Below are 56269 nucleotides of genomic sequence, written 5' to 3'. Positions count from 1 at the left end.
ATTTCCAGCTTATGTTGTAATTGGCAAGCAATATAATCATATTCAGGCGATCAAAATACCAACCTCATCATTATATTAGCTAGCAGTTAGAGCCAAAGAGTCGGCACGGTGTGTCTTGAGAATATGATTACAGGCGCGCACGGTCAGCGCCATGATTGTCAACGTCGTATTCTGTGCGCCGCTCGACACGAAGCAGGCCCCGTCGGTGACGAAGACGTTATCCGCATCCCAGCATCGATTGTATGGGTCGAGCACCGAGTTCTTCGGATCCGTCCCCATCGGCGCGCCGCCGACCTCGTGGATCGCGGAGCCAGGAATGCTGGCGCCGGATGGCATCACCAAGCGCTTACGCATGATCTTGAAGGCAAGGTTGTGCAGTGGCTTGCCGATCGGCGTCGCCTTCGGCTCGAGACCCGCGACCGCAGCCATGCGTTTCAACGTCGCGAGGGCGTCCGCGACCATCCGCTCCTCGTTCTCGGAGTAGCTGACATCGACGTGCGCTGCCGGAATACCCCAGGCGTCCCGCTTGTACGGGTCGAGCGTCACCTTGTTCTGTGGCCGCGGCAGCATCTCGCCCTGCGCCGTCAGATACCAGAACGGATAGCCCCGACCGATGCCGCCCATGATTCCGAAGCCCCGGAGATAGGGCCCGGCAACCGGCTCCTTCGTCCGGAAGGCAGGCACGTAGAAGCCGCCGATCTTGCCGAAATCGAAGGCGTCCGTCTGGGCCGCCGGCATCTGGGCCTCGACGTCTTCGTGCGGCCCGGTCAGCGCGATGTGGACCGCATCCATGAAATTCTGGCCGAGGCGCCCGGACGAGTTGCCGACACCACCTGGATGGCGTTGGCTGCGCGAATTCATCAAGATGCGTAACGTCTCTATGCTGCCTGCGCAAAGGACGACGAACTTTGCCCGTGCCGAGTGCTTCTGTCGCGTGATCCGGTCGAGATAGCGCACGCCTTTGGCGCGCCCTGTCGCCTCGTCGATATCGAGCGACTCGACGACTGCATCTGTTCTGAGCGTCAGCAGCCCTGTCTCCTGCGCCGCCAGAATGGGGAGTGGAATGCGCGACGCGTTGTTCGCGACGAAGCGAGTCGGGATGATGTGCGCGCCGGGGAAGGCCTGTCCGACGAGGGCGCGGAACTTCGTCTCGGGTCCGTTGAGAGTCGTTGCCTTGACGTACTTCCCGTCCGGCAGTCCGGGAATTCCCTCGAGCGTGCCATTGACGCCGAGAAACGTCTCGACCTTATCGTAATGCGGCGCGACATCGCTGTAGGAGACCGGCCAATCGGCGCCGTGCCCGTCCCTGCTCGCGGCCTTGAAGTCGTCATCCGACATGCGGAAGACGAGGCGCCCCCACAGGTACAGCCTGCCGCCGACCTGACGTCCACGATACCAGTTGAACGGTCTGCCCGGCGGCGTCGTGTAGGGGTTCTCGCGATCGCTGACGAAGAACCGCTCGGTCAGCCGGCTGAACGCGATGCAGCGGGCCTGTACGAACTGACCGCCGAGAAAGGCGGCCTTGGACCGCGCGATCAGCGGATTCCCGACTGCGAGGTGATGACCTGCTTTCGCTGGTTTCGGGAAATCCTTGACCGGATCGATGTTGCGGCCAGCCTCAAGAAGCAGCACCCGCATCCCGCCTTCGGTGAGCTCCTTCGCAGCCCAGCTTCCTGCCGCACCGGAGCCCACGACGATGGCATCGAACTCACGACTGTCGATCATGAAGTTACATCACTCCGCGGGCTAGTCGCATCTGGGCCTGTTCGATTGCTCTATGCTATGATGGAGTTAGTGAAAAGAGTAGATCGGATGGTGATAGCTGTCGATCCTGGTGACTTGGTTGCATGTCGAACTCGATCTGGCCCTGCGCGTGCTTGAGGAACGCGAGCGTTGCTACGGCGGTAGTCCCAATGAGCGACATTGCTCGAATCCTATTTTGAGCGATAGAAATTTACACAACGCAATTTGTTTGTACCGGCACGACTGCTACCGCGAATCGTAAGAAAAACATTTGCGCGTCATGCATGTTTGCACCTGTCCTCAAGATGGCGCGCGAAAGCAATATACCATCGAGAGTGGGATTCGGAGTGCGATTCGGATGAGGACTGGCGCGCGAAGGGATTCATCCGAAAGGGACTGGTGGATTCCGGTGGGAGGCTGATCACAAGGAATGCATCCGCGCTGCGATCGCATCGGCCAACGATTCCGCGACTGTGACCCTGCCCCCGGATGGTCGGTCAGGTCGGTGGCGAGGCGGGCGGCCCGCGCGAACCTGAGCTCGCACGCCGGGCGACGCCGTCGCGACGATGGCGCAGCTCCATGGGCCCCGTCATCCGGTAACGGCATCGATGCCGCCCATGCGAAGAATTCACGAGGTCGATCGTGGTGGGCCGGTCGGAACATCTTTCGACCAAGCGGCCACCGGTTCGTCGCAGAAGATGCGTCGATATCAAAGACCAAGAGCAGGATCCGATTGCAGCGCGATCGGATCTTGCTCTAGCGTCGGCGGCGCAGCGTCGGAAGGGCCGCGGAATGCCGAATGAGATCAGCCGCATCGCCTATGCCAGCCGGGAGAGCGTGGGACCCGACCACCAGGACCTGTTCGACCGGCTAGAAGCGCTGCGGGGCAACCCCGTCGAGAACATCTTCCTCGCGCTCGCCAACGCGCCGGATCTCTGCGACGGGGTGCTCGCCATGGCGATGTCGCTGCGCCGGAGCAAGCTGCTCGACCGGCAATTGCGGGAACTCGCGGTCATCACGGTGGGATTGGAGACCAAGGCAGATTACGAGGTGGCGCATCACTGGAACTCTGCCGTCAAGGCGGGGGTGAGCCGTGAGAAGCTGAACGCCATCGCCGATTTCGAGGGCGCAACGGTCTTCTCCGACGCCGAGCGGATCGTCATGCGGTTCGCGAAGGCCGTCACGCGATCCGGCCGCGCGGACGACGCCCTCTGGGGCGAGCTCTGCGGCGTGCTCGACGACAAGCAGCGCCTCGAACTCGTGCTGACCGTCGCATGGTACAACTGCGTCGTTCGCATCCTGCTGCCGCTGCGGATCGGCCTCGAGGAGTGGCATGAGCGCCTCTGAGGTGCCCGACGCGTTCCACCACCTCGTCCGTCCGGCCGCGGTGCCGGGATCGCCGCCGCTGGTTCCGCTGGACGGCACGGGCACGGACGAGACGGGTCCTGCGCGAGCTGGATCCGATCAGGCTGCGATCAGGTCCTGCTCTCGATCCTTGCTTTGGCCGCCTTGTCCGGACCGGCCCTGTTTCCGCTTCGGCGGGAGGTGCTCTGGACGGCCATCCGTTCGAGCTGGGGCGCCAAGCTGGCGGTCGCCTCCTCCCCGAGCGCGCTCGCGACCAGACCGCTCACGAAGCCGAGGAAGGCCTTCGTCTGGGGCCGCAGGATCTGCCGATGGGGGATGACCGCGTAGATGGTCTTGGCGCGCGGCACGTAGTCCGGCAGCACGCGGACGAGCCGGCCGCTCTCCAGATCGTCGCGGACGTGGAACGAGTAGAGATTCGCGATCCCGCCGCCGTTGATGCAGGCGTGGCGCAGCAACTCGCCGCTGCTCGACAGCAGCGTGCTCGACACCCGCATGCTCTCCTGGCGGTCGTCCCGGTGGAAATGCCAGGTCTCGGCGAGGTCGGAGAAGCGGCTCGACATGCAGTGATGCCGGACAAGATCGGCCGGTTCGCGCGGCATGCCGTGACGCCCGATATAGTCGGGTGAGGCGCAGAGCACGCGCGGGCAGGTGGCCAGCATGAGGTGGGTCAGCTTGGTCGACGGCTCGTCCTGCACGACCACCGCCACGTCGATTCGGCCGGCGATGAGATCGGGCGTGTCGCTGGTCACGATCACGTCGATCGACATCGCCGGATGCAGCCTGAGGAAAGCCGGCAGATGCGGGCCGAGGATGGCCGACGCGAAGGACGGAGGAACGGTGATCCGCAGGTTGCCGCCGAGCGCCTTCTCGGCGGCCATCGCCGCGGTGGCGCTGTCGAGCTGCGTGAGGATGCTGACGCACTGCTCATAGAAGCGCGCCCCGGCCTCGGTCACGGTCATGCGCCGCGTCGTCCGGTGAAACAGCGCGACGCCGACCGCTCGCTCCAGGAGCTGAATGCCCTTCGTCACGGAGGACGGCGCGACGCGCAGCTGGCGCGCCGCCGCCGAAAAGTTCTGGGTCTCCACCACGGCCGCGAAGCAGCGCAGCGACAGGATGCTGGCGTCGTTGATGGTCCCCTCGCCCGGCGCCATCCCGGCCTCGCATTATCGTCGGATGGGAAAAATTATTTTCTGATCATTGCCCATAATCACAGGGCCGAAAGTGCGCAATGCTGGTCCGAGGCAGACGGCATTTAAGAACCGCTGCCATGGGCGAGGAACGGGATGGCGAGCGAGATCGCGAAGGTCAGGGAGCGCGGGTTCGGCCGCCGCGTCGGCCCCGGCCGCAGGCCGGCGCTGCTCGTGGTGGATCTCACCCGCGCGTTCACGGCGCCCGAGACCAGCCTCGGCGCCGACATGGCGCCCGCGATCGACGAGACCAACCGCCTGCTCGACGCCGCCCACGCGGCCGGCATCCCCGTCCACCTGTCGACGATCGCCTACGACGATCCAAGCACGCAATCCGGCGTCTGGCGGGACAAGATCACGGGTCTGGACGCGCTGATCCTCGGCAGCGAGGGGGTCGACCAGGATCCGCGGCTGCGGCGTGCGCCGAGCGACCGCATCCTCGTCAAGCGCTTCGCGAGCTGCTTCTTCGGCACGACGCTCGCGGACGACCTGCGGGCGGGCGGCGTCGACACCCTGATCATCGCCGGCTGCACGACGAGCGGCTGCGTCCGGGCGAGTGCGGTGGATGCCTGCTCGCACGGCTTCCGGACCATCGTGGCGCGTGAAGCCACCGCCGATCGGCTGCAGGACGCGCACGCGCAGAGCCTGATCGACATCGACCTCAAGTACGGGGACGTGATGCCGGTCGACGACATCGTGGCCTACCTCGGCGAGATGCACGCCGTCGCGTAGGTCCGCCGACGGCACGATCAGCACGAGAATCGGGAGGAGTGGATGGAGAGGATCGTTCCGACGGAGACGGGAGGGCCGTCGCGCCGCGCGGCGCTCGGCCTCGTGGCCGGAGCCGCCTCGCTGGCGCTCGGCGCGCCCTCCCTGCGCGCGGCGCCCCAGAAGGTCCGGATCGGGCTCGCCACGAAGACGTGGTGGCCGTCGGTCCTGGCGGATGTCGCGGTGAAGCGGGGCCTGTTCGCCAAGGCTGGCCTCGATCCCGAGCTGACCGTGTATCGCAGCGGCGGCGAGGCCTTCGAGGCCCAGGCGGCCGGGGCGGCCGACATCATCACCGGCCTCGTCTCGCAGATCGCCACCGGCCGCAGCCGCGGCGTCAACACCAAGATCCTGGCCCTCTCCGCCAGCGCCAACACGGGCTGGCGTCTCCTGGTCAAGACCGGATCGCCGATCAAGGACGTGAAGGATATCGCCGGCAAGAAGGTCGGCATCACCACCGCCGGCTCGCTCTCCGACTTCATGGCGTTGTGGACGCGCGCCCAGTACAAGCTCGACTTCGTCAGCGTGCCGCTGGGCGGCGGCGGCTTGGTGCCCAACTTGCTCTCGGGCAACGTCGATGCCGGGGTGGTGTACTCGCCCCTGAGCTTCCAGACCCTGCAGGCCAAGCAGACCGTGTCGCTGCTCGATTACGCCACGGCCATCCCGTCCCACCTCGCCGTGAGCTGGTCGGCGCCCGACGCGCTGATCGACAAGCAGCCCGAGATGCTGCGCGCGGCCCTGAAGGCGCTCTACGGCGCAGTCTCCTACCTTCAGCAGAACCGGGACGACGCGATCAAGATCATCGCGGAGGTCAACGGCATCTCGGAACCGGTCGCCGCTCAGGAATTTGACGAGACCTTCCTGAAGCTCTCGCCCGACGGCCGGTTCACGGCCGAGCAGGTCCAGACCGCCGAGGATCTCGCACGGCTCGGCGGGTTCAAGAACCTGGCGCCGCCGGACCAGATCTACACGTCGGCCTTCACCCCCGTCATCGTGGCGTGACGCCCGCGATGGCGGCCGGCTTCCGTCGTTCGGCCGCGCGCCGGCTGGGCGGGCTCCTCCCCTGGATCGGGCTCGTCGGCGCCGTCGCGGCGGCCTGGCAGGCGAGCCTGTGGTCCGGCGTGATGACGCCGGACCTGCTGCCGCCGATCGGCGAGGTGCTGGCGACCGCGGTCTCGCTGCTCGGGCGCCCCGCCTTCCTGGCGAGCGTCGGCGTCACCGTGGCCGAAGTGCTGGTCGCCTTCGTCATCGCGGTGCCGCTCGGCGTCGCGCTCGGCTTCGCCATCTCGGAGAGCCGCTACTGGAGTGCGATCCTGAAGCCGATCGTCTTCCTCATCTTCTCGATCCCGAAGACGATCTTCCTGCCCATGTTCATCCTCGCCTTCGGCATCAACTTCGGGCAGAAGGTCGGATTCGGCGTCTTCTCGACCATCTTCATCGTGCTGATCAGCAGCTTCTCGGCCCTGGACTCGGTGAAGAGCGATCACGTCCGCGTCGCCCGGGCCTACGGCGCGTCGCCGTGGCAGATCGCGTGGCGCGTCTACATGCCGGCGATGGCGCCGATCCTGCTCGAAGCGGTCCGCCTCGCGATGATCTTCAACCTGACCGGCATCTTGCTGGCGGAGATGTACGCGTCGCGCGCGGGCCTCGGGCAGCTCATCGCCAGCTGGGGCGAGAACTACATGCTGAAGGAGTTGCTGGCGGGCATCCTGCTGATCGCCGCCGCCGCCATCCTGTTCAACGAGGCCGTGCGCTGGTTCGAGGCCCGTTGCGAGCACTGGAGGAGCTGATGTCGACCATGGCCAGGGGCACCACGGCCGGCGGTCCTGCCTCGGCCTCCTCCCTCCCGCGCAGCGAGGCGAAGGCGCCGCTGCGGATCATCGCCTCTGCGCCGGGGGCGGTGAGCGTCACGGGCGTGTCCCACACCTACGACGTCTCCGGCCGCGTCACGAAGGCTCTGGAAGACATCGATCTCGCGATCGCGCCGGGGCGCTTCGTGGTGATCGTCGGGCCGAGCGGCTGCGGAAAGTCGTCGCTCCTGATGATGATGACGGGCCTGACCAAGCCGACGGCCGGCACCATCGTCTGCGGCGGCCGGCCGATGACCGAGCCGGATCCGGACGTGGTCGGCGTCGTCTTCCAAGAGGCGAGCCTCTATCCCTGGCTCACCGCGCTGGACAACGTGGAGTTTCCGCTCTCCCTGCGCAGGGTGCCGAAGGCGGAGCGGGCCGCGCGGGCGCGCGAAAAACTCGCCCTCGTCGGCCTGACGGGCTTCGAGGATCGCTACCCGCACGAATTGTCGGGCGGCATGAAGCAGCGCGTCTCGATCGCGCGCGGGCTCGTGCAGAATCCGTCCATCCTGATGCTGGACGAGCCGTTCGCCGCGCTCGACGAGCAGACCCGGATCACCATGGGCGACGAGCTCCTGCGCATCTGGGCGGAGACGGGCAAGACCGTGGTGTTCGTGACCCATTCCCTGACGGAGGCCGCCTATCTGGCCGACGAGATCGTGGTGATGTCGGCGCGCCCCGGCCGGATCATCGACCGGATCGAGGTCACGCTGCCGCGTCCGCGGACCTACGAGATGATGTCCACGCCGCACTTCGCCGAGCTGCGGGAGAGGATCTGGAGGCAGATCCGCCATCAGGTCGGCGAAGGATGAGCCTCGCGATGGCCTCGTCGGCCGCGCGGCCGGCCCTCTCGCCCAGGGCGGTGCGGTCCCTGCTCGGCATCGGGGTCCTGGTCCTGTGGGAGGCCCTGCCGCGTCTCGGGCTGGTGCCGCAGCTCTTCCTGCCCCCCCTGTCGCAGACGCTCGCCGCCCTGGTCGGTTCGGCGCCGGAATACGGCACGCACCTGCTGCACACGCTGCGGGCGATCGGCATCGCGATGCTGGTGGCGTGCGGATTGGGCATCGGGCTCGGCCTGCTGATCGGCTCGATCGCGCCGTTGCGGCGGACGCTCCAGCCGCTGGCCTCCGGGCTCTACGCCGTGCCGATCGTCATCCTCTACCCGCTCTTCACCGCGTGGTTCGGCATCGGCCCTCAATCGAAGATCGTCTTCGCCAGCGTCTACGGCCTGCTCCCCTGCCTGCTCGGCACGATGGCCGGCATCCAGACGATCGACCGGCAGTACCTGATCGTCGCGCGCAGCATGCGCGCCTCGCGCTGGCAGATGATCGGGCGGGTGCTGCTGCCGGCCGCGATGCCGACGGTGCTGTCCTCGTTCCGGGTGGGCGGCGCACTGGTCATCGTCGGAGTGGTGGTCGCCGAGATGCTGACGTCCTCGGAAGGCATCGGCTACCTCATCTCGCGCTACCGCACCCTGCTCGACAGCCCGCACGTCTTCGCCGGCATCCTGCTGGTCGTGCTGCTCGTCTTCTTGTTCGGCGCCCTCGTCCAGCAGGTCGAGCGCCGCACCGCGCATTGGCGCTTCTCCACACGCTCCGGCGAGGCGGGATGACGATGCTCAGGAATACCGGTCGATGACACAGATCACGCTCTCCTTCGACAACGGTCCCGATCCCGACGTCACGCCGCAGGTGCTCGACGTCCTGCGCCGCCACGACATCCGGACCACGTTCTTCGTGCTCGGGGACAAGCTGCGCGAGCGCCGCTACCTGTGCGAGCGGGCGCACGGCGAGGGGCACGCGATCGGCAACCACACCTACAATCATCTCGTGCCGCTCGGGATGAGCGTCGCGGCGGGCATGGCCACGTTCGAGATCCTGCGCACGCAGGAGTTGATCGGCGATCTCGCGCATGAGCGGCGGTTCTTCCGCCCCTTCGGCGGGGGCGGCCTGCTCGATCATCGCCTGCTCAACCCCGAGGCGCGCGACGTTCTGGTGCAGGGCGGCTTCACCTGCGTCCTCTGGAACGCGATCCCCGAGGATTGGGCCCGCCCCGAGGAATGGGTCGAGCGCGCGCTCCAGCAATGCTTCGCGCAGGCGGAGACGCTGATCGTCCTGCACGACATCGCGACGGGCGCGATGAACCAGCTCGACCGCTTCCTGAACCTGGCCAAGGACCGCGGTGCCCGCTTCACGCAGGATTTTCCCGCCTCCTGCGTGCCGATCGAGCGCGGAAGCATTCTCCGGCCTCTCGACCCCTATCTCAACCTGACGGCGTAAATCCGGGATGCGCCGGCGAGAAAGCCGATGCTGGCCCGATCCGGACCACACCGCCCGCTGCCCCGGTTCGCAGGCCCTCTCCGCAGAGCGGGTGCCTCGAACCGAGCGTCAGGGCGCTTGCAGCAGGGCGAGGTTCTGCCGGACGGTGTCGTAGATGAATCGATGAACCAGTCGGACCCGGCTGAGGGTGTTCTGGTCCTCGTGCACGAGGAGCCACCATGTCCGCGTCAGGACGACCTCCCGGCCCAGGACGTTGACGAGGCCGGGCTGTTGCTTCGCCAGGAAGTAGGGCAGGACGCAGAGCCCGAAGCCGCTCACCGTCGCGTAGAGCTGCGCCAGGATGCTCGAGCTCTGGAAGCGTGCCGTGATGTGCGGCGACACCTCGTCGAGATAATCCAGTTCGGCGATCGTGATGAGCTCGTCGATGTAGTTGATGAACTGGTGCCCTCGGAGGTCGTCGAGCGTGCGGATCGGCCTGCTCGCCGCCAGGTAGCGCGGTGACGCATAGAGGCCGAGACCGTAATCGGCGAGCTTCTTGGCCATGAGGCGGCCGTGCTGTGGAACGGCGAGCGCAACGGCAAGGTCGGCCTCGCGCTTGGTGAGGTTGAACACGCGCGGGAGGGCGACGAGCTGGATGTTCAGGGCCGGGTGCTGTGCGGCCAGAGGGGCGATGCGCGGCGCCAGGAAGATCGATCCGAAAGCGTCCGGCGCACCGATCCGCACCGTCCCCTGAATGAGGCGGTCCCGACCGGCGATGTCGTCCTGGGCCTGCCGGACCAATCCCTCCATGCCTTCGGCGGCGGCCATCAGGCGCTCTCCCGCCGTCGTGAGCGTCAGGCCGTCCGGGCCGCGGTGGACGACCTGCGATCCGATGCTGCGCTCGAGCTCCGCGATGTGACGACTCACGGTCGAGTGCTTCACCCCCAAGGCCCGGGCCGCCTGGGACAGCGTACCGGCGCGTGCGAACGCGAGGAGCGATCGCAGATGATCCCAGCTCGCCTCGACCGACATGCACTGCCCGAAAATGCACACACGCTGCGCAAAACTAGTCGCTTGCTGCTCATTTTTGCAACTGCGATACAACGGGAAAGTACAAGATCCAGGGAGGGATATCTGATGACCGCAACCAGCAGGCCGGGCGTCCGTCTCGGTGTTGATCTCGCGAACAGCCGGACGCGGTGAGCGGCATGGCCTGCATCGCCGTCGTCGGTCTCGGCAACATGGGCGGCCCGATGGCCGCCAACCTCCGGAAGGCCGGCCATACGGTCCAGGGGTTCGACGTGTCGGCCCGATGCCGGGAGCAAGCTGCGGCCGGCGGCATCACCGTCGCTTCCTCCGTAGAGGATGCCGTCAGGGGTGCCGACGCCGTGCTGACGATGCTTCCCAACGGAGAGATCGTCGCAAGCGTGTGGCGGGAGGCCGTCGCGGCGGCCCGGCCCGCCACCCTGATGATCGACTCCTCGACCATCGATGTCGCGAGTGCCCGCGCGGTGCACGACGTGGCGCGCGGAGCCGGCCACCTGTCCCTCGACGCCCCGGTCTCCGGCGGGACCGAGGGCGCGACCGCCGGAACCCTCACCTTCATGGTCGGCGGGGATCCCGACAGCTTCGCGGCCGGCCAGCCGCTACTCGCGGCCATGGGGCGCCGCATCGTGCATTGCGGCGCAGCCGGCACCGGCCAAGCGGCGAAGATCTGCAACAACATGATCCTCGGCGTCACCATGATCGCGGTCAGCGAAGCGTTCAATCTCGCATCCCAGGTCGGGCTCTCGCACCAGTCTCTGTTCGATGTCGCCTCGACGTCCTCCGGCCAGTGCTACGCGCTCACCACGCATTGTCCGGTTCCGGGCCCCGTCCCCACCGCCGCGGCGAACCGCGACTACCGGCCCGGCTTCGCCGCCGAACTGATGCTGAAGGATCTCGGCCTCTCGCAGGCCGTCGCTTCGGCGAGCGGAACGGCCACGCCGCTCGGTGCCGCCGCGCACGCGATCTTCGACGCGTTCGTGGAGCAGGGCGGTCGGGGTCGCGATTACTCGGCGGTGGTCGATTATCTCGGAAGACTACCGGCGACGTGACGGTCGCAAGCGGATCTTGAACCATCAATAAGAATGCCAAGTCTACGGGAGTGAAACATGCGCATCAAGACAGTGCTGTGTGCCGCTGCCATCATGACGCTCTCGCTCGGGCGAGCGGAGGCGCAATCCGACAAGACGATCCGCGTCGGCGTGCTGAACGACCAGTCGGGCACCTATGCCGACATGGGTGGGCCGGGCTCGGTGGTCGCGGCGCGCCTGGCCGTGGAGGATTCCGGCCTGCGCGAGAAGGGCTGGACCATCGACGTCCTCTCGGCCGACCACCAGAACAAGGCGGATGTGGCCGCGGCGATCGCGCGTCAGTGGTACGACATCGACCGCGTCGACATGATCACCGACATGACGAATTCTGCCGCCGCGCTCGCGGTGAGCCAGATCACGAAGGACAAGAACAGGGTCATGCTCGCCTCCGGGCCGGCGACCTCGGACCTCACCGGCAAGGCTTGCTCACCCAACACCATCCACTGGACCAACGACACCTGGGCCTTGGCGCACAGTACAGGCAAGGCCGTCGTCCAGACCGGTGGCAGGACGTGGTTCTTTCTGACCGCCGACTATGCCTTCGGGCAGGCACTCGAGCGCGACACCGCCGCCGTGGTCAAGGAGAGCGGCGGAACGGTGGTGGGCGCGGTCCGGGTCCCGCTCGGCAGCGCGGATTTCTCCTCGTTCCTGCTGCAGGCCCAAGCCTCGAAGGCGCAGATCGTCGGGCTCGCCAATTCCGGCGGCGATACCACCAATTCCATCAAACAAGCGGCCGAGTTCGGCATCGTGCAGGGCGGCCAGAATCTCGCCGGCCTCCTGATCTACGTCACCGATATTCATGCCATCGGACTCCAGACCGCGCAGGGTCTGATCCTGACGTCACCGTTCTACTGGGACCTGAACGACGGCACGCGGGCCTTCGCCAAGCGGTTCTCGGCGCAGATGCGCGGAGTCCAGCCCACCATGGTGCAGGCCGGCGTCTACGCCGCGACCCTGACCTATCTCAAGGCGGCCGCAACACAGGCCGATCCTCATGACGGCCGCGCGGTCGTGCAGGCCCTGAAGGCCTCGCCGACGGACGACCCGCTTTTTGGCAAGGGCCGCATCCGCGAAGACGGACGCAAGATTCACAACATGTATCTCTTCGAGGTGAAGAAGCCGTCCGAATCGCGTGGTGCCTGGGACTACTACAAACTTCGCGCGACTGTGCCGGCCGAAGAGGCATTCCGGCCAGTGGAAGACGGAGGGTGTCCGCTCGTGGCGAATGCCCGCCCCGTTTCGGCTCAGAAATAACTGCTCAGGGTGATGGAGAAGCCGTCGATGTCCCTCTTGTCGGTGCGCAAGATCGTCTCTCAGCTGGAAGAGACATTGAGTGAATGCGGTCGTCCGGTCGAGCCGCCGACCCGGAAGATCGCGGTGAGCGCGGTGATCAAGAATCCCTACGCGGGGCGCTACGAAGAGGATCTCTCGCCGCTCTACGATCTGGGTGCGGAGGTCAGCAAGATCCTGGCCGAGCGTGGCGTCACGCTCCTCGGTGTCGAGCCCGACCAGGTCCAGAGCTACGGAAAGGGCGCGATCATCGGCACCGCGGGAGAGATCGAGCATTCCGCAGCCCTGCTCCACCCGCGCTTCGGCGCTCCGGTCCGTGCTGCCGTGGGAAGCGGCAAGGACATCATCCCCGGCACCAAGAAGGTCGGCGGACCCGGTTCCGTCATCGTCATGCCGATGACGAACAAGGACAACATCTGGGACTTCGATCACATGGACTCGATCGAGATCACGATCCCGGATGCACCTCGCCCGGACGAGATCGTGATCACGGTGTGCCTCGGCATCGGGGGAAGGCCCCTCCACCGGGTCGGAAAGTGAGGTCCCGGGCGCTGTCATGACCACCGTGGCTCTCCCGATGGTCGATGCGGATCGCCGGAATGCCGGTGATCGACGGGGAGCCGAGCCGGCGACCATCAACCGGGTCGACGCATGGCTCTCAGGGATTTCCGTGCCTGTGGCCGGCAGCCTCCAGGATGAGGTCCGCGATCTCCCGGGCGTGCGAGATCAGCGACAGGTGACTGGCCTTGAGTTCGATGGTTCTGGCGTTCATCCGTTTGGCCATGAACCGTTCCAGATCGGGGTTGATCGTCCGGTCCTCGGTCGAGACGGCGTAGAAGCTCGGCTTGGACCGCCAGGCCGCCTGGGTCGTCTTGCCTGCCAGCAGGGCCTTGCGGAACGGCTGCTGGACCGCGAACAGCACTCTGGCCCTCGCCGGAGGCAGGTCGCCCGCGAAGTCCTTCAGGAACGCCTCCTCGCTGAGGCGTCCCTCATCGCCGTCGAACACGATTCCGGCCGAGGCAGGCGGCGTCGGATAGGTCCTGGCGAGCGCCGTGTAGTCCTCGTTCGCATCGGGTGCCCGGGCGGCGACGTAGACCAGCGCCGAGACCTTCGGGTCGATTCCGGCCTCCGTCACGATCATCCCCGAGAACGAATGCCCGACGAGCACGGTCGGCCCCTCCTGCCGGGCCAGCACGCGCTGCGCGGCGGCGACCGCCTCCTCGAAGGTGGTGAGCGGGTTCTGCACCGAGGTCACGTTGAGGCCCGCGGCCTGCAACAGCGGGATCACCTCCGACCAGCACGACCCGTCGGCGAAGAGGCCGTGCACGAGCACGACGTTGCGCGCCTGCGGCACTCCCTGACCGAGCACCGCGCCGGAGAACAGCGACGCCGCCGCGGTCGCGATCAGGGCACGGTTCACGCTTCGACGTGTCATCATGACGGGGACCTCTCCGTTCAGGGTGGCGGATGCCGGCAAGCTCGCCTGTGGTTCGAACGCCGGCGCGGACACGATACACCCGAGAGCCGGGCGCACGCGTCCGGGCGCATCTGTCGGGCGGGCGCGGCGCCGTACGGTCACGTCCCCTCCCCTCGTCCCCCCATGTCCCGCGCAGAGCTTTCCCTGCGATCCGCTGGCCGGATACGGCCACGGTACCAAGTGTGAGGTGGTCACCCTGACCCTGCCGTGCGCTCGGCCGGTGTCACACCGGGCGGCCCGGCCGCACTCTCCCCCCATCCTGGCCGGGCTGCCTCCACGGGTGATCGCGGCCCGATAACCGGAGACGTCCCATGACCGTGATGACCGTCGAGGATCGCTCGCTTTCCCTGCGCCGGGCCGATCTCCTCCGCCAGCAGGCCTACATCGACGGCGCCTTCGTGGATGCCGACGGGCGTGAAACCATCGCGGTCGACAACCCGGCAACAGGCCGAACCCTCGGCACGGTGCCGAAGATGGGCGCGGCCGAAACCGAGCGCGCGATCAAGGCCGCCGACGCGGCTCTGCCCGGATGGCGGGCACGGACCGCCAAGGAGCGTGCCGCGGTCCTGCGCCGCTGGTTCACCCTGATCATGGAGAACCAGGACGATCTCGCCGCGATCATGACCGCCGAGCAGGGCAAGCCGCTGGCCGAGAGCCGCGGCGAGATCGCCTATGCGGCGTCCTTCATCGAATGGTTCGGCGAGGAGGCCAAGCGCGTCTACGGCGACGTCATTCCCGGCCACGGCCCGGACAAGCGGATCGTGGTGCTCAAGCAGCCGATCGGCGTCTGCGCGGCGATCACGCCCTGGAACTTCCCGGCCGCCATGATCACCCGCAAGGCCGGCCCGGCGCTCGCCGCGGGCTGCACCATGGTGCTCAAGCCAGCCAGCCAGACGCCGTTCTCCGCGCTCGCGCTCTGCGTGCTGGCCGAGGAGGCCGGCATCCCCAAGGGCGTGCTCTCCTGCGTCACCGGGTCGGCCCAGGCGATCGGCGGGGCGATGACCGGCAGCCCCATCGTGCGCAAGCTCTCCTTCACCGGCTCGACCGAGATCGGCCGCGAGCTGCTCGCCCAATGCGCCAGGACCATCAAGAAGACCTCGATGGAGCTTGGCGGCAACGCTCCGTTCATCGTCTTCGATGACGCGGACCTCGACCTCGCGGTGAAGGGGGCGATCGCATCGAAGTACCGCAACGCCGGCCAGACCTGCGTCTGCGCGAACCGAATCCTCGTGCAGGACGGCATCTACGACGCCTTCGCGGAACGCCTCGCGACGGCCGTGCGGAGCATGTCGGTGGGGGATGGTTTCGCGGACGGCACGGTGATCGGCCCGTTGATCGACGCCAAGGCCGTGGCCAAGGTCGAGGAGCACGTCTCGGACGCCGTCGAGAACGGCGCACGCATCGTCACGGGCGGGCGGCGCCACGCGCTCGGCGGCCACTTCTACGAGCCGACGGTGCTCGCCGACACCACCCCGTCCATGAAGATCTTCCGGGAGGAGACGTTCGGGCCGGTGGCGCCGCTCTTCCGCTTCAAGACGGAGCAGGAAGCGGTGGCTCTGGCCAACGATACGGAGTTTGGGCTCGCCTCCTACTTCTACGGCCGCGATATCGGCCGGGTCTGGCGTGTGGCCGAGGCGCTCGAGTATGGCATCGTCGGGATCAACGAGGGGATCATCTCGACCGAAGTCGCACCCTTCGGGGGCATCAAGGAGAGCGGCCTGGGCCGCGAGGGGTCGCATTACGGCATCGATGACTACCTGGAGATCAAGTATCTCTGCATGGGTGGGATTTAGACTGCGACTGAAGCGTGAGATCGACGTCGAGGGGGCCGATCCGGATCCTCCGCGGCGTCGTCGCTCCGCATGCGTCCTCGCGCGGGCCGCGTCCGGGCGTGATCAATGCCCCGGCGCGTGGCCGCGCTGGGACACGTGCCAGGGGAGCGAGATCCGCTCGGCGCCTTCCACGAGGTAGAAGAGAATCGTGCCGAGCATGCCGAGGAGGATCAGGCAGACGAACACCCGGGGGGTGTCGAACTGACCCTGAGCCGTCAGGATCGCGAAGCCGAGCCCTTCGGACCCGGCGACGAACTCGCCGACGATGGCGCCCACCAACGCGAACGAGATCGCGACCTTGAGGCCGGCGAAGATGCTCGGCAGCGCGTTCGGGAGTCTGATCTTGGCCAGGATGGAGAACTGACTGGCTCGGCTGATCCGCGCGAGGTTCAGCATGTCGGGATCGACCGAACGAAGGCCGAGCACGGCGTCGATCACCACGGAGAACAGCGCGAGCATCAGCGCGATGCCGATCTTCGGCTCGATCCCGGTTCCCATCCAGATGACGAAGAGCGGCGCGAGGGCCACCTTCGGCACGCTGTTGAGCGCGACGAGGAGCGTGTAGACGGTCTTCTCCAGCAGCCGCGAATGCACGATCCCGACGGCCAGGACGAGCCCGAGCACGGCCGCCAGCCCGAAACCGGCCAAGGTCGTGTAGAGCGTGAAGGCCGTCTGCCGCAGGAAGTAGGCCGGTGCCTGCAGAAATTCCGAGACGATGACGCTCGGCGCGGGCAGGATGATCGGCGGGGGCTTGAGCATCAGGACGCCGAGTTCCCACACGGCGAACGCGACCGCGATGATGCCGAGAATGGATGCGATTTCCCGCAGGGTGGAACGCATGGTTCAGCCCTCCTTGAGAATGCCGAGGCCGGCGAAGAGATGGCGGACGTGCGCCACGTAGCGGCCGAATTCCGGGGTCTCGCGCATGGCGAGGCTGCGCGGGCGCGGCAGGTCGATCTCCAGCACCTCGACGATGCGGCCCGGGTTGCGGTCCATCATGACCACACGGTCTGACAGGAAGATCGCCTCCGAGATCCCATGCGTGACGAAGACCACCGTCTTCCCGGTGTCCTGCCAGATCCGCGCCAGTTCGAGGTTGAGGTCGTCGCGCGTCATCGCGTCGAGAGCCCCGAAGGGCTCGTCCATGAGGAGAAGCTCGGGATCGCAGAGCAGCGCCCGGCAGATCGAAGCGCGCTGGCGCATCCCGCCGGACAATTCCCAAGGGTGGCGGTTCTCGTACCCGGACAGGCCGAAGCGGGTGAGAAGCTGCAGGGCGCGCGGTTTCAGATCCTCCCGCCGCAAGCCGAGGAATTCGGCCGTGATGAGCACGTTGTCGAGAATGGTGCGCCAATCCAGAAGCACATCCCGCTGAAAGACCATGCCGGTCTTGGTCGGCGGCCCGGAGAGCGCCTCGCCTCGCACCCTCAAGGATCCTGCGGTGATCCTCTCGAGCCCGCCGATGCACTTGAGCAGGGTGCTCTTGCCGCACCCGCTCGGGCCGAGGATCGAGAGGAATTCTCCCTCGCGAACTTGGAGATCGATGTTTTCCAGCGCCTTCACGGCGCCGTGGCGCGACCCGTAGGCTTTGCTGACGGCCTCGACGGCGATGTAGGAGGGGGATCGGCTCACCGCCGGAACCCGGCCCTCCCTGGAGATGGCTGCCGAATCGCTCGTCTTCATGGCCAGGGCCGTCCTCATGGGAATCCCCCTATTTGATCAGGTCGTTCGTGTAATAGTCTGACGCCTTCCATCCGGCCTTGATGGCTCCGGCCGCCTCGAGACCTTTGAGAGCCGTGTCCCAGTCGCTGTCCGCCTGCCAGCCGATGGGCTTGTTCTTCGTGGCCGGCGTGTCGAAGAAGGCGAGCGTGAGACGGATCTGCTCCGCCAGGGCGGTGCGGTCGAGCTTGGCGTCCGGCCGCTGCCTGACGATGGCATCGACGCCCTCCTCGATCTTGCCGTCGCGCAGAAAGGCCCATGCCTTGGTCTGCACGGCGACGAGCTTGGACAAGGCTTCGGTTCTCGTCGCGATCGTCCTGTCGGTGGCGACGAGACCATAGCTCGGATAGGCCACGCCGACGTCTTCGGCCAGGATCGCCTTCGAGGGCCGTGAGGCGGCCGCGATCGGGAGCGCGGAGGGCTCGGTGGACATCAGTCCATCCGCCCGCTTGGCGGTGTAGGTGCCCCACAGCGCCGCCGGATCGACGAACATGATCGTGGCCTTGCTCCGATCGAGCCCGCCCTGCTTCAGCCAGTAATCGATGTACGGCGCCCAGGGGCTCGCCGCGAAGACGACGAGGGTCTTGCCGGCGAAGTCCGAGACCTTCGTTATCGGCGAATCCTTGTCGACCAGAACCGCGAGATCGGTGCGGCGGCCCCAGCCGGCGATGCCCTTCACCTGGGCGCCGTTCTGACGCGCCTGGGGCAGCAGGCCGAGCTGGATCTGGCCCACGTCGACCTGGCCGGCATTGACGAGCTGAAGCGTGTTTCCCGATCCGCGCCCGTCCTGGATGTCGACGTCGAGCCCGGCCTCCTTGAACCAGCCCTTCTGCTTGGCGAGGTGCATGGCCGCATGCACGCCCCAGGGCGAAAAATCGAGCCGCACGCTCAGCTTCTCCTGAGCCGAGGCCGGCAGGGCCGCCATCGCCAGCACCGCCAAGCCGATCCCTGCACGGCGAAGGGTCCGGGCCCATCTGGTGGTTCGCTCCATCGTCTCCTCCTGGCGATACAGCTGTAGACTAACTGGTCCAATAAGCGGCGCAAGCCCATTCTCGCGGCGTCGTTTGCCTCACGTTTGGACGCGCCACCGCTTGACGTCGCATTCTGCTAGGACTAACCAACTAGTCCAATAGCGAGGAGCAGACCCCATGGTTGCAGCTGGCGGCGGCGCTCGGATCGGCGTCGATATCGGGGGTACGTTCACCGATCTCGTGCTCACCGACGCGAAGGGTCGGACCTTCCAGCGAAAGGTGTCCTCGACACCCGCCGCCCCGGAACTGGCCGTGCTCGCCGGCGTGCGGGAGATCCTCGACCACGCGGGTGTCTCGGCCTCCGAGGTCGACGAGGTCGTGCACGGCACGACGGTCGGATCGAACACCCTGCTGCAGAAGGTCGGCGCTCCGACCGGCCTCATCACGACCCGCGGCTTCCGGGACGTGCTGGAGATCGGGCGTCTGCGGACCCCGGGCATGTTCGACCTGCAATGGGAGAAGCCGCTGCCGCTCGTGCCCCGGCGCCACCGCCGCGAGGTCACGGAGCGGATCCTGGCGACGGGGGCCATCCACACGCCCCTCGACGAGGCGGAACTCGTCGCGGCCGGGCGCGCGCTCGCGGCCGAGGGGATCCGGTCGGTGGCGGTCTGCTTCCTCAACTCCTATCGGAACCCGGAGCACGAGCGCCGGGCGGAGGCGCTGCTCGCCGAGCACCTGCCCGACCTGCAGGTGACGACCTCGGTCTCCGTCCTGCCCGAGGCCAAGGAGTACGAACGCACCTCGACGACGGTGGTGAACGCCTACGTGCGGCCGGTGCTCGAAGCCTATCTGACGCGGCTCGAGCGCGGTCTCGGCACGATCGGCATCTCGGCGGCCCTCCTCGTCTGCAACTCGAACGGCGCGCTGGCCTCATCGGAGGTCGCGAGGGCCAAGCCCGTCTTCTTCATCTCGTCGGGTCGCGCGGCGGGCGTGGTCGGCGGGGGACGCCTGGGCGAGGCCCTGGGAGAGGGCGACCTCGTCGTCTTCGACATGGGCGGGACCACCGCGTCCGCCTCCCTGATCCAGGGGGGCAATCTGATGCGCGTCTCGGAATACGAGTTCAGGGCCGGCATCTCGACGCCGAGCCGCTTCATCAAGGCGGGCGGCTACATGATGAGCGTGCCGACCGTCGACGTCGCGGAGGTCGGGAGCGGCGCGGGCTCGATCGCCCACGTCGACGAGGGCGGCCTGATGAAGGTCGGGCCCGTCTCGGCCGGCGCCGAGCCGGGGCCCGCCTGCTACGGGATCGGCGGCGACAGGCCGACCGTCACGGACGCGAACCTCTATCTCGGCTACCTGCCGGAGACCCTGGCGGGCGGCTCGCGCACCCTCTCGCGCGACAAAGCCGAGCGCGCCATCACGCGCGATCTCGCCGAGCCCTTCGGCCTCGATGCGGCGGTGGCGGCGTACGGCGTGCGCGAGGTCGTCAATTCCAACATGGCCCGGGCCATCCGGGCGGTCACGGTCGAGCGCGGCGTGGACCCGCGGGACTTCACGCTCGTGGCGATCGGCGGATCCGGCCCGGTCCACGCCGTCGACATCGCGCGCCTGCTGGCGATGCCGCGCGTCCTGGTGCCGGCCTCGCCGGGCGTCTTCACGGCCATGGGCATGCTCGCGGGCGACGTCGAGCACTACCTCATCCGCCCCCTCCCCGGCCGCCTCGACGGGATCGATCTCGATGGCGCGCGCCGGATCGCCGCCGAGCTTTCCGCCGAGGCCCGCGAGCGGCTTCTCCGAGAGGGCGTGGCGGAGGACGACATCTCGCTGCAGCCCGAGATCGACATGCGCTTCCGCGGCCAGGAGATGTCGCTCGCCGTGCCGTTCGGCGAGGAGGCGGACGCGGCGGCCCTGCGCGCGGCCTTCCTCGCCGCCTACGGCGCCATCTACAGCTACGCCTCGGACGACGTCATCGAGACGGTCAGCCTGCGCCTGGTCGGGCGAGGCCTGCGGCCCGGCAAGCTCGACTTCCGGCATGAGCAGGACGCTCCCGAAGGTGCGGTCGGTCCGAGCGCGCGCCGCCGGGTCTATTTCGGTCCGGAGCGGGGCTGGATGACCACGCCGATCTACGACCGCGCCGCCCTGCGCGGGCGCGTCGAGGGGCCCGCCGTCCTGCAGGGGGCGGACTCGACCGTCCTCGTTCCTCCGGATGCCTCCGCGGTCACCGATTCCCACGGCAACCTCCTCATCACGATCACCGAGGGCAGCCTGTAATGGACACGCGAATCGATCCGATCACCTTCGCGGTGTTGAAGAGCGCGCTCGAATCCATCGTCGACGACATGGCGTACACGGTGATGCGCACGGCCCGCTCGCCCATCGTGCGCGACGTGCTCGATTACTCGACGACCATGTGCGACGCGAAGGGCCGCATCCTGGCTCAGGCGAAGACGGTCGCGCTGCATCTCGGCGCGGTGCCGGACGCCATGGCCGCGCTCATGCGCCACTACGGCGATGACCTCCACCCGGGCGACGTGATCATCTTCAACGACCCCTACGACGGCGGCATGCACCTGCCGGACATCTTCATGTTCAAGCCGATCTTCGCCGGATCGCGCCACGTCGGCTTCTCGGTCGTGATCTGCCACCATTGCGACGTGGGCGGCCGGGTGCCGGGCTCGAACGCCAGCGACTCGACCGAGATCTTTCAGGAAGGCCTGCGCATCCCGCCCCTGAAGCTCTTCGACAAGGGCGTGCGCAACAAGACGCTGTTCGACATCATCGCCAAGAACGTCCGCTTGCCCGACCTCGTGATCGGCGATCTCGACGCGCAGCTCGCCACCTGCGCGCTCGGCGAGCGCGAGTTGCTGCGCCTCGTGGATAGGTACGGGATCGCTCCGCTCGAAGCGTTCCTGGAGGAATTCCTCGATTACGGCGAGCGCCTCGCCCGCAAGGCCTTCGCCGCGTGGCCCGACGGCAGCTACCGCTTCACGGACCACATCGACGGCGACGGCTTCGACGAGACGCCGATCCCGATCAGGGTCGCCGTCACGGTGGCGGGCGACGGATTGATCGTGGATTTCGCCGGCTCGTCGCCGCAGGTGCGGGGCGCCATCAACTCGACCCTCTCCTTCGTGAAATCGGCGACCTATCTGGCGGTGCGCTGCACCCTGGACGCGGACGTGCCGAACAACGCGGGCCTGTACCGCTGCATCGACATCCGCGCGCCCCAGGGCTCGCTCCTCAACCCCGACTTCCCGGCCCCCGTGGCCGCGCGGGCGCTCACCGGCTACCGCGTCGTCGATACGGTGCTCGGCGCGCTGGCCCAGGTCGTGCCCGACCGCATCTCGGCCGCCGGAGAGGGCGGCAACTCGGTGGTCTGCCTCGGCGGCTACGACAGGGAGACCCGGGAGCCCTTCATCGTCGTCGACATGATCAACGGGGCGCTCGGTGCCCGCGCCGGCAAGGACGGGATCGACGCGATCACCAATCCCTCGCAGAACATGTCCAACATGCCGGTCGAGATCATGGAGACGACCTATCCGCTCATGATCGAGGAATACGCGCTCCGCCCGGATTCGGGGGGCGCGGGCCGGAACCGCGGCGGCATCGGCGTCGTCCGGCAGTACCGCCTGCTCGCCGACGAGGCCGTCATGCAGCTGCGCACGGACCGTCACGCGACCAGACCCTATGGCCTGTTCGGCGGCGAGGCGGGCCTGCCGTCCCGCAACATCCTGACGACCGCCGCGACCGGTGCCACCGAGGTGCTGCCGAGCAAGATCACCCGCACGGTCCGCAAGGGCGACGTCATCCGCCACGAGCAGGCGGGCAGCGGCGGCTACGGCGATCCGCGCGAGCGGGATCCGGCCCGGGTCCTCGCCGACGTGATCGACGGGAAGGTGAGCGAGCGCTTCGCGCGTGACGGCTTCGGCGTCGTGATCCGGGACGGGCTCGTCGACGAGGCCGCGACGGCGCAGCTGCGCAGCACGGGTGCGAGGAGCGCGGCGTGACCACGAGACCGGATCTCTCCCGCTTCGCCATCAACCAGATCACGACGCGCGACTGGACGCTCGCGCAGGCCGTCGACGGCTATGCCAGGGCCGGCGTGCGGGGCATCGGGGCCTGGGTGCAGTACGTGGACGATGCGGGCACGGCGTCGGCCGCGCGGCACATCCGCGACGCCGGCCTCTTCGTGCCCTGCCTGTGCACGACGGCCTGGGTCAACCTCGCCGATCCCGCCGCCTATCGGGCCGCCCTGGCGGAGAACCGCCGCCGCCTGGACATGGCGGCGGAGATCGGCGCGAAGACCCTCGTGGTCGTGCCGGGCGGCCTCGCCACGGGCGAGCGCGACCTCGCCGCCGCGCGCCGCCGCGTGGCGGAGGCGCTGGCCGAACTCCTGCCCACTGCACGCTCGGCGGGCGTGGCGCTCGGGCTCGAGCCGCTGCACCCGATGTACGCGGCGGACCGGTCCTGCCTCTCCACCTTCGCGCAGTGTCTCGACCTCTGCGAGATGCTGGGCGCCGGGACCGGCATCGTGGCCGACCTCTACCATTGCTGGTGGGATCCGAACTTCGTCGCAGGCCTGGAGAGGGCCGGACCGGACCGGATCCTGACCTTCCACCTGTGCGACTGGCTGGTTCCGACGCGGGACGTCTATCAGGACCGCGGCATGGTGGGCGACGGCGTCATCGACATCGCCGGGTACCGGGCGATGCTCGATCGCATCGGCTACGACGGTCCCTTCGAGATCGAGATCTTCTCGAAGCTCGATTGGTGGCTGCGCGACGGCGCGGAGACGACCCGGATCGCCGTCGAGCGCTGCGCACCTTTCGTGCCGCCGCGCCCCCAGGTTAAAGCGGCGTGAGGGCGGCGATGTTCGCGGCTCCGCCGAAAGAGCTCAAGCCCACCGTGAGAGAGCAGCCGCGCAAGCGAGACTCCATCCAGACCCAAGAGCGCATCCTTCTGGCCGCCCAGGCCGAATTCGCCCGCAAGGGGTACGACGGCGCGCGCGTCGACGCGATCATTGCCCGGGCGAAGATCAGCAAGAACCTCCTCTACCACCACTTCGGCTCGAAGGAGGATCTCTACATCCGCGTGCTGGAGCGGACCTACGAGACGCTGCGCCGACGCCAGGGCGACGTGCCGCTGGCCGGCCTCGATCCGGTCGAGGCGATGCGGCGGCTCTGCGAGAGCACCTTCCAGGTCTTCATCGACGAGCCCGACATCATCGTGATGCTGAACACGGAAAATCTCCACCGTGGCAAGCACATCGCGAAATCGCCGATCATACGGGCGCTCTACAACCGCCTGTCCGACACGATCCGCACGATCCTCGACGAGGGCGTGCGGCAGGGCGTATTTCGGCCCAACGTCGATACGGTCGAGCTCTACATCTCCATGTCGGCGCTCGGCTATTTCTACCTGTCGAACCGCTTCACGCTCTCGCTCCTGTTCGAGCGCGATCTCAAGGCGCAGGAGAATCTCGCGCGCCGGAAGGCGCACATCGTCGATATGGTGCTGTCCTACCTGACGAACGGCGCGCCGCAGGGCCGCTGGACACCGTCGGCCGCCTCCATTCCCCTTGCCGGGGACGCGGGCGCGGATACGCCGTCCTGAACTTCCAGCCCACCACCACGCGAGGGACCATGGCCCACTCTCTCAGCCGAGACCCGGCTTCATCCGCCCCGATTCCTGCCGCCCCGACCCTTGCCGATCGCCCGAACCGCCCCGCACTCGACAGCGACGAGGTGATGCAGGCCCGCATCGATCTCGCCGCCTGCTTCCGCTTCGCGGACCGGCTGGGCATGCACGAGGGCATCTGCAACCACTTCTCGGCCATGGTGCCGGGCCACGACGACCTGTTTCTCGTCAACCCCTACGGCTACGCCTTCCGCGAGGTGACCGCGTCGAAGCTCCTGATCTGCGATTTCGACGGTCGCGTGGTGCAGGGCGAGGGCGAGCCCGAGGCGACGGCCTTCTACATCCACGCCCGGGTGCACAAGAACGTGCCGCGCGCCCGCGTCGCCTTCCACACGCACATGCCCTACGCGACGGCGCTCACGATGGTCGAGGGCGATCCGCTCGTCTTCGCGGGCCAGACCGCCTTGAAGTTCTACGGCCGCACGGTGGTCGACAGGGACTACAACGGCCTCGCCCTCGATGAACGGGAAGGCGACCGGATCGCCGCCGCCGTCGGCGATGCCGACATCGTCTTCATGAAGCATCACGGCGTGATGGTGCTCGCAGCAACGATCGCGGAGGCCTGGGACGACCTCTACTACCTGGAGCGCGCGTGCGAGGTCCAATGCCTCGCCTTGTCGACGGGGCGAACCATCGTCGCCGTCCCGCAGGAGGTGGCCGAAGCCACTGCGCGCCAGATGCGGTCCGGCGACGCCGAGTCGGCCCGGCTCCATCTGCAGAGCATGCGCAGGACCCTGGATCGCCAAGAGCCCGACTACCGCAGCTGAGGCGTGGATCGGGCGCCGCGGGTCGAAACCGATGGTCTGCTCGCGAGCAGGGAGCGCTCCTGTCCGATGCCGAAATCAGGGCATGGTCTCGGCGTCGCGGCGGTCGTCACGACGGCGCTTCTCTGGGGGAGCAACCACGTCGTCGCGAGAGCGGTGCGGGATGCCGTGCCGCTGCCGTCGCTCGTCTTCTGGCGGTGGCTGATCGGCGCTGCGCTGCTCACGCTCGTCGCGGCACCGTCCCTCCGCCGCGCTTGGCCCTTCATCCGTGACAATGTCGGCGCGATCGCCGCCGGCGGGGCCATCGGCGTCGGTCTGTTCTCCTTCCTCCTCCTCGGAGGGGCCTATTACAGCCCGGCCATCGAGGTGGGCCTCATCAACGCGACGACGCCGGTCTGGGTCGCGCTCATCGGCAGCATGACCGGTCACGAGCGGCTCGATGCACGGATGTGGCGCGGCTTGTGGGTCTCGCTCGGCGGGACCCTGGTGATCATCGCCAAGGGCGATCCCATGGCGGCTGTCGGCCTCACCTTCGGCTGGGGCAACGTCCTGTCGCTCTCGGCGGCGATCACCTTCGCGTGGTTCTCGCTGCGTGTGCGCGTCTGGAGCCGGTCGGTCGACGCCCTTGCGTTGACCGTGGCGACCGCGTGGTCCGGCATCCTGCTCGTCATGCTGCCGGTCTATGCGGCGTCCCTCGCGCTCGGCGGCCCCTGGTTCGTCCTGCCCTCCGCCGATCCACGGTTCGCCGGGGCTGCCATCCTGTACACGGCCATCGGTCCGACGATGCTCGGCAACCTGTTCTACCTGTTCGGCATCGGCCATCTCGGCCCCACCCGCGCCGCGACGTTCCTCTATCTCAGCCCCGTCTTCTCGGCTCTGCTGGCGATCGGCTGGCTGGGTGAGCGGCTGGCATGGTTCCACATCGTCGGCGTCGGCATGATCGCTCTCGGGCTGTGGATGGTCGCATGCCCGGCGGGCACCGGCAGAGCCCTCGTTCGCTGATGCGGGCGCGCCGGCTCTGCTCGCGGTCGTTCGCGCCCGAGCACGCGCGTCAGAAGCTGGGCGGAGTGCAGGCGCTGACCACCTCGCACGGCACCGGGCCGACGCAGCGGAAGCGGTGCGGACGACGGCTCGCGAAGTAGTAGGCGTCGCCCGGTCCCAGGATCTTGCGCTCGTCGTCCACCGTGACCTCCAGCCGGCCCGCCAGGACGATCCCACCCTCCTCGCCGTCGTGGACGAGCGGCACCCGCCCCGTGTCCGAACCGGGCTCGTAGCGCTCCTTCAGGATCTGGAGCGCCCGGCCGAACAGGTTTTCGCCGACCTGCCGGTAGGAGATGCGCCCCTTCCCGATCTCGACCAGTTCCTCGGCGGCGTAGAACGCCTGCTCGGTGCGCGCGGGCTCGAACGAGAAGAACTCCGCGAGCCCGATGGGCACGGCGTCGAGGATGCGCTTGAGCGCCCCCACCGAGGGGTTCGTCTGGCCCGACTCGATCAGCGAAATCGTCGAGTTCACGACGCCCGCCTTCCTGGCGAGCGCCCGCTGCGACAGCCCGTGCAGGGTCCGCACGTAGCGCAGCCGCGCCCCCACCTCGTCGTTCGTCACCAGGGCGCCTGTTCGGGTTGTTGCGGATTACCAAACACTGACGTGCCTCGTGAACGATGTCAAAGGGTTGGCGGCATCAAGAAAAGGACTTGTTGATCTGCTCCGAACGGTGTGTCTGCCGATACCCATCGAGGAGACCACGTCATGATCACGAAGCCGGGGACCAACCGTCCGAACCTTGAAGCCTACTGGATGCCCTTCACGGCCAACCGGCAGTTCAAGGCGGCGCCCCGGATGCTGGTCGCGGCCGAGGGCATGTACTACGTCGCCGACGACGGCCGCGCGGTCCTCGACGGCACCGCCGGCCTGTGGTGCGTCAATGCCGGGCACGGCCGCCGGCGCATCGTCGAGGCGGTGGAGCGTCAGCTCGCCACCCTCGATTTCGCGCCCTCGTTCCAGATGGGCCATCCCGTCGCCTTCGACTTCGCGGAGCGCCTGGCCGCCATCGCGCCCGGGCCGGACGGGAAGCGCCTCGATCGGGTCTTCTTCACCGGCTCCGGGTCGGAATCGGTCGACACGGCGCTGAAGATCGCGCTGGCCTACCAGCGGGCCATCGGCCAGGGCACGCGCACGCGGCTGATCGGCCGCGAGCGCGGCTATCACGGCGTGGGCTTCGGCGGCATCTCGGTCGGGGGCCTCGTCAACAACCGCCGGATGTTTCCGCTCCTGCCGGGCGCCGATCACCTGCGTCACACCCACGACCTGTCCCGCAACGCCTTCGTCAAAGGCCAACCCGAGCACGGCGCCGAACTCGCCGACGATCTGGAGCGGCTGGTGGCGCTCCACGGGGCCGAGACGATCGCGGCCGTGATCGTCGAGCCGGTGGCGGGGTCGACCGGCGTCCTGGTGCCGCCGCAGGGCTACCTGGAACGCCTGCGCGAGATCGCGACCCGCCACGGCATCCTGCTGATCTTCGACGAGGTCATCACCGGCTTCGGGCGTCTCGGCGCTCCCTTCGCCACCGACTATTTCGGCGTCACTCCGGACATCGTCACCACCGCGAAGGGCCTGACCAACGGCACGATCCCGATGGGCGCGGTCTTCGCCAGCCGGGCCGTGCACGACGCGCTGATGCACGGCCCGGAGGAGACGATCGAGCTCTTCCACGGCTACACCTATTCGGGCCACCCGGCCGGCTGCGCGGCGGGCTTGGCCAGCCTCGACATCTACGAGCAGGAGGGTCTGCTGACCCGGGCGGCGGGCCTGCAGGCGTACTGGCACGAGGCCATGCACGGCCTGCGTTCGGCTCCCCACGTCATCGACATCCGCACGATCGGGATGATCGCCGGTATCGAACTCGCCCCGCGCGGGGGCGCGCCGGGAGCACGCGCCTACGATGCCTTCGTCGACTGCTTCGAGAAGGGCCTGCTGATCCGGGTCACCGGGGACATCATCGCCCTCTCCCCTCCCCTCATCGTCGAGCGCGCGCAGATCGACGCCATGGTGTCGATGCTCGCGGACGCGCTCGCGCGTGCGGCCTGAGGCACCGCTTCACGACGCCTCGCGCTCGCTCGGCTGCTCACGCTGCCCGGGACTGCGCGAGGCTGTGAGCCGCGCGGGCTGCCGTGCAGGCCGGATGGGGCGCCCGCCCGGCCCCCACCGGACCGCGCCGGTCAGGAGGCCGCGAGCCGGAAACCACGATAGTGATTTGCCGCGACCTCGTCGCAGATCACGCGATATTTGTCGAGTCCGGCGATATACGGCATGAATACGCGCGGTTTGCCTGGAATATTGGCACCCACGTACCATGAGTTGGCGAGCGGGTAGAGCGTTGCATCGGCAACCTGATTGACGTGCTCGACCCACGCGTCCTCGGCCCCCGGATCCGCCTCGATACGCTTGAAGCCCTCCTGCCGCAGATGGTCGATGCAGTCGGAGATCCAATCCACATGCTGCTCGATCGACGCGATCATGTTCGTCTTCACGGACGGGCTGCCAGGTCCGGTGATCATGAACAGGTTCGGGAACCCTGCGGTCATCAATCCCAGATAGGTGCGGGGTCCGTGAGCCCACTTCTCGGCGAGGGTCGGGCCTTCCTCGACATGGATGTCGATATCCAGAAGTGCGCCCGTCATGGCGTCGAAGCCCGTTGCGAAGGCGATGTCATCGAGCTCGAACTCGCGCGTTCCGGTCCTCAGCCCCTTCTCGGTGATCTCGACGATCGGGTCCGACCTGACATCGACCAGCGTGACGTTGTCGCGATTGAATGTCTCGAAGTACCCGATGTCGAGCGGCAGCCGCTTCGTCCCGATCGGGTGATCGTTCGGCAGCAACAGCTCGGCGACCTTCGGGTCGTGCACGATGCTGCGGATCTTGTTGCGGACGAACTCCGATGCGGTCTCGTTGGAGGCCTTGTCGGTCAGGAGGTCCTTGTAGGCGTACAGGAAGCTGATGTTTCCGCCGGTGCCCCACTTCGTCTCGTAGATCTTCTCTCGTTCCTCGGGCGTGTCGTCGAGGGCGGATCTGGTCGGCGGCGGGTGGCCGGCGATGCCGAAGGGCGTGCGCCTGGCCTCGTCTCGCCAATAGGCGTACTTGTCCTTGTGACCCCGTTCGACCTCCGGCGTCAGTGGACGGTTGACAGCCGGCACGCTGAAATTGGCCGTGCGCTGGAAGATGAAGAGGTGCTTGGCCTGTTCGGCGATCACTGGGATCATCTGGATCCCGGACGAGCCGGTGCCGATGACGCCGACCCGCCGGCCCGTGAAGTCCACGCCCTCCTCCGGCCATTGCCCGGTGTGATACCAGTTGCCCTGGAAGCGCTCGAGGCCGGGGAAGTTGGGGACCCGCGGAAGCGAGAGGTTTCCCGTCGCCATGAGGCAGAACGGCGCCCTGAAGGCGCCTTCATTGGCCGTCCTCACGGTCCAGAGGTCGGTGGCTGGATCGAAGACCGCTGACACGACCCGCGTCTCGGTGAGGATGTCGCGGCGCAGATCCAGCCGGTCGGCAACGTGGTTGATGTAACGCAGGATATCCGCCTGCGCCGCGAAACGTTCCGGCCAGTTCCACTCCTGCTGCAGGTCCTCGGAGAAGGAGTAGGAGTATTCCAGGCTCTCGACGTCACAGCGAGCGCCCGGATAGCGGTTCCAGAACCACGTTCCGCCGATGCCCTTTCCTGCCTCCAGAACCTGCACGCGCAGGCCCAGGTTCCTCAGCTTATGCAAAGCATAAAGGCCTGCGAATCCTGCGCCGACAACGACGGCATCCACGGATTTTACGCCGATGTCTGCAACCTGAGCGGTCATCGTGATCCTCCGATCATCCCATTAAGCGGCGCATCGTTCGGCGATGAGGCGTGCAACGTCGTCGAAGGCGCTGTGCGCATCCTCGACCACATTCATCATGCGCGCGAAGCCGTGGCCCATGCCGTCGAAGCGCCGGAGGCGAACGGTCACGCCGTGGGCCATCAAGCGCCGCGCATAGGCCTCGGCCTCGTCGCGCAGGACGTCGTACTCGGCCGTCGCGATCCAGGTTGGCGGAAGACCGGCGAGGCACTCGGCGCGAAGGGGTGAGATCCGCGGGTTCGACCAAAGATCCGGCGGCGCATAATGCCGGAAGAACCAGAGCATGTCCGCGCGCGTCAGAAAGAGTGTGTCGACCGGCAGGTCGTAGCTCGGCGTGGCTGTGTCGCAATCGACGACAGGGTAGAACAGGATCTGCAATGCAATGTCGCCCGCCGTCCTCCCGGCCAGGGCGACCGTCGCCAGGTTCGCGCCGGCGCTGTCCCCCGCGACCACGAGGCGGCACTCGGATCCGACCAGCTCCCTCCTGTGCGCGGAGGCCCACGCGATCCCGTCCTCGACATCCTCGAGACCCGCCGGAAACGGGTGTTCAGGCGCCAGCCGGTAATCCAGCAGCAACACGGAACAGGCGGTCCGAGCCACCAGCGCGCGTGCGAGCGCGTCGTAATCGTCCACGGTGCCGAGGACCCAACCTCCTCCGTGGACGTAGACGATCAGAGCGGCGGGCAGTTCGGTCGGCTCGAACAGGCGCGCCCGGATCATCGATCCGCGCGTCGGGACGGCAAGGTCGCGGATGGAGCCGACCTGCGGCCCCGCACCGAGCACGGCGCAACTCCTGGCTAGGAGATCGCGTGCCTGATGCGGCGAGCAGGCCGAGAAGGGCGGCCGGCCGGCCTCGCGGGCCGCCCTCAGCAGATCTGCCAGCGCGCGGTGCAGGGTCATGCGCCGCTCCAGGCCCAGGCGAGGGGGAAAGTCGGAGCTGCCATCGCGGTGGCGCTCAATTCTGAGCCACCAGGGGGCAGCCGCCCTCCGCGATGGGCCGGTAGGCCTCGTCGCCGGGGATCTTGGCCAGAACTTTGTAGTAATCCCACGGGCCCTTGCTCTCGGACGGCTTCTTCACCTCGAACAGGTACATGTCGCGCACGAGGCGGCCATCCTGCCGGATCTTGAAGCCATTGCTCCAGAAATCGTCCACCGGCAGGTTCTTCATCGTCTTGGAGACTGCGGTGGCCTCGTCGGTTCCGGCCTCCCTGATCGCCTTGAGGTAATGGAGCACGGCACCGTAGACCCCGGCCTGTGCGGAGGTCGGTGCGCGGCCGCCATGGCGCGCCATGAATGTCTTTGACCAGGCACGCGTCTTGTCGTCCATGTCCCAGTAGAAGGAATCCGTGAAGACGAGACCCTGGGCATCGGCGAGCCCGATCGCGTGGATGTCGGTGATGAACATCAGGAGACCGGCGAGCTTCTGGCCGCCCTGCGTGATACCGAACTCCTTGGCCTGCTTGACGGCCGTGATCGTGTCGCCTCCTGCATTGGCGAGGCCGATCACCTTCGCGTTCGAACTTTGCGCCTGGACCAGGAAGGACGAGAAGTCGTGGGTCGCCAGCGGGTGGCGCGCGGCCCCCAGCACCTTGCCGCCCGCCTTCCTGACGAAGCCCACCGCGTCCTGTTCCTGCGCATGGCTGCCGGCGTTGTCGGCCGTGAGGAAGAACCACGTGTCGCCGCCCTGCTTCACCAGGGCCCGTGCGGTGCCGTTCGCATTGGAGTAGGTGTCGTAGGTCCAGTGAACCGTGGTCGCAGAGCACCGCTTCCCGGTGAAGTCCGACAGGCCGGAACTCGACAGGAACAGCATCCGGTTCTTGTCGCGGGTGACATTCTGGACGGCGATCGCGGTCGCCGAACTCGGGACGTCGGCGATGGCGTCCACGTTCTGCGTATCGATCCAGCGGCGCGCGATGGCCGAGCCGATATCGGGCTTGTTCTGGTGATCGCCGACAATCAGCTCGATCGGCTTGCCCAACACCGTCCCGCCGAACTCCTCGATGGCGAGGCGTGCCGCGAGCACCGAGCCTTGCCCGCCGAGATCCGCGAAGACGCCGGACTGGTCGTTGAGAATGCCGATCTTCACGACGTCGTCGGAGATCTGTGCCGAAGCGGGCAACGCGAGGGCAAAACTCGACAGCAGAGTTGCAGCGATACGTCCGATCACGCCATCCTCCCAGGACTGCTTGTTTCGCGTGCATGGCGATGGCGGACCATCTGCCGCCTCGCGGTCGACCGCGCAGCGCCGAACGCTCCGACGCGCGATGCCTATTTCTTCACGAGCGGACACTTGCTGGCACTGAGCGGCATGGCGGCCTGCTCGGCCGGGATCGTGCGCAGGACCTTGTAGTAATCCCAAGGGCCCTTCGAGTCCTCCGGCCGCTTTACCTCGACCAAGTACATGTCGTGCAGCAGACGCCCATCCTCGCGGATCCTGCCGCCGCGGGAGAAGAAGTCGTCGACGGGCATCTCGCGCATCTTGGCCGCGACGACCTTGCCGTCGTTCGTGCCGGCCGCCTTCACGGCCTTGAGGTAGTGGAGCACCGACGAGTAGACGCCGGCTTGAACCATGCCCGGCTTGCGGCGCATGCGCTCCTCGTACCGCTTGGCGAAGTCCCGGCTCGCATCGTCGCGGTCCCAGTAATAGGCGGTCGTCGCGATGAGCCCGTGGGCGCTTCTCAGCCCGATGGCATGGACGTCGCTGATGACCAGCACGAGACCGACGAGCCTCTGGCCACGCTCGGCGATGCCGAACTCGCCCGCCTGCTTGACCGCGTTGACGGTGTCGGTGCCGCCGTTCGCCAGCCCGATGATCTGCGCCTTGGAGGCCTGCGCCTGCAGGAGGTAGGACGAGAAATCGCTCGACCCGCTCGGATGCTTGACCTGACTGACGACCGTTCCCCCGCCCGTGGTCACCTCGTTGGCGAGATCCGCCGCCATCTGGTGGCCGAAGGCGTAGTCGGCCACGAGCAGGAACCAATTCTTGCCGCCCTCCTGCAGCACGGCGCGGGCACTGCCGATCGCCTGCGAATAGGTATCGAAGGTCCAGTGGAAGCCTGTCGGCGAGCAATCCTCGTTGGTCAGGCGCGTCGTGGCGGGGCCGGAGAACAAGGCGATCTTGCCCCTTTCCCGCGTGATGTACTGGACCGCCAGCGAGACCGCGGAGTTGGTGAGGTCCGCGAAGACGTCGACACCGTCGACATCGAGCCATTGCCGCGCGATGTTGGAGGCGACATCCGGCTTGTTCTGGTGATCCGCGGACAGGACCTCGATCCGCCTGCCCAAAACAGTACCGCCGAAATCCTCGACCGCCATCTTCGCGGCGGTGACCGAGCCCACGCCTCCGAACTCGGCATACAGGCCGGACTGATCGTTCAGCACTCCGATCTTGATGGCATCACCGGATTGCTGCGCGACCACGCCACCCGTCCAGGCCAGAGCGAGAGCCGCCACAGCCAGAATTCTGCGGTACACCACCTTGACCTCCCCGTCCGTGGCTTCTCAGTGCAGTCGATGCGATCTAGCGCGTGAGGTTCACGGTGATCGCCTTCGTCTGCGTGAAGCTGTCGAGCATGCTCTCCAGCGAGAACTCGCGGCCGATCCCGCTCTGCTTGTAGCCGCCGTAGGGTTGGCCCGGCGATTGGCCGGTTCCCTGGTTCACCTGCACCCAGCCCGACTGGATCTCGTGCGCCGTGCGCAGGGCCTTGCCGATGTCGCGGGTCCAGACGTAGCCGGCCAGGCCGTAATGGCTGTCGTTCGCCATCCGGATCACCTCGGCCTCGTCGGTCCAGGGGACGGCGACCATGACCGGTCCGAAGATCTCCTCACGCGCGAGCCGCCACGCGTTCGAGGCGTTCGCGAACACCGTCGGCTGCATGAAGTAGCCCTGACTCAGCGGGCCCTCGGTCGGAGGCAGGCCACCTGCGAGCAGCTTGGCGCCCGGCTGCTTGAGGCCGTCCTCGACGTAGCCGCAAACGCGGCGAAACTGCTTCTCGTTGATGATCGTGCCGACCTCGGTCGCCTCGTCGAGAGGATCGCCGATGCGCAGCGTCGCAACCCTCTGGGTCAGCTTGTCGAGGAACGGCTCGTAGATGCTCGCGTGGAGGAAGAGCCGCGACCCCGCCGTGCAGGATTGGCTCTGTCGGGTGAACCGCATCGCCGCGATGATCCCGTCGACCACCCAATCCTCGTCGGCGTCCGGAAAGACGATGGAGGGGCTCTTGCCGCCGAGTTCCAGGGAGACGGGCAGGACCCGCTCGGCAGCGGCCTGCATCACGAGCTTGCCGACGGCGGTCGAGCCCGTGAACGACAGCTTGGCGACGCCCGGATGCTGCAGGAGCGGGGCTCCGCATTCGGGTCCGGTTCCGGTCAGGACGTTGAGGACGCCGGCCGGCAGATGCTCCTGGCAGACCGCGCCGAGTAGCAGGACCGCGAGCGGGGCATCCTCGGCGGTCTTGAGCACGACCGTGTTGCCGGCGCAGACCGCCGGCGCGATCTTGAGGGCCGCCAGCAGCAGGGGCGCGTTCCAGGGAATCACGGCCGCGACCACGCCCAGCGGCTCGCGGCGGGTGTAGCTGAGGACGTGCTCGCCGAGCGGGATGGTCATGCCCTTGAGCTCGCCCGTGAGGCCGCCGAAGTAGCGGAAGATGTCGGCGGCGAGCTTGACCTCGGGCCGCGCCTGGGTCCGCAGGGCGTTTCCGGTCTCCAGCGCGACCGTTCGGGCGATGTCTTCCAGCCTCGCATCGAGAGCGTCGGCGATGCGCAGCAGCTGAAGCCCGCGCTCGCGCGGGGCGATCCTGCGCCAGGAATCGAAGGCGGCCGACGCGTGCTGAACGGCGTTGTCGACGTCGGGCGCCGCCCCGCGCGGCACGAAGGCGATCGTCTCCCGCCGGGCCGGGTTCTCGACCGGGATGAGCTCGCCCGAAGCGGCGTCCACCCATCGCCCGCCGATCAGCATGCCGCGCGTCTCGACAGCGGAGGCCACGCCCTGGGCCGTCATGGTCATCGGCTTCCTCCCAGCCCGTCGGCGGATCCGGTCACGTGACCTGCCGCGCCTCGCCAGTGATCTGGTCGAGATATTTATGCGAGCATGATTGCTCACGCATACGCTGTCAACGGCACGCAGAACGTGCTTGTACGTATATCGATGATGGTCAATGATATGCGGATAACGGGAGCGCGCCGCCTGAGGGGCGTCGAACCGAACCAACCATCGTGGGAGGGGCCTGTGGCGAAGATCGGTTTCATCGGCCTCGGCAACATGGGCGGCCCGATGGCCGCCAATCTGATCAAGGGCGGGCACGCCGTGGCCGGTTTCGACCTCGCTGCGGCGAGCTGCGCGGCGGCCAGGGAGGCAGGCGTCAGCATCGCCGGCTCTGCCCGAGAGGTGGTGGACGAGGCCGACGTCGTCATCACGATGCTTCCCACAGGACAGCATGTCCTGGCGGTCTGGCAGGAGGTTCTGCCGTCCGCCCGCGCCGGCGCGGTGTTCGTGGATTCCTCCACGATCGACGTGGAGAGTGCTCGCAGCACGCACCAGCTTGCCGGAGAGCGCGGCATCACCGCACTCGATGCTCCGGTGTCAGGTGGCGTCGGGGGAGCAAAGGCGGCGACGCTGACCTTCATGGTCGGTGGGACGGTGGCGGCTTTCGAGCAAGCCCAACCCATTCTCGCGCTCATGGGCCGGCGCATCGTGCATTGCGGCGACGCCGGAGCCGGGCAGGCCGCCAAGATCTGCAACAACATGATCGCCGGCATCTCGATGATCGCCGTCGCAGAGGCCTTCACCCTCGCCGAGAAGCTCGGGTTGTCGGCGCAGTCCCTGTTCGACGTGGCCTCGACGTCCTCAGGGCAATGCTGGTCCCTGACCAGTTATTGTCCGGTTCCGGGACCGGTGCCGGGTTCGCCTGCCAACGATGGCTACAAGCCCGGTTTCGCGACCGCGCTGATGCTCAAGGATCTGCGGCTCGCCCAGGCGGCCGCCCTGGCATCGGGCGCCACGACGCCACTCGGGGCGGAGGCCGCGCAACTCTACGCCCTCTACGCAGCCGCCGGGAACGAGAGCCAGGACTTCTCCGGTATCATCAACTTCCTTCGCGGATCGCCGTCGATCAGCGATCCGCGGAGCTGATCCGCACTTGGTCCGCAGGCCTCGATCTCGGCGCCGCCTGCCCAAACCCGTGAGTTCCCATGGCCCCTGTTCGCCCCGCGCCGCCGAACCGCCAGAACGAGATCCGTGCGTGGATCGAGAACGAGATCCTGGAGGGCCACCTGCGTCCGGGCGACCGGATCAGCGAGCAGGAGCTCTGCCAGAAATTCGCGGTCTCGCGAACACCCGTGCGGGAGGCGCTGCTCCAACTCGCCTCCGTCGACCTCGTGGAGTTCCGGTCGCGCCAGGGCGCCATGGTTCTGCGCATTTCGGTCCGGCAGATCGCCTCGATGTGGGAGGTGATGACCTCGCTCGAGGGACTCTGCGCCGAACTCGCGGCGCGGCGCATGCAACGCGAGGAGCGGGCGGCCCTCGCGGCGGTTCACGAGAGAAGCCGGCACTTCGTCGCCGAGAACGACGTCGCCGGCTACGACGACTGCAACCGCGAGTTCCACGAGATCATCTACGCGGGCTGCCGAAACGACTACCTGGCCACGCATGTGCGCGACATCCGTCGGCGGCTGCGGACGTACCGGCGCTACCCGTTCCAACGGGCGGGCGGGATGGAGCGGTCGCTGGCGGGCCACGAGGCGGTCCTGAAGGCGCTGGCCGTCGGTGACGATGCGGGGGCGGGCTCGGCGATGCGCGAGCACGTCGCGGGTGGGTTGTCGTTCCTCGACCTCGTCGCCGAGCTGCCGGCCGGGGCGGTGTCGGACGACGAGTCGCCGGACATGCCGCCCAGAGGCCGGCCGCGCCCGCGGCGCGAGCCATCCGTGCCCAAGGCGCCTCAGGGCGCCAGGACGCGCCCCCGCGCGAAACGGGCATCGACATAGACGCGAGCCGATGGAGCCAGCATGGCCGGAGAGATCATCAGGGAGGGCTCGGACGTCCTCGCGACACTGACCATCAGCCACCCGGAGAAGCGCAACGCGCTGAACGTGCGGATGTGGCAGGAGCTTGCGGCGCTGATGCGCGCGCTCTCGCAGGAGAGCGAGCTTCGCTGCATCGTCATCCGCGGCGCGACCACCGAGGCGTTCTCGGCCGGCGCGGACATCTCCGAGTTCGGCGAGACGCGTACGACCTACGAGCAGGTCGTCCGGTTCCACGAAGAGTATGTCCTGGGCTGCCTCGGTGCGGTCGCCGCCTGCCCGGTGCCGGTGGTGGCGGCCATCCAGGGCGCGTGCTTCGGTGGTGGGCTGGAGATCGCCGTGATGTGCGACATCCGGATCGCCGCGGAGGAGGCCCGCTTCGGGGTTCCCGTGGGGCGCATGGGCTTCCCGCTCGCCTTCGGCGAAACCGAAGCCCTCTGCCGGCTGGTCGGACCATCGGTCGCCGCGGAGCTGCTCATCGAAGGCCGCATCCTCGATGCCCGCACGGCCTGTGCGAAGGGTCTGATCACCCGCGTGGCCGGCAAGGGCGAATTCGAAGCCGAGGTGGCCGCCACGACGAAGAACATCTGTGCCAGCGGCATCCTCGCCGCCCGATCCCACAAGCGGCAGATCCGGCGCCTGATGGAGGATGCCTCGCCCGTGACGGCCGCCGAGCGGATGGACGTCTATCGCTTCGCGGACAGCGAGGAGTATCGCCGCGGCGTCTCGGCCTTTCTGGCCAAGACGGATCGACAGCGCTGAACGGCGAGGCGGAAGCCGGCTCGTCGGAGGACCGAGCCGCCAACACCAAGCAGATCGGGAGGATGGAATGCTCTTGGAGGGAAAAGCCGCGATCGTGACAGGCTGCTCGGGCGGCCTCGGTTCGGCCATCGCCGCCGCATTGTCGGACCAGGGTGCGACCATCATCGCGATGGATCTGAAGGTGGAGAAGGTCGAGCAGGCCTGCGAGGCCGTGCGCGCCAGGGGTGCCCGGGCGGTCCACGGGATCGTGATGGATGTGGCCAGCCCTCGCTCGGTCGCCGAGGCCTTCGCGTCGGCCAAGCAGAAAGTCGGCAAGCTCGACATTCTCGTGAACAACGCCGGCGTGCGCGAGATCAAGAACGCCTTCGATCTCTCGCCCGAGGAATGGGACCGCGTCATCGCCATCAATCTGAGCGGCCCGTTCTACTGCGCGAGGGAGGCGGCCCTCTGGATGCGCGACACCGGGGGCGGGACGATCATCAACATCGCATCGGTCGCCGGCCTGACCGCGATCTCGCATCGGCCGGCCTATACGGCGGCCAAGCACGGCGTCGTCGGCCTGACCAAGAACCTCGCGCGCGACTTCGCGCCGGCCAACATCCGCGTCAATGCCGTGGCACCCGGAGTGCTGCGCACGCCCATGACTCAGGACTACTACGCCGATCCGGAATTCCTGCGCGGGCTCAAACACTCGGTTCCCTTCCACGATCGGGGCGAGGCGGCCGACATCGGCAGAGCGGTTCTGTTCCTGGCCTCACCGCTCGCGGAGTTCATCAACGGGGTGACCTTGCCGGTCGACGGGGGCTGGCTCGCCGAGAAGAGCTACGCCTCCCCCGAGGCCTCGAGCTTCTTCAGCGCGGGATCGTCCACGTGACGCCTGCCGCACATTGCAGAGCTCCCACCCTCGCGGGGCCACCATGATCAGCGGCAGCTACCGCTACCTGGAGCAGGACAGGGTCGTCTTCGGCAAGCCGGCCCGCGAAGCACTGGTCGAGGACGCCGAGCAGCGAGGCTGCTCCCGGCTGCTCGTCGTCACGAGCCGCTCCCCCCACCGAACGACGCCGATCGTACAGGGGATCGTCGCGGCGCTGGGGCGCCGCGTCGCCGGGCTGTTCGAGGATTGCGCCGAACACACGCCGCGCGACAGCGTGCTGGCCCTCGCCCGTGCGGCCCGGGAGACCAACGCCGATCTGCTGGTCACGGTCGGGGGCGGCAGCGCGATCGACGCTGCGAAGGTCGCGCTGATCTGCCTCGCTCACGACATCACCGACCGCGACGGCTTCGACGAACTCAGGATCAGGGTCGCGGCCGATGGCAGCCGCATGGTCCCGCGGGTCAAACGCGCTCCGATCCGGCAGATCGCGGTGCCGACCACGCTGTCGGGCGCCGAGTTCAGCGATCTGGCGGGCTGCACGGACACCGCGCGCGGCGAGAAGCACCTCTACACGGCGGCTGCCATAGAGCCGGCGACGGTGATCCTGGATCCCCGCTGCACGCTCCACACACCCGAGCGGCTCTGGCTCTCGACGGGCATCCGTGCCGTCGACCATGCGGTCGAGTCGATCTGTTCGCCCGACGCGCAGCCCTTGATCGATGCGACCTGCCTCGAAGCCCTGGTCCGGCTCTGCCGCGCCCTGCCGCGAACCAAGGAGGATCCGGCGGATCTCGAGGCGCGGCTCGACGGCCAGCTCGGCGTGTGGCTGGCCTGTACGGGCGTGAATCGGATCCGCTTCGGCGCCAGCCACGGCATCGGCCACGTGCTCGGCGGTGAGCTCGGAATCCCGCACGGCGTCACGTCCTGCATCCTGCTGCCGGCCGTCCTTCGCTACAACGCTGCGGCCACGCAGGCGCAGCAGGACCGGATCGCGGACCGGCTCGGCTGGCCATCGCTGCCCGAGGGCATCGCGGCGCTCGTCAGGGGGCTCGGGCTGCCCTCACGGCTGAGCGCGTTTCCGGTCGACCGCGATGTCCTCGCCCGTCTGGCCACGAAGGCGCTCGGCAATCCCTTCGTCCGGGCCAACCCCCGCACGATCGACGGCGCCGAGCAGGTCACCGCGATCCTGGAGGATGCGTGGTGACGCGGTGCCGGCGTCCGTTCGCCCCTGCGGCTCGCCCCATCCGGCGAGGCTCCGCGACGTTCGCTCACGGGACCATGCGACCCAACTTATGGGAGAAAAGCCGATGGTGTTGCCCCTGGCAGGCACGCGCGTCATCGATCTGACGAGAGCACTTGCCGGCCCGTTCTGCGCCACGATCCTCGCGGACATGGGTGCGGACGTCGTCAAGGTCGAGCCGGCTCCCGACGGCGACATGATCCGCGCGTGGGGACCATTCCAAGACGGAATCAGCGTCTACTACCTGTCCGTGAACCGGAACAAGCGCAGCCTTGCCCTGAACCTGCGCGATCCGGCGGCGATCGACTTGCTGCGGGGCATGGCGGCGGATGCCGATGTGGTCCTAGAGAATTTCAAGCCCGGAACGATGGAGGCGATGGGCTTGAGCGCCGATCTCCTCCGGGCCGCCAACCCGCGCCTGGTCTACGCGAGCGTCACCGGATTCGGGCGCGATGGTCCGTACGGGAACTACGCCGGCCTCGACCAGATCGCGCAGGGCATGTCCGGCTTGATGAGCATCACCGGGGAGAAGGGGGGCCAGCCGACGCGGGTCGGCATCCCGATCGGGGATCTCGTGGCGGGAATGTGGGCCGCCATCGGCGTTCAATCGGCCTTGCTCCAGCGCGGCGTGACGGGCCGGGGCGAGCGCGTCGAGACCTCGCTGCTGGCCGGTCTCGTGGGTCTGCTCTGCGTGCAGGGCCAGCGGTATCTCAGCCTCGGCGACGTGCCGCAGGCCGCCGGCAACGATCATCCGGTCATCTGTCCCTACGGGACGTTCGAGGCTGCCGACGGCCCGTTCAACATGGCCGCGGTGACGGACGAGATGTGGGGACGCCTCTGCAAGCTCCTCGATCTCGAAGACCTGACGAGCATGCCGGCGTTCAAGGACAATACGGCGCGCATGACGAACCGGGCCGATCTGGTCGCGCGATTGAACGCCCGGTTCGCGACACGGACGAGGGCCGAATGGACGGCCGATCTCGTCGCCCTGGGCCTGCCCACCGGGCCGATCTTCGACATGGCGGATGTCTTCGGCGACGCGCATGTGCGCCATGCCGGTCTGGTGGAGGAGATCGCGCATCCGACGCTCGGAACGCTGAAGCAGCTCGCGAACCCGGTCCGCCTGGAGGCGTTCGAGGGACGATCCGTCCGGCGGCCTCCCCCGCTCCTGGGAGAGCACAGCGAGGACATTCTGCGTGACTGGGGCATCGGCGACGACCGCATCGCTGCTCTGATCGAAGGAGGAACGGTCCTCACGTCCGCCAAGCGCTCGTGATGACGGGCACTCTGCGGTGCGGCAGCGCTGCGATCAACGGGAGGCCCGTGCCCGCCCTGGCGCATCCCTGTTCCTGAGCCTTGGCCCGCTGAAATCCTCTCAGGGCCCCGCTGAAGGCGTCGGTGATGACGGGCCGGAGGCCCTGAGCGGTCAGCTCCGTCTGCAGAATCGTCGCTTCACGATCGCGCACGGATGGCCTCTATGGAACGCAGGATGTCGCTGACGGACCGGGAACCCCTCATGCATGAACCGATCGCCTTTCTCGGCACCCTGGACGCCGACGAGGAGGGCGCCTTCCTCTCGGCGCTCGCCGGCGCGCTGCCGGAGGCGAGTATCCGCCCCTTCGCCAGCCTCTCGGCCGCGGAACGGGCCGAGGTCGAGATCGCCATCGTGGCCAATCCCGATCCCGCCGAGGTTGCGCTCCTGCCACGCCTCGCCTGGATCCACAGCCTGTGGGCCGGCGTCGAGCGCCTCGTCCGGGATCTCGGCGCGCGGGGCATACCCATCGTCCGCCTGGTCGATCCGGAACTCGCCCGAACGATGGCCGAGGCCGTCCTGGCCTGGACCTACTACCTGCAGCGCGACATGCCGGCCTACCGACGCCAGCAGGAGGTGGGTCTCTGGCAGCCCCTGCCCTACCGCCCCCCCGCGGAGACGACGGTCGGGCTCCTCGGGCTGGGCGCGCTCGGAACCGCCGCCGCGCACCGGCTCAGCGAAGCGGGCTTCAAGGTCGCCGCCTGGAGCCGCTCGCCCAAGCCCCTGCCGGCCTCCCTGACGGGAGCCGAGGCCTTCACCGGTGCGGAAGGCCTGCCACGGCTGCTCGCGCTGAGCGACATCGTGGTCTGCCTGCTCCCGCTGACCGCGGAGACGCAGGGTCTCCTGGGCGCGCCGCACTTCGCCGCGATGAAGCCGGGCGCGGCCCTGATGAACTTCGGGCGCGGTCCGATCGTCGTGACCGACGACCTCATCGCGGCTCTCGATGGCGGTCACCTCTCGCACGCGGTGCTGGACGTCTTCGACGTCGAGCCATTGCCGCCCGCCTCGCCTCTGTGGCGGCACGCCGGCGTGACGATCCTGCCCCACGTGACCGGTCCGACGAACCCGCGGAGTGCGGCCACGATCGTCGCGCACAACATTCGCACCTACTGGGGAACAGGACGGATCCCCACCGCCGTCGACGTGAAGCGAGGATACTGAGCGCGTCGCTGGCGAGGTCATGACGTCCCCAGTTGAGCGTCGTTGTCTCGTCGTCGAAAGGACGGGCCCAGGGTCGATGCCGGAGCGCTCCTCTGAAGACTGCTCCTGCGTAGGACCACCGACGTCGCAGCAATCCCTACCGGCCTCTGGATCAGCCTGATCAAGCCTCGGCGCGGGATGATATCGGATGGGTCTGCCGCAGGCTCTTCCCGTAACCCAATTGGTCCAACGGCGCTCCGCCTGCGCGGACCTCGGTCGGGGTCCGTCCGGTCCACCGCCGGAACGCATGCGTGAAGGCACCGGTCTCCTGGAACCCGAGCAGCCAGCCGATGCGGGAGATCGGGAGGGTGGCGTCCTGAAGGTAGCGAAGGGCCAGGTCGCGGCGCATCTCCTCCAGCACGGCCCCGAAGGTGAGCCCTTCGTCGGCGAGCCGGCGGGACAGGGTCCGCTGGCTCATCCCGAGCATCCGGGCGATCTCGGTCGCGACAGGCCGCCCATGCGGCAGCAGGGGTGCGATCGCGTTCTCGATCCGTGTGCGCAGGCTTTCCTGCGGCCGCTGGCGATGAGCGAGCGCCTCCTCGCAGTAGGCGAGCAGCAGATCATGCAAGTAGGGATCCGCGCCCAGCACGGTTGACCTGTCTGCTTGGTGCGTGAGTGTGAGCCCATCCTGCGTCGCACAGAACCGGACGGGGCATCCGAACAGCTCCTCCAGCCTGCCGCTGCCCGCGTTTCGCGCATGGATGAAGGACACCTCGATCGGTTGAAGTCGCGTCGCGGTCAGGTGCTGCAGGATCCTGATCATGCCCGCCGTCCAGAACTCCATCTGATGCCGGGCCTGGGCACGTCGGAACCCGATGGTCGTGAAGCGAAGGTGAACGCCCTCCTCCGAGCGCGAGCATGTCAGACTGATCCCCTCGTTCCCGACGGCGCCGAAGCGCTCGGCGCGGTCTAGGACGTCGCGCAGCGTCGGGGCCGATGCCATCACGTAGTACACGAGCCCCGCCATTCCGGGCTCGAACCCCTGCGCGAGATGGAGACCGAGCAGGTCATCATCCAGCGCCGCGGCGAGACGATCGAGCAGGGCGACTTGGTTCGCGACACCGATCCGGGCACGCGGGTCCTCGATCTGACGCGTCGTCAAGCCGACCCGTTCAAGGAACGAGCCTGCATCAAGGCCAGCGTTCGTGGCGTGTGCCACCGCGAGGCGTGTGACGACGCCGATGGTGCTCGGCGACGCCGGAAGGACGGGGGCGCCCATGCGGTCTCTCCCGGATCTCCCACGCGCACCAACGGGATCTGGCATGGAACACCATCAGGTTGGCCAAGTGTAGCAAGACCTCTTCGGGGTATCCGCTCTAGCGGTGGGGTCCCGTTGCGCACCCGGCGGTCACTCTTGGAGCCCACCGCACCCGCTCGCACACGCGAAGGTTGGACGATGAACGTTGCTCGCAGGAGAGTATCTTGGGGCTCCCCAGTCAATGATCTCCAGCGATGCCTTGTCCGGGCTTACGCGCGGCTGGTCTTCCTGCCGGTGGGCTCGGACGGCACCCGGAGCAGCGTCATCGCGCGCAACCCGGACCGCGAGATTCGCCTCGTGGAAGTTCTGCCGGCCGAGGTCCTTCCGGAGGACGCAAGGCTCAGCGTTGAGCTGTACGACCAAGAGAGAGGCCGTGCGGTTTGCCAGGTGACCTGCGCCGACCTGCACGACGCCGAGATCGCCAGCGGAGACCTGATGGTCGACACGCGGCGAGACGCACAGTTCGCGGCGGAGGCTTTGTCACGCTGCGATGATGACTCCGTGGTACCCGTCGTCGTCCTCCAGCCGATCGATGTGTGCACGGGCAGTTCAGACCATTCAGGATATCTCGTCCTGGCGGCGGACGAGCTCATTGCCGTTCTGGTTCGTCTGTCGAAGAGCCTGCATGGACCTGACGCTGCGGGTTCTTGGTTTCTCGAAGCCGGCTTCGGACCTTGTGCCACCGGGCGTGAGAAGGTGTTCGACACATTGCCGGCCGCCATCGACTGGCTCGGTGCATGTCTCACCGCAGGCTCACGCGACACACGCTCTCGACCGGAGCGATGGGGTCAAGGCTGCGATCAAGGGAGGGCGAGAGAGGGACACCGGTACGGGTCCGTCGGCTTTGAATCGCCAGATCGACAGTCCACGATCAATTGAGGACGGCGCAGATCTCGCCGAGGAACTACCGGAAAATTCTTCTTAAAAGCAACAATTCTACTCGCTACGCAACGTCGCAGGCATCCTGGCAACCCGATCCTACTATGAACATCGAACCGAAATTCGCCCCCGACGGGCTTGCCCTCGTCGTCGACATCGTCTCGGCTTTCGTCTCGCATAACAGGCTTCCCGCAGCGGAGCTGCCAGCGCTGATCCGATGCGTGTACGACCGTCTTGCAAGTCTCCAGTCGCCTCGCAAACCACAGCAGGACCAGCCCGTCCCGCCGGTACCCGTCAGAAAGACGGTCACCCCGAACTACATCATCTCCCTCGAGGACGGGAAGCCTTACAAGACACTCAAGCGACACCTCGGTAGCCGTGGACTCACGCCCGAGCAGTACCGGGCGAAGTGGGGCCTGCCGCCCGACTACCCGATGGTCGCGAACAGCTATGCAGCGCTTCGCTCCGACCTCGCCAAGGCGAACGGGCTGGGCCAAGCGCGGTCGCACAGCGACGAGAGCGGATCACATCGGCCCAAACGCGGGAAGTAACCCGAGCGATTGCGCTCCAACATCTGGGCCAATGGGTTCCATTCCCGGGATCCCGGAGGTCGGCCGACGAGGTCCTGCGTGTCCCAGCATCATCGGGGTGCGCGACAGGGCTTGGTCGTCATTCTTCCGTTCGCAGAATCTCGACCGCCGGCGGGCTTCGAAGAATGTCGCTGAACGAGCGCATCCACTCACCCGTCTCACTCTCTGAACCGACGCCGCGTCGGCGGAACTGATCGAGCTGATCGAGGTTGGTCAGCTCGACTTCGAACTGCAGGGCCGCGCAGTGCTGGCCCCGCGTGAGCGGGATGAGCAGCCGAGCCTTCAGGCCGCTGGCCTGGGCGGCCGCAATCTCGCGCCGAATGTGTTCGATGGCCTGCTGCCGATCCGTCGGCAGAACGTCGTATGAGAAGCGAGCCAGGAACATCGCAGCCTCCGCTTCGAGCAGATCCCGTCGTCACGTGTAGCACTGCGCCCATGCGTCTTGCACGGGTGAGTGCCGCCGCAGGACCCCGGAGGCGCCGGCCGGCGCCTGCCGATGGTTTGGACGGGCAGTGGTGCGGCGCCTGTCATGGCCGTCTCCCGTTTCGTGCCCGGGTTCAAGAGCGAGCGAGGGCGGAGGCGCAGGCGATCGCGCGCTCCAGCACGGGGGTCGTGGCGGTGTCGGCGTCGAGGCAATCGACGAGAGCGGCGGCCGGCATGCGCAGGTCCGCGCAGAAGATCCGCATGAAGGCGGAAGCCAGGGCGAGCTTCCGGCCCGGCGGGGCGGCGCGCCAGCCTGCTGCGTCGAGGTAGAGAATGGCGGCGTCGTCCGTCTCCTCGGCCGGGGCCGGCGCCGCCGCGAGCAGCCCGAGCAGCAGGGCCGCGAGGGTGAGGCCCCGGCTCATTGCGCCGCCCGCCGATCGGCCGGGGCCGGCGGCACGTCGAGGGCCGGGCTGCGGTCGAAGAAGTTGAACGGACGCAGGCGGAAGCCGTGCCACAGCCCCGGCATCGCCGGCCAGTCCTCGGCGCGCGGGATGTGGCGGAAGCCCACCGTGTACCAGAGCACGAGATCGCGGTCCCGGATCGGCCGCTTGGCGGCAGTCCAGCGCGGCAGCCCGTCGACCTCCGGGTTCTGGTTCGGGTAGTTGCCCGAGGCGTAGAGTTCGTCCGGCGCGTAGGCGCTGGCCCACAGCGCATAGTCGGTGAAGCCGGCGCGCCTCTGGATCGGGTCGTCCTTGGCGAGCAGCGATGTGGCGGTGTGGCCGGGCATGATCTGGTAGCTCGTCGGCGCGCCGAGCCGGTTGCGGCGGGCCGTGCTCTCGACCCGGAACTGCGCCGCTCCCAGCGGGATCGTCACCGGCCCCTCCGTCGCGACGGGCGTGCTCTCCACCTGCCACAGGCTGCGCCGGGGACCACCCTCGGGCAGGCGCTTCACCGCGAAGCGATCCTGTACGAAGCGGTTCTCGGGCCCGTCGACGTCCATGTCGAGGCGGAACGCCATGTAGTGGTCGTGGTTCACCGCGAGCAGCCGCGGCGCCACCAGGGTGCCGGTGGCGGTCTCCGCGGCGGCGGACGGGTCGCCCAGGGAGGCCGCCGCGACCCCCTTCACGGCGTCGATGCCGTAGGCGCCGAGCCGCACGTCGATGCTGCCGGCCCGGTCGAACACGTAATCGACGAGGTAGTCGTAGTTGCCGACAACCGGCGCCGTCCGCACCACCAGTTCGACGTTCGGCCGCGACTCGGCCGAGCCGTTCAGCAACTCGTCGTGGCGCCACACGGGATCGCCGGTCGGGCGCTCGAACACGCAGACCACTCCGCGCTGGCCGAGCGGCTCGCCCTTGCCGTCGGCGATGACGAGGTCGAGGTAGGTGGCCGTGTCCGGGCAATCCTGCCCGGGCCTCAGCTGCGTCGCCAGCGCGCCGAAGCCGTACTCGCCGATGTCCATGTAGGCCCGGAACGACCATGTCGGCGCCGGGTCCATGTAGGGCACGTACATCTCGCTGGCCGAGAGCTGGTAGGCGATGTCGCGTCGTGTGCCGTGGTCGTCGTAACGGATCAGCGACAGCACCGTGCCGCGGCGCGGGTCCACCCGAACGTGGAACGACCAGTTGTCCCAGTGCACCTGCCCGCCCTCGACCCGGACGTTGCCGCCCTCGGGCGCGCTGATCCCGACGGGCTTCGGCTGCCGCCGGTAGCCCCCGGCATCGGCGTGGGCGTGGCTCGGCGTCTCCGGCGGCGGCGGCACTGCGCCGAGATCGACCACCGCGAGCACGCGATTCGTTGCCATGTCGACGGTCGCCATCACGCCCTCGATCGGCTTGCCCCACAGGTTGTTCACCGCGCCGTCGACGTCGACGCAGGGGATGTTCAGGAGGCGCCGGCCAGCCTGGCCCGCATCGACTTCCGGTCCGACCGCCAGAGGAAGGCAGACCACCTTGGCATAGTCGGTGATGCCCCGCTTCGCCATCGCCGCCTGCCAGCGCGGGTCCTGCTTCGGGAGGTCGCTCGCGCGGATCATCTCCTCGACGAGGAGCGACGCCTGCCGGCCCGCGACCGCCGTCCAGGCGATCGTGCGGCCTTCTGCCAGGTCGATCCGGGCCTCGTGCAGGCCGGCCTTGGTCAGGATCACCCCGAAGGCACGCCGGGCGAAGGACTGGCCGGGCCGCCACGCCCGCACCTCGGCCTTCGAGGCCTCGTCGACCGCCAGCGAGACCACCCGGGCCGCGTCGTCGAACCGTCCCTCCCGGCGCAGTACCGCCACGGCCGCGCGGATCTCGTCGGCGGTGAGGGCGTCCAGCGGGTGGCTGGCCGCCGTCTGCGGGCCGACGCGCTCCTCCGCGGCGACGCTCCCTGGAAGCGAGGCTCCCAGACCGCACAGGCCGAGCGCCAGAAGGGACAGGACGTGGATGCGCATCGCTCGATCTCCCGGCTCGCGATCGGGCCGAGACGGTGTGGTCTCCGCGGCCCGCGGACAACGATGCGTGACGCGAGGACTTTGGCAATCCGCGCCATCTCGACGACGGCGATGCCGGTCCTGCGCTCGCGAGCCGGACCGCTCCGCGGCGGGTCCCCCTCCCGCATCGGACCGACGTCAGCCTTCCGCAGCGACCCAGTGTCCCGGCGCGACTTCCACCAGATCGCCGGGCTGCCGCTCGCTGACCGTCTCCGCCTCGGTGGCGGCAAGACGGGCTCGCTCGGCAACCGGATCGGGAAGCGGGACGGCCGAGAGAAGGCGCTGCGTGTAGGGGTGGCGCGGGTCGTCGTACAGGCGGTCGCTCTCGGCGAGTTCCACGATGCGTCCGCGCCAGAGCACCGCGACCCGATGGCAGAGGTAACGCACCATGCGCAGGTCGTGCGAGATGAACAGGTAGGAGAGGCCGAGATCCGCCTGCAGATCCTGCAGCAGGTTCACCACCTGCGCTTGGATCGACACGTCGAGGGCGGCGATGGGCTCGTCGGCGACGATGAAGCTGGGCTTGAGGGCGATCGCCCGGGCGATGCAGATCCGCTGGCGCTGGCCGCCCGAGAACTGGTGCGGGAAGCGGCCCATGAAGGCCGGGTCAAGGCCGACACGCTCGAACAGGTGGGACACCGCGGCGCGGCGCTCCGGCGCGCCCATCTCCGGCCGGTGCAGCCGGAAGGCTTCGGCCACATAGGCGCCGACGCTCATGCGCGGGTTGAGTGCCGCGTAAGGGTCTTGGAACACGGTCTGGATGCGGCTGCGCATGCGCCGCATGGCCCGCGGCTTGAGCTTGGCGAGGTCGGCGCCCTCGAAGGCAACGGTTCCGGAGGTCGGCGGGTTCAGCATGGTCACGGCCCGGCCGATCGTGGATTTACCGGAGCCCGACTCGCCGACGAGTCCGAGCGTCTCGCCCGGTGCGATGTCGAAGCTGACGTCGCGTACCGCCTGGAACACATCTCCCCTGCCACCCCACCAGGCACGCAGCGGATACGCCTTCGAAAGGTTGCGCACCGAGATGACCGGGCAGGATGCCGCCGCGTGCGGAAGGCTCGCCGTCATCGTGCGTGCTCCTCGGCGAGCCGCGCCGGCAGATCGTACCAAGCGGCCACGAGATGACCGGGCGCCGCGCCTGCGGCCTGGACGAGCGGGGGCATCTCGGTGCGGCAGCGGGGGGTGGCGTAGACGTTGCGAGGGGCGAAGGGGTCGCCCGGCGGCAGGCGACGCATGTCGGGCGGACTGCCGTCGATCTGCTGCAGCCGGCGGCGCCCGGCCCGCCCCCGGCTGAGATCGGGCAGCGAGCGGAGCAGCCCCAGCGTGTAGGCGTTGCGTGGATCGCGGAAGATGTCGTCCACGGGCCCCCGCTCCAGGATGCGCCCGGCATACATCACCTGCACCGTGTCGCTGATCCCGGCCACCACGCCGAGGTCGTGGGTGATCCAGATGATCGCCATGCCGAGTTCGCGCTTCAGCTCCTGCACCAGAGCGATGATCTCGGCCTGAACGGTGACATCCAGCGCCGTGGTCGCCTCGTCCGCGATGAGGAGCTTCGGGCGGCAGGCGAGCCCGATCGCGATCATCACGCGCTGGCGTTGGCCGCCGGAGAACTCGTGCGGATATTGGTCGAGGCGCGCGGTCGCGTCCGGGATGCGCACGAGGTCGAGGAGTTCGCGCGCCCGCGCCCTCGCCTTTCTGCGATCGAGGCCGAGATGGATGCGCAGCGGCTCGATGATCTGCGCGGCCACCGTCATGCCGGGATTGAGCGAGCTCATCGGGTCTTGGAACACGAAGCCGATCTCGGCCCCCCGAACCTTGCGCAAATGCCGTTCGGGCAGAGCCAGGAGGTCGCGCCCGCGAAACAGCACCTGCCCGCCGACGATCCGTCCGGGCGGGCGCGGGATCAGGCCCAGCATGGCGAGCACGTGCACGCTCTTGCCCGAGCCCGACTCGCCGACGACGCCCAGCGTCTCGCCCTCGTTCAGGGTGTAGGAGACGCCGTTGACGGCATGGACCGCACCGCCCTCGGTGTCGAACGCGACGCGCAGGTCGCGCACGTCGAGGAGAGGCGGGCCGAGGGACCCCGTCATGTGCGCTGCCTCGGATCGAGGGCGTCGCGCAGGCCGTCGCCGAGCAGGTTGAAGGCCAGCACCGCGAGGAAGATCGAGACGCCCGGCCAGATCGCCATCCAGGGCGCTTGCTCCATGAAGTTCTTGGCGACGTTCAGCATGGCGCCCCAGGAGGGCTCCGGCGGCTGCTGGCCCAGGCCGAGGAAGGAGAGACTCGCCTCGGCGATGATCGCCGCCGCGATGGTCAGCGTCGCCTGCACGAGGATCGCCGGCACGATGTTGGGCAGGATGTGCACCAGCGCGATCCGCCAGGGCGGGTTGCCCACCGAGCGGGCCGCCTCCACGAACTCCTCGGCCGCCACCGCCCGCACCTGCGCGCGCGTCAGCCGCACGAAGGTGGAGGTGGCCGACAATCCGATCGCCAGCATGGCGTTCGTGAGGCTCGGCCCCAGGAAGGCGGCGAGCGCGATCGCCAGGATCAGGAAGGGAATGGCGAGGAGCGCATCGGTCAGCCGCATGATCGCGGCATCAACCCAGCCGCCGGCGTAGCCGGAGACGAGGCCGATCGGCAGACCGAGCGCCACGGCCAGCCCCACCGAGACGAGGCCGGCCCCGAGAGAGGCGCGGGCGCCGTAGATGATGCGCGAGAGCACGTCGCGCCCAACCTCGTCGCCACCGAACGGGTGGGCGAGGCTCGGCGCGGCGCGCACCGCGCCCCAGTCGGTGGCGGTCGGGTCGTAGGGCGCGACGACGTCGGCGAGCGCCGCCATGGCGATGAACGCCACCACGATGGCGAGCCCGATCACGGCGCTCGGCCGTGCGCGCAGGCGGCGCCAGAAGGCGGCGAGCGAGCCGGGCTCCCGGACGCTGCCGCTCTCGCCGACGGGCGCGGCGATTCCGGCGCTCTCGGTGACGGGTGTGCCGGTGCTCATGCCCGGCGCAGCTTCGGGTTGACCACGGCCGAGAGCACATCGGCGGCGAGGTTGAGGGCGATGTAGGTGGCGGCGGTGCAGATCACGACGCCCTGCACGGTGGCGAAGTCCCGGTTGAACACGGCATCCACCATCAGCTTGCCGAAGCCCGGCACGGAGAAGACCTGCTCGGTGAGAACCGCCCCCGAGAGCAGCTGCCCGAACTCCAGCGCGCCCAGCGTGATGACCGGGATCGCCGCGTTTGGCAGGGCGTGGCGCAGCACGAGCCGCAGGGGCGACACGCCCTTGGCGCGGGCCGTGCGGACGTAGTCGGAGCCCAGCACGCCGAGCATCGCCGCGCGGGTGTGGCGCATCATCACCGCCGCGATGGCGTTGCCGAGCACGAAGGCCGGCATCGCCATGGCCCTGAGATTGTCGATCAGGCTCTCGCCCGGCGGAACGTAACCGGAGGCCGGCAACCACCCGAGATGCACCGAGAACAGCAGGATCAGCAGGATGCCGAGCCAAAAATTCGGGACCGACAGGCCCCAGAGGGCGATGCCGTTGGCCGCCGCGTCCATCCAGGTGCCGCGCTTGACCGCCGAGAGGATGCCCATGGGCACGCCGATCGCCAGCGCGACCAGCATGGCGAGACAGGCGAGTTCCAGAGTCACCGGCAGTTTTTCGAGCACGAGCTCGGCCACCGGCTTCTGCAGGCGCACCGAGACGCCGAGATCGCCCTGCAGCACGCCCGCCGCCCAGTAGGCGTAGCGCACGGGCAGCGGCTGATCGAGGTGGTATTTCTGCCGGATGAAGGCGATCACCTCGGGGTCGCGCTCCTCGCCGGTGAGCGCCGTCGCGACGTCGCCCGGCAGCAATTGCTGCAGGGCGAAGATGATCATCGAGGCGAGGACGAGGGTCGGGACGGCGAGCGCGAGACGATGGGCCAGGAAGCGCAGCATCAGTTGAGCTTCAGCCCGGTGAAGCGCACGAGCCCGTCCGGATAAGGCACGAAGCCGCTGATCTTCGGACTGTAGGCCCAGAGCAGCTTGCGGTGCATCAGGTAGACGCCCGGACGGTCGGTGAGCACCTTGTCGGCGAGCGCCCTCCAGGCCGCCGTGCGCTTCTGCGGATCGACGGAGCCGCGCTCAGCCTGCAGCGCCGCATCGGCCTCTGGCGAACAGTAGCGCGGATAATTGAGCGGCGCCTTGCAGCTGAGGAAGCTGAAGGTGTTGCCGTCCGGATCCGGCCGGCCGCTCCAATTGTAGAGGTAGGCCTCGTAATTGCCCTTGTCGGCAAGATCGAGGGCGGTGGTGAAATCGGTCGCCTGCAGCTTCACGTCGAAGCCCGCCTCCTTGGTCATCGCCTGAATGACCTGGCCGACCTGCGGCGCCTCGCTGTTGGCGTAGACCATCATGGTGATCTGGGGCTTGGGCTGCCCCGCTTCCGCCAGCAGCGCCTTGGCCTTGGCCACGTCGCGCTTCGGGATGGGATAATCCTTCACGTAGTCCGGGTGCTTGGGCGAGACCCACTGGTTGCCGGGCAGGAACTCGCCGTTGAACACCACTTGGCTGATGGCGGCACGGTCGAGCGACAGCTCGAAGGCGGCGCGCACCCGCGGGTCGGCGACGGCTGAGCCGGCCTTGCCCAGGTTGAACAGGACCGACTGGAAGCCGAGTTCGTAGGTCGAGGCGAGCTTGAGCCTGGCATCGCGCGCGACCTGCGGCGCGTCGGTGGGGGCGAGACGCTCAAGCAGATCGAGCTGGCCGGCGCGCAGGTTCGTCAGCCGCACCGTGGTGTCCGGGATCGGCCGGAACTCGATGCGCTGGATCTGGATCTGATCCTTGTTCCAATAGTCGGGGAAGCGCTCGACCACGATGCGGTCCTGCGGCACCCGCTCCACGAACTTGAACGGTCCGGCGCAGACCGGGCCGGTGGCGAACTTGTCGCCGAGCCGCTCGGCGGCCTTGGGCGAGACCAGCATGCCGGCCCGGTCGGTGAACTGGGCCATCAAGGGCGCGAAGGGCTGCTTCAAGGTGATCCTGAAGGTGAGCTCGTCCACGACCTCGACGGAGTCGATCGGCGCGATCTCGCCGCGGCGCTGCGAGCCCGGCAACTTCAGGTGGCGCTCGATCGAGAACTTGGCGGCCGCCGCGTTCACGGGCTCGCCGTCGTGGAATCTGACTCCCGGCCGGAGCGTCATGGTGAGCGACTTCTCGTCGGCGGAGAGCTCCCACTTGGTGGCGAGCTGGGGCACCGGCTTCAGGTCCGGGCCGATATCGACGAGCTTGTCGCAGAGCGCGGCGAAGACCATGCGGCTCGCGAAGGTGCGCGCGAGGGTCGGGTCGAGGGCGTCGGGATCCTCCATCATGCCGTAGCGCAGGGTCTGGGCCGAGAGCGGCGCGGTGAGCGCGAACCCGGCGACGAGGCAGGCGGCAAGACGCAGCATCCACTTATCCTGTTCGTACGGTCGATCGGAGCGGATCGTGCCGGGAGGGTCCGGTGCGCGGACCGGCACGTCAAGGCCGCGCGCTGGCGGCCCTGTGGCACACCGTGTTCCAAGCAGCATCCGTGCCACGGAGCGGTCTCTGCGGCGCAACTTGTGCGGCTCGTCAGAACGGCGCACCAGGGTGTTCGAACCGCGGGGCGAGCCCCGCGGCGCCGCGCGGCAACCCACGGACGCGACACGATGAAGCCTTTCGTCTGGAACCACGGTTATCCCTCGCTGCGCATGCCGATCTTCGGGCGCAACGTCGTGGCGACCTCGCACGCGCTCGCCGCGCAGGCCGGGCTCAAGATGATCTGGCGGGGCGGCAACGCGGTCGACGCCGCCATCGCGGCCGCGGCCGCCAAGACCATCACCGAGCCGTGCAGCAACGGCCTCGGCTCGGACGCCTTCTGCATCCTGTGGGACGGGCGCCAGCTCCACGGGCTGAATGCCTCGGGTGGCGCGCCGGCTGCCTGGACCCCCGATTACTTCCGCCGAAAGTACGGCGAGAGGACCCGGCCGCCCATGCGCGGCTGGGATTCGGTGACGGTGCCAGGAGCGGTCGCGGCCTGGGTCGCCTTGAGCGAACGCTTCGGGCGTCTGCCCTTCGCCGAATTGCTGGAGCCGGCGATCGAGATCGCCGAGCGCGGCTACCTCGCGCCGATCGTGGTGCAGCAGAAATGGGCGGCCGCCGCCCGCGTGGCCGATCTCGCCGGCCAGCCGGGCTTCGCCGAGGTCTTCCTGCCCCGCGGCCGCGCCCCCGACGTCGGCGAACGCGTGCGGCTGCCGGGCATCGCCCGGACGCTGCGGGCCGTCGCCGCCACGAAGGGCCGGGCCTTCTACGAGGGCGAGATCGCCGAGGCGACGGCCCGCCATGCGGCCGAGCACGGCGGAGCCATGACGGTGGCGGATCTGGCCGCCTTCCGCCCCGAATGGGTCGAGCCGACGGCGAAGGATTATCGCGGCTACACGCTTCACGAGATCCCGCCGAACGGACAGGGCATCGCCGCGCAGATCGCCCTGGGCATCCTCGAAGACTTCGACCTCGCCTCCCTGCCGCCGGACGGACCCGAGAGCCAGCATCTGCAGATCGAGGCGATGAAACTCGCTTTCGCCGACACCTACCGCTTCGTGGCCGACCCCGCCGGGATGACGGTGACGCCCGAGCAGATGCTCGACCCGGCCTACCTGAAGGCGCGCGGCCGGCTCATCGACCGGACGAAGGCGCAGGATTTCGGCCCCGGCAACCCGGCGAGCGGCGGCACGATCTACCTCACCACGGCCGATTCCTCGGGCATGATGGTGAGCTTCATCCAGTCGAACTTCATGGGCTTCGGTTCCGGAGTCGTGGTGCCCGAATGGGGCCTCAGCCTGCAGAACCGCGGCTACGGCTTCCATCTCGATCCAGCCAGCCCCAACGTGGTGGCGCCCGGCAAGCGGCCCTTCCACACCATCATCCCGGGATTCCTGACCAGAGACGGCGCGCCCGTGATGAGCTTCGGCGTGATGGGCGGCAACATGCAGCCGCAGGGCCACGTGCAGACGCTGGTGCGCATGCTCGATCACCACCAGAACCCGCAGGCCGCCTGCGACGCGCCGCGCTGGCGCGTCAACGAGGGGCTCAGCCTCAACGCCGAATCGACCATGCCGCCCGAGACGGTGCGGGCACTGACCGATCGCGGCCACCGCATCGAAGTGATCAACGACAGCTACCAGGATTTCGGCGCCGGCCAGTTCATCTGGCGCATGGGCGATCCCGATGAGGACGGCTACGTCGCGGCGAGCGATCCCCGACGCGACGGTCAGGCGGTCGTCTGCTGACGCCTGGTTCTCGAGGTCCTGCCGAGCGCCCCTTCGGATGCCACGAGAGGCACTCCCTCATGGCAAAGAGGAGTGCGAGCAGCATGGCACCCGAAACTCCGATCCGCGAAGCGTATCGCGCAACGATGACGGCGTGGTTCGTGCACGCGTTCGGCCCACCGACGGTAATGACATTCGAGAGTGTGCCCCTGCCCGATCCGGGAGTGGGCGAGGGGCTCGTCAGAGTACATGCCGCAGGCGTCGGACGGTGGGATGTCCGGGCCCGCTCCACCGATTCCTTGGAGCCGAACACCGTTTCAGCCGCCGGACGGCCGAGGTGTTCCCCATGTTCCCCATGGCGTTCCCCGCCGTTCCCCCTCCCATCCGGGATCCGTTCGCTTCCGCGGAGGAGAAGTCGGGCGCTCGGAAACCTGGGCGCTTCCAGTGAGCCCGTCACGTCCGCCCGAGCCGGCGGGCGAGCGGTCTCCCACCCTGCTGCGTCGGGACGAATCGCGCGAGGGTCCGAGCCAGTCCTGCCGCCCGGCTGAGGCAAAGCTGCGCGAGCGTCTGCCGCAGTTGGCCGGCGAGTGGCGCCGGTTCGGCTACCGGCGCTCGGGTCGCCCTGCCCTACCCTGCTTCCGATGGGGAGGCCGGCCCAGGGGTAGCGCCCCATCGTCGAATGTGGTTTGCTTGCCGTGGTCCTTTGAACTGAATAGACCTCGCCCGCCCGGCTCCGCCGCGGCGGGCTCTTTCATGGCAGACTGCTCAATCAGTCACGAACATCTCGTTCGGCCATAGGCGGACACACCCATCATCGCGCAGCCCAAGCAAAGACTGCAGCCCGAGCACGGTATTCCTTGCCAAACTTCCTCGAAATGAAAACGCCCCAGGATTTCTCCTGGGGCGCCGTTCGGCCGTGCGACCAGACGTGATCGGGGTCTGAGGACGCGAGCCGGACCCTCGTACCTTGACGCTTAGTAGGTGCCGAACTTGTAGTTCAGGCCGGCGCGGACGACGGCGAACTCGGTGTCGCGGCGCAGGT

Annotated in this window: 50 protein-coding genes; 28 read left to right on the top strand and 22 right to left on the bottom strand. The window is 68.1% G+C overall.

Annotation, left to right across the window (positions count from 1 at the left end):
* Positions 1–75 precede the first annotated feature (75 nt).
* On the bottom strand, positions 76–1725 hold the full coding sequence (locus ACKUB9_RS19870) for a GMC oxidoreductase (RefSeq protein WP_407525917.1): 1650 nt from the start codon (positions 1723–1725) through the stop codon (positions 76–78).
* An 810-nt stretch (positions 1726–2535) separates the two neighbouring features.
* Here ACKUB9_RS19870 and ACKUB9_RS19865 point away from each other — a divergent pair.
* A complete protein-coding gene (locus ACKUB9_RS19865) occupies positions 2536–3090 on the top strand; it encodes a carboxymuconolactone decarboxylase family protein (RefSeq protein ID WP_407525914.1) in 555 nt (184 codons plus the stop codon).
* A 128-nt stretch (positions 3091–3218) separates the two neighbouring features.
* Here the strand turns inward: ACKUB9_RS19865 and ACKUB9_RS19860 are convergent, their stop codons facing one another.
* Positions 3219–4259 (bottom strand): LysR family transcriptional regulator, encoded by a 1041-nt coding sequence (locus ACKUB9_RS19860; protein WP_407525911.1) that lies wholly within the window; start codon positions 4257–4259, stop codon positions 3219–3221.
* Between the two features lie 132 nt (positions 4260–4391).
* Here ACKUB9_RS19860 and ACKUB9_RS19855 point away from each other — a divergent pair, with 132 nt between their 5' ends.
* From ACKUB9_RS19855 to ACKUB9_RS19830, 6 genes are read left to right on the top strand one after another with little or no spacing between them, the layout of a single operon-like run.
* On the top strand, positions 4392–5027 hold the full coding sequence (locus tag ACKUB9_RS19855) for an isochorismatase family protein (RefSeq protein WP_407525909.1): 636 nt from the start codon (positions 4392–4394) through the stop codon (positions 5025–5027).
* Between the two features lie 42 nt (positions 5028–5069).
* A complete protein-coding gene (locus ACKUB9_RS19850; RefSeq protein WP_407525906.1) occupies positions 5070–6062 on the top strand; it encodes an ABC transporter substrate-binding protein in 993 nt (330 codons plus the stop codon).
* Positions 6063–6070: 8 nt separating this feature from the next.
* Positions 6071–6850 (top strand): ABC transporter permease, encoded by a 780-nt coding sequence (locus tag ACKUB9_RS19845; RefSeq protein ID WP_407525903.1) that lies wholly within the window; start codon positions 6071–6073, stop codon positions 6848–6850.
* Entirely contained in the window at positions 6850–7722 is an 873-nt protein-coding gene (locus ACKUB9_RS19840) for an ABC transporter ATP-binding protein (protein WP_407525901.1), read from the top strand. The genes ACKUB9_RS19845 and ACKUB9_RS19840 overlap by 1 nt, the downstream gene beginning before the upstream one ends.
* An 8-nt stretch (positions 7723–7730) precedes the next feature.
* Positions 7731–8519, top strand: coding sequence for an ABC transporter permease (locus ACKUB9_RS19835; RefSeq protein WP_407525898.1), 789 nt, complete (start codon positions 7731–7733; stop codon positions 8517–8519).
* Between the two features lie 22 nt (positions 8520–8541).
* A complete protein-coding gene (locus ACKUB9_RS19830; protein ID WP_407525896.1) occupies positions 8542–9186 on the top strand; it encodes a polysaccharide deacetylase family protein in 645 nt (214 codons plus the stop codon).
* A gap of 108 nt (positions 9187–9294) precedes the next feature.
* Here ACKUB9_RS19830 and ACKUB9_RS19825 read toward each other — a convergent pair whose 3' ends face one another.
* Positions 9295–10197, bottom strand: coding sequence for a LysR family transcriptional regulator (locus ACKUB9_RS19825; protein ID WP_407525893.1), 903 nt, complete (start codon positions 10195–10197; stop codon positions 9295–9297).
* A 176-nt stretch (positions 10198–10373) separates the two neighbouring features.
* Between ACKUB9_RS19825 and mmsB (ACKUB9_RS19820) the strand changes: the two genes are divergently transcribed.
* The 3 genes from mmsB (ACKUB9_RS19820) to ACKUB9_RS19810 are packed head-to-tail and all read left to right on the top strand — an operon-like array spanning position 10374 to position 13130.
* Positions 10374–11261, top strand: a complete 888-nt coding sequence (mmsB, locus tag ACKUB9_RS19820) for a 3-hydroxyisobutyrate dehydrogenase (protein ID WP_407525890.1) — start codon at positions 10374–10376, stop codon at positions 11259–11261.
* A gap of 57 nt (positions 11262–11318) precedes the next feature.
* Positions 11319–12554, top strand: a complete 1236-nt coding sequence (locus tag ACKUB9_RS19815) for an ABC transporter substrate-binding protein (protein WP_407525887.1) — start codon at positions 11319–11321, stop codon at positions 12552–12554.
* Positions 12555–12566: 12 nt separating this feature from the next.
* Complete coding sequence (locus ACKUB9_RS19810; RefSeq protein WP_407525884.1) at positions 12567–13130, top strand: amino acid synthesis family protein; 564 nt, start codon at positions 12567–12569, stop codon at positions 13128–13130.
* Between the two features lie 118 nt (positions 13131–13248).
* Here the strand turns inward: ACKUB9_RS19810 and ACKUB9_RS19805 are convergent, their stop codons facing one another.
* Positions 13249–14028 (bottom strand): alpha/beta fold hydrolase, encoded by a 780-nt coding sequence (locus tag ACKUB9_RS19805; protein WP_407526002.1) that lies wholly within the window; start codon positions 14026–14028, stop codon positions 13249–13251.
* Between the two features lie 350 nt (positions 14029–14378).
* Between ACKUB9_RS19805 and gabD the strand changes: the two genes are divergently transcribed.
* Entirely contained in the window at positions 14379–15860 is a 1482-nt protein-coding gene (gabD, locus tag ACKUB9_RS19800) for an NADP-dependent succinate-semialdehyde dehydrogenase (RefSeq protein WP_407525882.1), read from the top strand.
* A gap of 102 nt (positions 15861–15962) precedes the next feature.
* Here the strand turns inward: gabD and ACKUB9_RS19795 are convergent, their stop codons facing one another.
* The 3 genes from ACKUB9_RS19795 to ACKUB9_RS19785 are packed head-to-tail and all read right to left on the bottom strand — an operon-like array spanning position 15963 to position 18606.
* On the bottom strand, positions 15963–16739 hold the full coding sequence (locus ACKUB9_RS19795) for an ABC transporter permease (protein WP_407525879.1): 777 nt from the start codon (positions 16737–16739) through the stop codon (positions 15963–15965).
* A gap of 3 nt (positions 16740–16742) precedes the next feature.
* Positions 16743–17597: an ABC transporter ATP-binding protein gene (locus tag ACKUB9_RS19790; protein ID WP_407525877.1), complete on the bottom strand. Its 855-nt coding sequence runs from the start codon at positions 17595–17597 to the stop codon at positions 16743–16745.
* 10 nt (positions 17598–17607) lie between these two features.
* The gene (locus ACKUB9_RS19785) at positions 17608–18606 is read right to left on the bottom strand and encodes an ABC transporter substrate-binding protein (protein WP_407525874.1); all 999 of its coding nucleotides are present in this window, start codon (positions 18604–18606) and stop codon (positions 17608–17610) included.
* Positions 18607–18763: 157 nt separating this feature from the next.
* Here ACKUB9_RS19785 and ACKUB9_RS19780 point away from each other — a divergent pair, with 157 nt between their 5' ends.
* The 6 genes from ACKUB9_RS19780 (at position 18764) to ACKUB9_RS19755 (ending at position 26049) form a co-directional block, all read left to right on the top strand.
* Positions 18764–20857, top strand: coding sequence for a hydantoinase/oxoprolinase family protein (locus ACKUB9_RS19780; protein ID WP_407525870.1), 2094 nt, complete (start codon positions 18764–18766; stop codon positions 20855–20857).
* A complete protein-coding gene (locus ACKUB9_RS19775; protein ID WP_407525867.1) occupies positions 20857–22593 on the top strand; it encodes a hydantoinase B/oxoprolinase family protein in 1737 nt (578 codons plus the stop codon). The genes ACKUB9_RS19780 and ACKUB9_RS19775 overlap by 1 nt, the downstream gene beginning before the upstream one ends.
* Complete coding sequence (locus ACKUB9_RS19770) at positions 22590–23447, top strand: sugar phosphate isomerase/epimerase family protein (protein ID WP_407525865.1); 858 nt, start codon at positions 22590–22592, stop codon at positions 23445–23447. Before ACKUB9_RS19775 ends, ACKUB9_RS19770 begins: the two co-directional genes overlap by 4 nt.
* A gap of 44 nt (positions 23448–23491) precedes the next feature.
* A complete protein-coding gene (locus tag ACKUB9_RS19765) occupies positions 23492–24199 on the top strand; it encodes a TetR family transcriptional regulator (protein WP_407525862.1) in 708 nt (235 codons plus the stop codon).
* A 29-nt stretch (positions 24200–24228) separates the two neighbouring features.
* Positions 24229–25050, top strand: coding sequence for an aldolase (locus ACKUB9_RS19760; protein ID WP_407525859.1), 822 nt, complete (start codon positions 24229–24231; stop codon positions 25048–25050).
* Positions 25051–25116: 66 nt separating this feature from the next.
* Positions 25117–26049, top strand: coding sequence for a DMT family transporter (locus ACKUB9_RS19755; protein WP_407525856.1), 933 nt, complete (start codon positions 25117–25119; stop codon positions 26047–26049).
* A gap of 49 nt (positions 26050–26098) precedes the next feature.
* Here ACKUB9_RS19755 and ACKUB9_RS19750 read toward each other — a convergent pair whose 3' ends face one another.
* Positions 26099–26650, bottom strand: a complete 552-nt coding sequence (locus tag ACKUB9_RS19750) for a cupin domain-containing protein (RefSeq protein WP_407525854.1) — start codon at positions 26648–26650, stop codon at positions 26099–26101.
* Between the two features lie 144 nt (positions 26651–26794).
* Here ACKUB9_RS19750 and aptA point away from each other — a divergent pair, with 144 nt between their 5' ends.
* Positions 26795–28132 carry an omega-aminotransferase AptA gene (gene aptA / locus ACKUB9_RS19745; RefSeq protein WP_407525851.1) on the top strand — a complete coding sequence of 446 codons (1338 nt, stop codon included), beginning with the start codon at positions 26795–26797 and terminating at the stop codon, positions 28130–28132.
* A gap of 131 nt (positions 28133–28263) precedes the next feature.
* Here the strand turns inward: aptA and ACKUB9_RS19740 are convergent, their stop codons facing one another.
* From ACKUB9_RS19740 to ACKUB9_RS19720, 5 genes are all read right to left on the bottom strand, one after another.
* Positions 28264–29892: a flavin-containing monooxygenase gene (locus ACKUB9_RS19740; RefSeq protein WP_407525848.1), complete on the bottom strand. Its 1629-nt coding sequence runs from the start codon at positions 29890–29892 to the stop codon at positions 28264–28266.
* A 21-nt stretch (positions 29893–29913) separates the two neighbouring features.
* Positions 29914–30831, bottom strand: coding sequence for an alpha/beta hydrolase (locus ACKUB9_RS19735; protein WP_407525846.1), 918 nt, complete (start codon positions 30829–30831; stop codon positions 29914–29916).
* Positions 30832–30886: 55 nt separating this feature from the next.
* On the bottom strand, positions 30887–32086 hold the full coding sequence (locus ACKUB9_RS19730; protein ID WP_407525999.1) for an ABC transporter substrate-binding protein: 1200 nt from the start codon (positions 32084–32086) through the stop codon (positions 30887–30889).
* Between the two features lie 113 nt (positions 32087–32199).
* Complete coding sequence (locus ACKUB9_RS19725) at positions 32200–33405, bottom strand: ABC transporter substrate-binding protein (RefSeq protein ID WP_407525843.1); 1206 nt, start codon at positions 33403–33405, stop codon at positions 32200–32202.
* Positions 33406–33451: 46 nt separating this feature from the next.
* A complete protein-coding gene (locus ACKUB9_RS19720; protein ID WP_407525840.1) occupies positions 33452–34936 on the bottom strand; it encodes an aldehyde dehydrogenase family protein in 1485 nt (494 codons plus the stop codon).
* 222 nt (positions 34937–35158) lie between these two features.
* Between ACKUB9_RS19720 and mmsB (ACKUB9_RS19715) the strand changes: the two genes are divergently transcribed.
* The 7 genes from mmsB (ACKUB9_RS19715) (at position 35159) to ACKUB9_RS19685 (ending at position 42297) form a co-directional block, all read left to right on the top strand.
* A complete protein-coding gene (gene mmsB / locus ACKUB9_RS19715; protein WP_407525837.1) occupies positions 35159–36061 on the top strand; it encodes a 3-hydroxyisobutyrate dehydrogenase in 903 nt (300 codons plus the stop codon).
* 59 nt (positions 36062–36120) lie between these two features.
* A complete protein-coding gene (locus ACKUB9_RS19710; RefSeq protein WP_407525835.1) occupies positions 36121–36912 on the top strand; it encodes a GntR family transcriptional regulator in 792 nt (263 codons plus the stop codon).
* A 21-nt stretch (positions 36913–36933) separates the two neighbouring features.
* On the top strand, positions 36934–37710 hold the full coding sequence (locus ACKUB9_RS19705; protein WP_407525832.1) for an enoyl-CoA hydratase/isomerase family protein: 777 nt from the start codon (positions 36934–36936) through the stop codon (positions 37708–37710).
* A gap of 67 nt (positions 37711–37777) precedes the next feature.
* The gene (locus tag ACKUB9_RS19700) at positions 37778–38584 is read left to right on the top strand and encodes an SDR family NAD(P)-dependent oxidoreductase (RefSeq protein ID WP_407525829.1); all 807 of its coding nucleotides are present in this window, start codon (positions 37778–37780) and stop codon (positions 38582–38584) included.
* A gap of 43 nt (positions 38585–38627) precedes the next feature.
* Complete coding sequence (locus ACKUB9_RS19695; protein ID WP_407525826.1) at positions 38628–39788, top strand: iron-containing alcohol dehydrogenase; 1161 nt, start codon at positions 38628–38630, stop codon at positions 39786–39788.
* Positions 39778–41100, top strand: a complete 1323-nt coding sequence (locus tag ACKUB9_RS19690) for a CaiB/BaiF CoA transferase family protein (protein WP_407525824.1) — start codon at positions 39778–39780, stop codon at positions 41098–41100. The genes ACKUB9_RS19695 and ACKUB9_RS19690 overlap by 11 nt, the downstream gene beginning before the upstream one ends.
* A gap of 240 nt (positions 41101–41340) precedes the next feature.
* Positions 41341–42297, top strand: a complete 957-nt coding sequence (locus tag ACKUB9_RS19685; protein WP_407525822.1) for a 2-hydroxyacid dehydrogenase — start codon at positions 41341–41343, stop codon at positions 42295–42297.
* Positions 42298–42457: 160 nt separating this feature from the next.
* Here the strand turns inward: ACKUB9_RS19685 and ACKUB9_RS19680 are convergent, their stop codons facing one another.
* Positions 42458–43555, bottom strand: a complete 1098-nt coding sequence (locus tag ACKUB9_RS19680) for an AraC family transcriptional regulator ligand-binding domain-containing protein (protein ID WP_407525819.1) — start codon at positions 43553–43555, stop codon at positions 42458–42460.
* A 177-nt stretch (positions 43556–43732) separates the two neighbouring features.
* Here ACKUB9_RS19680 and ACKUB9_RS19675 point away from each other — a divergent pair, with 177 nt between their 5' ends.
* Together ACKUB9_RS19675 and ACKUB9_RS19670 are read left to right on the top strand one after the other, a co-directional pair.
* Complete coding sequence (locus ACKUB9_RS19675; protein WP_407525816.1) at positions 43733–44473, top strand: hypothetical protein; 741 nt, start codon at positions 43733–43735, stop codon at positions 44471–44473.
* Between the two features lie 104 nt (positions 44474–44577).
* Complete coding sequence (locus tag ACKUB9_RS19670; protein WP_407525813.1) at positions 44578–45024, top strand: Ros/MucR family transcriptional regulator; 447 nt, start codon at positions 44578–44580, stop codon at positions 45022–45024.
* A 118-nt stretch (positions 45025–45142) separates the two neighbouring features.
* Here the strand turns inward: ACKUB9_RS19670 and ACKUB9_RS19665 are convergent, their stop codons facing one another.
* The 8 genes from ACKUB9_RS19665 to ACKUB9_RS19630 all read right to left on the bottom strand — a co-directional run bounded on the left by ACKUB9_RS19665 (position 45143) and on the right by ACKUB9_RS19630 (position 53388).
* Positions 45143–45448, bottom strand: coding sequence for a hypothetical protein (locus ACKUB9_RS19665; protein WP_407525811.1), 306 nt, complete (start codon positions 45446–45448; stop codon positions 45143–45145).
* Positions 45449–45620: 172 nt separating this feature from the next.
* Positions 45621–45908, bottom strand: a complete 288-nt coding sequence (locus tag ACKUB9_RS19660) for a hypothetical protein (protein ID WP_407525808.1) — start codon at positions 45906–45908, stop codon at positions 45621–45623.
* The gene (locus ACKUB9_RS19655) at positions 45905–47917 is read right to left on the bottom strand and encodes a copper amine oxidase (RefSeq protein WP_407525805.1); all 2013 of its coding nucleotides are present in this window, start codon (positions 47915–47917) and stop codon (positions 45905–45907) included. Before ACKUB9_RS19655 ends, ACKUB9_RS19660 begins: the two co-directional genes overlap by 4 nt.
* A 177-nt stretch (positions 47918–48094) precedes the next feature.
* Positions 48095–49024, bottom strand: coding sequence for an ABC transporter ATP-binding protein (locus tag ACKUB9_RS19650; protein ID WP_407525802.1), 930 nt, complete (start codon positions 49022–49024; stop codon positions 48095–48097).
* A complete protein-coding gene (locus ACKUB9_RS19645; RefSeq protein ID WP_407525800.1) occupies positions 49021–50049 on the bottom strand; it encodes an ABC transporter ATP-binding protein in 1029 nt (342 codons plus the stop codon). The genes ACKUB9_RS19650 and ACKUB9_RS19645 overlap by 4 nt, the downstream gene beginning before the upstream one ends.
* On the bottom strand, positions 50046–50960 hold the full coding sequence (locus ACKUB9_RS19640; protein WP_407525798.1) for an ABC transporter permease: 915 nt from the start codon (positions 50958–50960) through the stop codon (positions 50046–50048). The genes ACKUB9_RS19645 and ACKUB9_RS19640 overlap by 4 nt, the downstream gene beginning before the upstream one ends.
* The gene (locus ACKUB9_RS19635; RefSeq protein ID WP_407525795.1) at positions 50957–51901 is read right to left on the bottom strand and encodes an ABC transporter permease; all 945 of its coding nucleotides are present in this window, start codon (positions 51899–51901) and stop codon (positions 50957–50959) included. The genes ACKUB9_RS19640 and ACKUB9_RS19635 overlap by 4 nt, the downstream gene beginning before the upstream one ends.
* Positions 51901–53388, bottom strand: a complete 1488-nt coding sequence (locus ACKUB9_RS19630; RefSeq protein WP_407525792.1) for an ABC transporter substrate-binding protein — start codon at positions 53386–53388, stop codon at positions 51901–51903. Before ACKUB9_RS19630 ends, ACKUB9_RS19635 begins: the two co-directional genes overlap by 1 nt.
* 240 nt (positions 53389–53628) lie before the next feature.
* On the opposite strand from ACKUB9_RS19630, the gene ACKUB9_RS19625 reads away from it, so the two are divergent.
* Entirely contained in the window at positions 53629–55248 is a 1620-nt protein-coding gene (locus ACKUB9_RS19625) for a gamma-glutamyltransferase family protein (RefSeq protein WP_407525789.1), read from the top strand.
* Positions 55249–56269 lie beyond the last annotated feature (1021 nt).

This window comes from Methylobacterium oryzisoli, from assembly GCF_046557895.1.
In the GTDB taxonomy this organism is placed as follows: Bacteria; Pseudomonadota; Alphaproteobacteria; order Rhizobiales; family Beijerinckiaceae; genus Methylobacterium; species Methylobacterium oryzisoli.
Note: the sequence above shows the minus strand (reverse complement) of the source record. Positions and strands in the feature narration are given on the sequence as shown.

Bases quoted from the DNA above. Each gene is read 5' to 3' on its own strand.
- ACKUB9_RS19755 (WP_407525856.1), top strand. From the start codon at position 25,117: ATGCCGAAATCAGGGCATGGTCTCGGCGTCGCGGCGGTCGTCACGACG.
- ACKUB9_RS19870 (WP_407525917.1), bottom strand. From the start codon at position 1,725: ATGATCGACAGTCGTGAGTTCGATGCCATCGTCGTGGGCTCCGGTGCG.
- ACKUB9_RS19850 (WP_407525906.1), top strand. From the start codon at position 5,070: ATGGAGAGGATCGTTCCGACGGAGACGGGAGGGCCGTCGCGCCGCGCG.
- ACKUB9_RS19775 (WP_407525867.1), top strand. From the start codon at position 20,857: ATGGACACGCGAATCGATCCGATCACCTTCGCGGTGTTGAAGAGCGCG.
- ACKUB9_RS19835 (WP_407525898.1), top strand. From the start codon at position 7,731: ATGGCCTCGTCGGCCGCGCGGCCGGCCCTCTCGCCCAGGGCGGTGCGG.
- ACKUB9_RS19860 (WP_407525911.1), bottom strand. From the start codon at position 4,259: ATGGCGCCGGGCGAGGGGACCATCAACGACGCCAGCATCCTGTCGCTG.
- ACKUB9_RS19630 (WP_407525792.1), bottom strand. From the start codon at position 53,388: ATGCTGCGTCTTGCCGCCTGCCTCGTCGCCGGGTTCGCGCTCACCGCG.
- ACKUB9_RS19780 (WP_407525870.1), top strand. From the start codon at position 18,764: ATGGTTGCAGCTGGCGGCGGCGCTCGGATCGGCGTCGATATCGGGGGT.
- ACKUB9_RS19650 (WP_407525802.1), bottom strand. From the start codon at position 49,024: ATGACGGCGAGCCTTCCGCACGCGGCGGCATCCTGCCCGGTCATCTCG.
- ACKUB9_RS19855 (WP_407525909.1), top strand. From the start codon at position 4,392: ATGGCGAGCGAGATCGCGAAGGTCAGGGAGCGCGGGTTCGGCCGCCGC.
- ACKUB9_RS19790 (WP_407525877.1), bottom strand. From the start codon at position 17,597: ATGAGGACGGCCCTGGCCATGAAGACGAGCGATTCGGCAGCCATCTCC.
- gabD (WP_407525882.1), top strand. From the start codon at position 14,379: ATGACCGTGATGACCGTCGAGGATCGCTCGCTTTCCCTGCGCCGGGCC.
- ACKUB9_RS19655 (WP_407525805.1), bottom strand. From the start codon at position 47,917: ATGCGCATCCACGTCCTGTCCCTTCTGGCGCTCGGCCTGTGCGGTCTG.
- ACKUB9_RS19795 (WP_407525879.1), bottom strand. From the start codon at position 16,739: ATGCGTTCCACCCTGCGGGAAATCGCATCCATTCTCGGCATCATCGCG.
- ACKUB9_RS19720 (WP_407525840.1), bottom strand. From the start codon at position 34,936: ATGACCATGACGGCCCAGGGCGTGGCCTCCGCTGTCGAGACGCGCGGC.
- ACKUB9_RS19635 (WP_407525795.1), bottom strand. From the start codon at position 51,901: ATGCTGCGCTTCCTGGCCCATCGTCTCGCGCTCGCCGTCCCGACCCTC.
- ACKUB9_RS19640 (WP_407525798.1), bottom strand. From the start codon at position 50,960: ATGAGCACCGGCACACCCGTCACCGAGAGCGCCGGAATCGCCGCGCCC.
- ACKUB9_RS19845 (WP_407525903.1), top strand. From the start codon at position 6,071: ATGGCGGCCGGCTTCCGTCGTTCGGCCGCGCGCCGGCTGGGCGGGCTC.
- ACKUB9_RS19865 (WP_407525914.1), top strand. From the start codon at position 2,536: ATGCCGAATGAGATCAGCCGCATCGCCTATGCCAGCCGGGAGAGCGTG.
- ACKUB9_RS19625 (WP_407525789.1), top strand. From the start codon at position 53,629: ATGAAGCCTTTCGTCTGGAACCACGGTTATCCCTCGCTGCGCATGCCG.
- ACKUB9_RS19665 (WP_407525811.1), bottom strand. From the start codon at position 45,448: ATGTTCCTGGCTCGCTTCTCATACGACGTTCTGCCGACGGATCGGCAG.
- ACKUB9_RS19805 (WP_407526002.1), bottom strand. From the start codon at position 14,028: ATGATGACACGTCGAAGCGTGAACCGTGCCCTGATCGCGACCGCGGCG.
- ACKUB9_RS19645 (WP_407525800.1), bottom strand. From the start codon at position 50,049: ATGACGGGGTCCCTCGGCCCGCCTCTCCTCGACGTGCGCGACCTGCGC.
- ACKUB9_RS19660 (WP_407525808.1), bottom strand. From the start codon at position 45,908: ATGAGCCGGGGCCTCACCCTCGCGGCCCTGCTGCTCGGGCTGCTCGCG.
- ACKUB9_RS19695 (WP_407525826.1), top strand. From the start codon at position 38,628: ATGATCAGCGGCAGCTACCGCTACCTGGAGCAGGACAGGGTCGTCTTC.
- ACKUB9_RS19760 (WP_407525859.1), top strand. From the start codon at position 24,229: ATGGCCCACTCTCTCAGCCGAGACCCGGCTTCATCCGCCCCGATTCCT.
- ACKUB9_RS19670 (WP_407525813.1), top strand. From the start codon at position 44,578: ATGAACATCGAACCGAAATTCGCCCCCGACGGGCTTGCCCTCGTCGTC.
- ACKUB9_RS19685 (WP_407525822.1), top strand. From the start codon at position 41,341: ATGCATGAACCGATCGCCTTTCTCGGCACCCTGGACGCCGACGAGGAG.
- aptA (WP_407525851.1), top strand. From the start codon at position 26,795: ATGATCACGAAGCCGGGGACCAACCGTCCGAACCTTGAAGCCTACTGG.
- ACKUB9_RS19840 (WP_407525901.1), top strand. From the start codon at position 6,850: ATGTCGACCATGGCCAGGGGCACCACGGCCGGCGGTCCTGCCTCGGCC.
- ACKUB9_RS19690 (WP_407525824.1), top strand. From the start codon at position 39,778: ATGCGTGGTGACGCGGTGCCGGCGTCCGTTCGCCCCTGCGGCTCGCCC.
- ACKUB9_RS19705 (WP_407525832.1), top strand. From the start codon at position 36,934: ATGGCCGGAGAGATCATCAGGGAGGGCTCGGACGTCCTCGCGACACTG.
- ACKUB9_RS19815 (WP_407525887.1), top strand. From the start codon at position 11,319: ATGCGCATCAAGACAGTGCTGTGTGCCGCTGCCATCATGACGCTCTCG.
- ACKUB9_RS19710 (WP_407525835.1), top strand. From the start codon at position 36,121: ATGGCCCCTGTTCGCCCCGCGCCGCCGAACCGCCAGAACGAGATCCGT.
- ACKUB9_RS19735 (WP_407525846.1), bottom strand. From the start codon at position 30,831: ATGACCCTGCACCGCGCGCTGGCAGATCTGCTGAGGGCGGCCCGCGAG.
- ACKUB9_RS19680 (WP_407525819.1), bottom strand. From the start codon at position 43,555: ATGGGCGCCCCCGTCCTTCCGGCGTCGCCGAGCACCATCGGCGTCGTC.
- ACKUB9_RS19825 (WP_407525893.1), bottom strand. From the start codon at position 10,197: ATGTCGGTCGAGGCGAGCTGGGATCATCTGCGATCGCTCCTCGCGTTC.
- ACKUB9_RS19785 (WP_407525874.1), bottom strand. From the start codon at position 18,606: ATGGAGCGAACCACCAGATGGGCCCGGACCCTTCGCCGTGCAGGGATC.
- ACKUB9_RS19830 (WP_407525896.1), top strand. From the start codon at position 8,542: ATGACACAGATCACGCTCTCCTTCGACAACGGTCCCGATCCCGACGTC.
- ACKUB9_RS19810 (WP_407525884.1), top strand. From the start codon at position 12,567: ATGGAGAAGCCGTCGATGTCCCTCTTGTCGGTGCGCAAGATCGTCTCT.
- ACKUB9_RS19740 (WP_407525848.1), bottom strand. From the start codon at position 29,892: ATGACCGCTCAGGTTGCAGACATCGGCGTAAAATCCGTGGATGCCGTC.
- ACKUB9_RS19700 (WP_407525829.1), top strand. From the start codon at position 37,778: ATGCTCTTGGAGGGAAAAGCCGCGATCGTGACAGGCTGCTCGGGCGGC.
- mmsB (WP_407525890.1), top strand. From the start codon at position 10,374: ATGGCCTGCATCGCCGTCGTCGGTCTCGGCAACATGGGCGGCCCGATG.
- ACKUB9_RS19675 (WP_407525816.1), top strand. From the start codon at position 43,733: ATGAACGTTGCTCGCAGGAGAGTATCTTGGGGCTCCCCAGTCAATGAT.